The sequence below is a fragment of the Corallococcus sp. AB032C genome, from assembly GCF_003668935.1.
Classification (GTDB): domain Bacteria; phylum Myxococcota; class Myxococcia; order Myxococcales; family Myxococcaceae; genus Corallococcus; species Corallococcus exiguus.
This window is the reverse complement of the sequence record NZ_RAWP01000034.1, coordinates 1-57,671: the sequence shown is the minus strand read 5'-3', so window position 1 is coordinate 57,671 and position 57,671 is coordinate 1. Positions and strand designations below refer to the sequence as shown.

The following is a 57,671-nucleotide window of genomic DNA, read 5'->3' as shown; positions in this document are numbered from 1 at the left end:
CGTGTCCTCCACGTCGATGCGGCCCTGGTGCGCTTCCACCACCTGACGCGACACCCAGAGCCCCAGGCCCAGGCCGCCGTAGTGGTGCGTGGACACGGCGCGCTCGAAGCGGTCGAAGATGCGCTCGCGGTCCTCCGGCTTGATGCCAATGCCGTGGTCCACCACGGACAGGCGCACGACCTCTCCATCCGGCTGCAGCGTCACGTCCACCGGACGGCCCCGGCCGAACTTCAGCGCGTTGGCGACCAGGTTGTGCACCACCTGCGAGATGCGTGACGGGTCGAAGGTGCCCATCACCGGGCCCTTCACGTCCACGGTGAGAGGCGTGCCGTCACGGCGCGCTTCTTCTTCAGCGAAGCGCGTCACCTCCACCAGCAGGTCACCCAGGTCCACGTCCGTGCGGATGATTTTCAGCCGGCCGCTGGTGATGAGCGACACGTCCATCAGCACGTCCACGAGCATCGCCAGCCGGCGGATGAAGGACCGCGCCTGCTTCAGGCGCTCCAGGGCCTTGGGCGGAGCATCCTTGCCCAGGCCGCGCTCCACCAGCTCCAGGTGCAGCTGGAAGGCCGCCAGGGGCGTGCGCAGCTCGTGCGCCGCCACGGAGAGGAAGTCGTCGCGGGCGCGCAGGGCTTCCGTCAGGTTCTCCGCGCGGGCGCGCTCGTTGGCCATCTCCCCGCGCATCCTCGCGAGCTTCAGGTTGGACGCGATGCGTGCGAGCAGTTCGCCCGCGGAGAAGGGCTTCACCAGGTAGTCGTCCGCGCCGGACGCCAGGCCCTGCACCGTGGCCTCTTCTCCGGCCTTCGCGGACAACAGCAGGATGGGCAGCTCTCGCGTGGTGGGCGCGGCGCGCAGGGCCCGCAGCAGGCCCATGCCGTCCAGCTTCGGCATCATCACGTCCGACAGCACCAGGTCCGGTGGCCGGACCAGCGCGGCCTCCAGGCCCTTCTGGCCGTCCGTCGCCACCTCCACGTCGTACTCGGCGGACAGCACGCGCTGGATGTAGTCGCGCATGTCCCGGTTGTCGTCCACCAGCAGGATGCGCTCGCGGGGCGCCGGGGCCCCCGCGTGGCCGTCCGCGGACGACGGGTGCTGGTGGTGCGAGGACTGCGTGCGGTCCTTGGGCTTCGCGCTGCTCCACAGCAGCGCCTCCTCGACGTAGGCCGACGTGGCCTCGCGCGCCGCGGAGCGCGGCCGGGCGGTGGTGCGGATGCGCTCCTGCGGCAGGTGCTCATGGCCCAGGGGCAGCTCCACGCGGAAGGTGCTGCCCTCGCCCTCGGTGCTGCTCGCGGACACGGTGCCGCCGTGCAGCCTGGCGAACTCCTGCACCAGCGCGAGCCCGATGCCGCTGCCCTCCACCGTGCGCGACGGCGAGCCCGTCACGCGGTGGAAGCGCTCGAAGAGGCGGGGCAGTTCGTGCGCGGGGATGCCCGAGCCGGTGTCCTCCACCTCCAGCGATACCCGCTGCCCGTGCTCGCGCAGGCGCAGCGTGATGTCTCCCTGGAGCGTGAACTTGAACGCGTTGGACACCAGGTTGAGGACGATCTGCTCCCACAGGTCCGGCGCCACGTAGACGGGCTGGGACAGGGGAGGGCAGTCCACCGTCAGCTTGAGGCCCGCGCGCTCCATGGAGGAGCGGAAGCTGGACGCCGCGTCCTTCGTCAGCGCGGCCAGGTCCGTGGGCGCGAAGCGCTCCTCCTTCGGGCCCGCCTCCAGCTTCGACAGGTCCAGGAGCGCGTTCACCAGCTTGAGCAGGCGCCCGGCGTTGCGGTGCACCCGCTCCATCTCCTTGCGGACCTCGTCCGACAGCGGGCCCGCTCGCCCGGCGAGCAGGTCCTCCGTGGGGCCCAGCATCAGCGTCAGCGGCGTGCGGAACTCGTGGCTGACGTTGGCGAAGAACTCCGACTTGAGCCTGTCCAACTCGCCCAGTTGCTCGTTCGCCACGCGCAGCTGCTGGTTGGCCTCTTGAATCTGCTGGGCGCGCCGGAAGATTTCACCCTCCATCTCGTCCGCGCGGGCGCGGAGCTCGGCGTGCTGGCGGCTCTGCTCCTCGTCCAGGTGCTTCAGGCGGATGAAGTCGGTGACGTCCTCCACGCGGTGGATGACGTAGCGCACCGCGCCGTCCTCGCCGGACACCGGGGTGTTCAGCGGGCTCCAGTAGCGCGGCTCGAACCCGCCGCCGGCCTGGTCGGGCCGGGGGATGTCGTACTTCTGGACCGCCATCGCGTCCGGGGTGCGCGTCTTCACCGCGCGCTCCAGTGACGCGCGCAGGTTGGTCACCCCGCTGGCCTGTGGGTCCCGCGGGTTGTCCGGGAAGACGTCGAAGATGTGGCGGCCCAGGATGTCCTCGCGCCGCGTCCGCGTGGCGCGCAGGTACGCGTCCGTCACCCCGACGATGACGAACTCCGGCGTCAGCACCAGGTACGGGTTGGGCGCGGCTTCGAACAGGCTCCGGTAGTCCGGGGCCGGTGAGGGGCTGGGGGGCATCACACGTCCTCAGAGGCGGAGGCGTGCATGGAATTAGTCATTCGCCCCCGGGATGGCCAGGGGCGAAAGTGGGAGACAGCCCCCGGTTTCCACCGGTTGACGCTTCGCTGCCCCTGTCGTTCAGGCCGCGGGGGCGGCGTCCGTGGAGGCGACCGCCTGCTGGGGCGTCGCGGCCACCAGCGGGGGCGGCTGCGCCTTGAGGCGCGCGTAGTCGAAGCAGGCCACCGCGATGGAGGCCACCGGCACCGCGAACAGCGCGCCCCAGAGGCCGAAGAGCTTCTCGCCCGCGATGAGGGAGAAGGCCACCACCACCGGGTGGATGCGCGCGGCCTCGCCCATGATCTTCGGGTTGAGGAAGTACGCCTCCAGCGCGTGGATGCCGATGATCCACAGCAGGAGCGCGACGCCCTTCTGGAAGCCGTCCGCCAGCGCGATGAGGACGATGGGCACCGAGCTGATGATGGTGCCGAAGATGGGGATGAGGCTGAAGAGCGTGGCGATGGTGGCCAGCAGGAACGCGAACTTCACGCCGAACAGGAGCAGGCCCACCAGCGTGAGGCCGCCGTTCACCAGGCAGATGGTGACCTGTCCGCGCACCACGCCGGACAGCGACTTGTCGATGCGCGCCACCAGGGTCTTCGCGTCCGGCAGGAACTCCGCGGGGACGAGCGTGCCGAAGTAGCGGCGGATGGCCTGCGCGTCGATGGAGAAGAACGCGGCGACCATCAGGATGAAGAACAGCATGAAGACGCCGGTCAGCACCTCCGTGACGATGTGGCGCGACACGTTGACGATGTCCGCCAGGTTCTCCTTCGCGAGCGACGTCACGCGCGCCACCGCGTCCGTGAGCATCTGCTCCAGGTCCAGCGCCAGGCTGAAGCCACCGGACGAGCCCGCCGCCGCGCCCTCCATGGCCCGGTCCGACAGGGCCACGGGGATGCCGTACGTGTTGAGCCACTCCTCCGCGCGCTGCGCGAGCCCCTGCACGTGCTCCGGCGTGAGCGCGCTGGCGAAGGTGGCCATCTCGCGGCTGATGCGCGCCACCTCGCGGTAGAGCTGCGGCACCAGCGCGACGAAGAAGAGATACACCGCGAGGAAGAACCCCGCGTAGATGAGCAGGATGGCCACCCAGCGCGGCACGTAGCGGCCGGCCACCTTCAGCCGGGTGATGCGCGCCACCAGCGGCTGCACCAGGTACGCGATGAGCGCCGCGCCCGCGAAGGGCATCACCACCGAGCGCAGGGCGAAGAGCGTCACCGCGATGGCCACCCACAACCCGGCGAGGAGGAGCAGGCGCTTGCGGCGTTCGTCGGGGGCGGTGGCTTCCACGGGCTGCGACATGCACCCGGGCTTAAGGCAGCGGCCTCCCTCCTGACAAGTTCCCGGCGGAAAGCTTCCGGCAGGCCCCGGCTCCTATGCCCCCCAAGGGTCCGGAACCCCCTCTGACGAAGGCAGGCGGCCGGCCCGGGGCATGCCCGGGCTTCAGGCCTGGGGCATCCGGGACCGGTCGCCCAGCCGGGGCTCCAGGCGGTCCAGGCACTCGCGCATCAGGGGGCGCTTGATGCGGCCCTGGGTGGACTCTCCCAGGCCCAGCATCTGTTCGGTGAGCCAGCGGGTGAGGAAGAGCAGGGGGACGCGGTCGTCGGGGGCCAGGCCCCGCTCCAGGTAGCGCTTGTTGCGCACGTAGTCGTCGAAGGCGTCGAACTCGCGGGCCAGGTCCCACTTCGCCAGCCGCAGGGCCTCCGTGTAGACGGCCGGGTCGGGGCGCCGGGTGGCCTCCTGGAACAGCGGGGCGAACTCGCCCAGGGTGGCGGGGTCCAGGTCCTGGACGGGCGGGGGCCAGGACTCCAGGTCCTTGGCGAGCAGCCGCGCCACCTCGTCCAGCAGGTGGTCCACGAGGGCGACGGGCTTGAGGTCGAAGAGATGGTCCCAGCGCGAGGGCATGTGTCAGGGGCTGGCGGCGGCGGGCAGGGCCACCGGAAGGGGAGGGGGCGGAAGTGTGGCGGCGGGTGCGGCCACGGGGCCGTCAGCATAGCCCAGGGCCAGCTCGCGCTGGATGACCTCCCACACGGCCCGGCGCGTGAGCAGCTCGCCGTGGGGCACCACGCCGGACAGCTCCACGTTGAAGACGTTGGGCTGGCCGCCCACGTCCAGCACGGAGGAGGGGTAGGGCGCGATGACGTCGTCGCGCGAGTAGATGGACGTGAGCCGCACGTGGCGTGGGAAGGCGCCCACGCTCAGGCCCTTGATGAATCGCGACGTGGGCGTGAGCTGCCACATGCTGCGGCTGAACCAGCCCAGCGTCGCGCAGCCCAGGTAGGCCATGCGGGTGCCCCGGTGCGGCGTGCCCAGGGTGATGAGGCTCTTCACGCGCGTGTCCCCGCCCAGCCGCTTCACGTAGTACGTGCCGATGAGGCCGCCCTTGGAGTGGCCGATGATGGTGAGCGGCCCCATGCCCGGGTGTCGCTCGTAGAGCCGGTCCACCTTGCCCTGGACCTTGCGCGCCAGCTCGTCGATGCGGTGCGTGTTGAAGCGGTCCATGGTGCCGCCCAGGTGGATGGACCAGACGCAGTAGCCCTCGCGGCGCAGGCGGTGCTCCAGCACCTCCAGGACGCGGCGCGTGCTGAAGAAGCCGTGCAGCAGGAGCACCGGCTTCTGGCAGCGCTTGAAGTCCGTGCGGCGCACGACCTGGTTGCCGCGTGGATCCAGATCCACGTAGCTGGCCAGGTACTTCAGCTGGCACTTCAGCTTCCGGTACTGCATCACGAACGGATTCATCCCCAGCCCCCGCCCCTCCTGGACGGAGCGTGGACCGCCGTCCTGGAACACGGAGCAAAGCTAGGGCGCGCGCCAACTCGCTGCCCGAACCCGGAAGGTCCGGTCAGGTGAAGTGTTCGAGGAAGTTCATCAGCACCCGGTGCGCGTGCGGCGTCGGGGTGATGCCGGACAACAGCCGGGGGACGTACTCGCCCTCGGGGACTCCCTTGTCCCGCCCGAGCGACTCCAGCGCGTCCTCGCGGGCGAGGATGACCGCGCGCATGGCGTCCGTGGGCATCTCCGGGTGGAACTGCACGCCGCGCACGTTGTTCCGGAAGGCGAGCGCCTGGTTCGCGGTGTTGGCGTTGCCCGCGAGCACCGTCACTCCTTCTGGCAGGCGGGAGACGATGTCCTCGTGGGTCTCCTGCACGGCGAAGCGCTCCGGCAGGCCGGTGAACAGCGGATCCGCGCGCCCTTCGGGTGAGAGCGTCACCTCCACGGTGCCCGTCTCGCGGCCGTTGGGGTTGCGAGACACCTTGCCGCCGTAGGCTTCGGCGAGCAGCTGTTGACCAAAGCACACGCCGAGGACGGGGATGCCCTGCTCGCCCGCCTCCACCATGAAGGCGCCCGCGCGCTCCATCCACGGCTCGCGCTGCGTCACCGACAGGGGCGAGCCCGTCATCATCACCGCGTCGTAGCCCTTCGCGTCCTTCGGCAGGGGTGCGCCCTTGTGCACGGGGAGGATGTCGAAGCGCTGACCGGACAGTCCAATGGTTTGCAGAAACCACCGCTCGTAGTCGCCCACGGAGAGCTGGACGGCGGTCGCCGCGTCGCCGGCTTTCAGCAGGAGGACGTTCTTCATGGGGGCAGGTTGCCGCGTCATGTCCCCATTCCTACCGTGTCCAGCCGTCCGTGTCCGGTGCCCGCCACTCCCAGGTCGCTCGCGCGCCGTGCTCACCCGAGGCCTCGCCATGACCGACGCTCGTTCGCTCACTCCCAAGCTCCCCGTGCTCAAGCTGCTCATCGACGGGCAGCAGGTGGACCCCATCGAAGGGGGCACCTTCGCGGTGGTGAATCCCGCCACCGGCCAGAAGATCGCGGACGTGCCCGCGGGCACCGCCGCGGACGTGGACCGCGCGGTGAAGGCCGCGCGCCGCGCCTTCGAATCCGGGCCGTGGGGGAAGATGACCGGCCGCGAGCGAGGCAAGCTCATCCGCAAGCTGGCGGACCTGCTCTACGAGCGCCGCGAGGAGTTCGCGCTCGTCGAGTCGCTGAACAACGGCAAGACCTTCAAGGACGCCATCCGGGGTGACGTGGCGCCGGCCTCCGCGACGCTCGCGAACTTCGCGGACATGGCCAGCACCATCACGGGCGAGGTGCTGCCCGTGGACGGTCCCTTCCACACCTACGCGCTCAAGGAGCCGGTGGGCGTGGTGGGCGCCATCGTGCCGTGGAACTACCCCACGTGCATGCTGGGCTGGAAGCTGGGGCCCGCGCTGGCCGCCGGCTGCACGGTGGTGGTGAAGCCGTCCGAGTACACGCCGCTCACCGCGCTGAAGCTGGGCGCGCTGGCGCTGGAGGCGGGCTTCCCGCCCGGCGTCATCAACATCGTCACCGGCCTGGGCGACCCCGCGGGTGAAGCCATCGCCCGGCACCCGGACGTGGACAAGATTTCGTTCACCGGCTCCGGCCGCACCGCGCGCCGGCTGCTGCAGGCGTCCGCCGCGAGCAACCTGAAGAAGCTGACGCTGGAGCTGGGCGGCAAGAGCCCGCAGATCATCTTCCCGGACGCGGACTTCAACCGCGCGGTGGAGGCGTGCTTCTGGGGCATCTTCGGCAACAAGGGTGAGACCTGCAACGCGGGCAGCCGCGTGCTGGTGCACCAGGACGCCTACGAGGCCTTCGTCGCGAAGCTCGCGGAGAAGGCGCGCACGATGAAGGTGGGCGACCCGCTGGACGTGTCCACGGAGATGGGCGCGCTGGTGAGCCAGAAGCAGATGGACGTGGTGCTGGGCTACATCGAGAGCGGCAAGCAGCAGGGCGCGAAGCTGCTCGCGGGCGGTGGCCGCGACACGGAGGGCTTCAAGGCGAAGGGCTGCTTCGTGAAGCCCACCATCTTCGGCGACGTGAAGCCGGACATGAAGATTGCCCAGGAGGAGATCTTCGGCCCGGTGCTCAGCTGCCTGCGCTTCCGCGACGACGCGGAGGCCATCGCGATGGCGAACAGCACGCAGTACGGCCTGGCCGCGTCCATCTGGACGGGTGACGTCGCGAAGGCCCACGCGCTGGCGAAGCAGGTGAAGAGCGGCGTGGTGTGGATCAACTGCTTCAACGAGTTCGACGACGCGGCGCCCTTCGGTGGCTACAAGGAATCCGGTTGGGGCAAGGACCTGGGCCACCACGCGCTGGATGGTTACCTCCAGACCAAGGCCGTGTGGACGAAGTTGCCGTCTCCCTGACGCACCCCGCGCCCCTCCACTCCATTCCATCGCTTCACCGCCGCATGACGAAGAAAAGGAAGGTCCGCATGGCGTCGCGTCCCAAGGCCAAGGTGCTCACCCATCCGGCGATGGCCCGCCGGGCTCGCGCGAAGGAGCGGAGCGAGGGAGGGCCGCGAGCGGTGCCCGGACAGCAGGGGGACATGGACTCCCTGCGCCGGTGGATGGACGAGAAGGGCGTCCGCAAGGTGAAGGTGGGCGCCATCGACATGGATGGCGTCTGGCGCGGCAAGTACATCTCGCTGGAGAAGTTCTACAGCGCCGCGAAGAGTGGCCTGGGCTTCTGCGACGTCGTCTTCGGCTGGGACCTGGGCGACGAGCTGTTGGACAACACGAAGGTGACGGGCTGGCACACGGGCTACCCGGACACGCCCGCGAAGGTGGACCTGTCCACCGCGCGCATCATCCCGTGGGAGCCGGACACCGCGGCGTTCCTGCTGGACTTCGTGAACCCGGACGGCACGCCCTTCGAGGCGAGCCCGCGCCAGCTGCTCCAGAAGATGGGCCAGCGCGCGCGCAAGCTGGGCTTCCTGCCCAAGTTCGGCGCGGAGTACGAGTTCTTCCTCTTCAAGGAAGGCCCTCAGAGCCTGCATGAGAAGGGCTTCAAGAACCTCACGCCGCTGACGCCGGGCATGTTCGGCTACTCATGGCTGCGCACGTCCATGAACGCGCCGCTGGTGCACGCGCTCATCGACGGGTGCAATGCGTACGGGCTCAACATCGAGGGCTTCCACACGGAGACGGGCCCCGGCGTCTTCGAGGCCGCCATCCGCTACGACACGCTGGAGCTGGCGGCGGACCGCGCGGCGCTCTTCAAGACGGTGGTGAAGGAGATCTGCGCGAAGCACGGCGTGTCCGCGTGCTTCATGGCCAAGGTGGATCCGAAGCTGCCGGGCTGCTCCGGCCACGTGCACCAGTCGCTGTGGAACCTGAAGGAGGAGGAGAACCTCTTCCACGACCCGTCGCAGAAGCACGGGATGAGCAAGCTGATGCGGCACTACATCGGCGGGCAGGTGGCGCTGATGCCGGAGCTGACGGCGCTCTACTGGCCCACCATCAACAGCTACAAGCGCAGCGTGGAGAACACCTGGGCGCCCACCACCGCGACATGGGGCCTGGAGAACCGCACCTGCGCCATCCGCGTCATCGGTGACAGCGGCAAGTCCATGCGCATCGAGTACCGCCAGCTGGGCGCGGACATGAACGCGTACATCGGCATGGCGGTGAGCCTGGCCGCGGGCCTGTGGGGCATCGAGAACGAAATCGAGCCGCCCGCGCCCGTGCTGTCCAATGCCTACGAGGCGAAGAACACGAAGCCGCTGCCCCGCACCCTGAAGGACGCGGTGGCTCTCTTGAAGAACAGCGAGCGCGCCCACGAAATCCTGGGCGAGGGCTTCGTGGATCATTTCGTGCGCACCCGCGAGTGGGAGGTGCGCCAGTACGAGCGGGCGGTCACCTCCTGGGAGCTGGAGCGCTACCTTGAGCTCATCTGAAGGAGGACCTTCCATGAAACCTTTCGACATTCCCTCCGAGCCGCGCGTCACGGAGATGGCGTGGCCCACGCGCATCGTGTTCGGCGCGGGCGCGCTCCAGAAGCTGCCCGCGCACGCGGCGCGGTTGAACATGAAGCGCCCGTTGCTGGTGACGGACGCGGGCGTGGTGAAGGCGGGCCTCGCCGCGCGCGTGGCGGACGTGCTCAAGGGCGCGGGCCTGGAGTGCGCGGTGTTCGACCGCGTGGAGCCCAACCCCACGGAGCGCGACGTGTTCGCGGGCCTGGAGGCGTACCGCGCGCACAAGGCGGACGGCATCGTCGCCCTGGGCGGTGGCAGCGCGCTGGACGCGGGCAAGCTGGTGCAACTGCTCACCACGCACGAGCCGCCGCTCAGCCGCTACGACGACGCGAAGGGCGGCGACCAGTACGTGCGCGACGACCTGCCTCCGCTCATCGCCATTCCCACGACGGCGGGCACGGGCTCCGAAGTCGGGCGCTCGGGCGTGGTGACGCTGGCGGACACGGGCCGCAAGACGGTCATCTTCAGCCCGCACCTGCTGCCGAAGGCGGCCGTCATCGACCCGGAGCTGACGCTGGGCCTGCCCCCGTCCGTCACGGCGGCCACGGGCATGGACGCGCTCACCCACTGCATCGAGGCGTATGTCGCCAATGGCTTCCATCCGCTCGCGGACGCGGTGGCCATCGACGGGGCGATGCGCGTGGGGCGCTCGCTGGTGACGGCGGTGCAGGAGGGCCGCGACCTGGCGGCGCGCACGGACATGATGGTGGCCGCGATGGAGGGCGCCATGGCCTTCCAGAAGGGCCTGGGCGCGAGCCACGCGCTGGCGCACGCGCTCACGCCCATCTCCAACGTGCCGCACGGCCTGGCGAACGCCATCGTCCTGCCCGCGGTGATGGAGTTCAACCGCGCGGCCTGCACGGCGCGGCTGGCGCGCATCGCCACGGCGCTGGGGGACACGTCCAACGCGCGCGAGGAGGTGCTCGCGGCGAACGCCATCGACCGCGTGCGCAAGCTGGCGGCGTCCGTGGGGATTCCGACGCGGCTGCGCGAAGCGGGCGTGCAGGAGAAGGACCTGGAGCACATCGCGCAGAAGGCCTTCCAGGACGCGTCCCACCAGGGGAATCCGCGCACCGTGACGGAGGCGGACCTGCTGGCCATGGCCCGCGAGGCGTACTGAAAAGCGGCTTCACTCCGACTTGATTTCAGAGTGTTTCAGCGGGGCCTCTTCCGAGGGAAACGGGAGGGGCCTCGTGCCTTTGGCGCGCTTGAATCAAGCAGGGCCTCCCCCGTCAGAAGGTTCAGAACGCAGCAACAACGCGGCTCAACGGAGGCAGGTCATGAAGGCGATGCTCAAGAAGATGGTGGTGGCTGTGGCGCTGGTCGCGAGCTCCCCGGTGATGGCGGCGGACTACCACGGCGCCTCCCCCCTCGTGAGCCGTCAGGACCAGGCTCGCATGGAGCGCGAACGGCATGAGCGGGAGCGGACGGCGCGGCTGGAGCGCGAACGGCAGGAGCGGGCGCGGATGGAGCGCGAGCGTCAGGCCCGGCTGGAGCGTGAGCGCAAGGAGCGGGCGCGGATGGAGCGCGAGCGTCAGGTCCGGCTGGAGCGCGAGCGTCAGGAACGCGAGCGGCAGGCCCGGATCGAGCGGGAGCGCAAGGAGCGGGAGCGGCTGGCCCGGCTGGAGCGCGAGCGTCAGGAGCGGGAGCGGTTGGCGCGGCGCGACTCGCACTACCGGGGCGGCTGGGTGAACTAGGCAGCCATGGTGTTACAGCCTGAAGCAGCACGGAGGCCCGGGGGCGGATATCCACCCTCGGGCTTCTTCGCGTCTGGAGGTCAGTGGGCGGTGGACTCGATGGGCTGCGTGCGGGGTCCTGCATCCAAGGCGGTGCTGCCCGCGTCCACGACGGCGCCTGTCTCCGGCGTGAACTCCAGCGTCTCCACGAAGATGCGCCCCGGCAGCCGCAGGTCCATGGCGGTGATGTGCTCGCGGTCGCGCAACTCATAGAGTTGCCGTGCCACCCAGTTCGCCTGCACGGGTTCGTCGGAGAAGAAGACGTAGACGCGCACCTTCCCCTCCTGCACCGGCACACGGAAGCGGGTGTTGGCGACAGGCCGGTTCGCCTCGCAGCGGATGGAGCGGTTCTCCCGAGTGAGCGTGAGCTGCCGGATGATGCCCTTCTCGGACGTCGTGAAGAGCATGCAGTAGGGGAGCTGGTCCCCAACGGGGATGATCTCCATCGTCGCGGGGCCCGTCCGATTCACCTGGGCACGCGTCACCTTCGCGGGCTTCGCGTCGTCGCAGCGCACGGAGCCCGCGCCCAACGCCATCACCGTCAACAAGCCCGTCCAGCGCGTCACGTGTTCTTCCCTGGGAAGGTGGGATGCCGACCGCGAGTCTACCCCGACGTAGCACAGTGGGCGTGCGCCAAGGGAAGACGCGGCTCCAGAATCACCTGGAACGCCAGTGACGCATGGGGATGAGAGTTTTTCGCTGGATTGGCCCGTGCCCTTTCAGCCAGACGCAATCGCTCTCCGCCATGGATGGACTCACGTGGGGGCCTCTTGATGGATTAGAAGAAAGGGGCCGAGTGGGTACGACAGTGGGGGTGCACATGGACTTCGCTGCGCTGTGTCTGCAGATCAAGAAGGGACTGGATGCGCCGAAAGATCGCATGCTCATCTATCAGGCCCTTTCCCAGCTCTCATCCCCGGATCAGGTTCCCAAGCTGCTCCAGGCGTGGAATCTGCTCTACCCGAACCTGATTCTCTTTGATGAGTTGGAGCGGGTCCTTGACGACAAGGAAGAACTCCAGGCGTGGGAGCGACTGACGGGACAATCCGTCAAGTGGGGCTCCATCTCCGCAACCACCACGGCCTCCTATTTGAATCTCCGGGCGACCCAGGCACGTCCAAGAGCTCTGTGCTCATCGGGAAGCTCATCGGGGCCAATATGCCCGTGAAGGTCAAGGGCAAGGCAATCAAGGGTGGCTTGACCTGGTACCTGCTGGAGTTCTCCGCGAACGACTACCCAAAGGTCGTGTCAGTGCCGAAGAACGCTGACGGTGACGTGCGCGCGCTCTACAAGAGCCATCGTGCCTGGGCCGTCGAGTCGGCTGTCGCGACGTACGTCGACTACAATGTCTTCATGGCTCAGTTGCGAGCCTTCGAGATGATTCACCGCAAGCTCTCGCTCAAGCAGCGGATTACCTTGCTGCGGCAGATGGCCCACCCCAGCAGTCTGCCATTCGATGCGGTGATTGGCACCTCGGGGGGCAGCGTCTATGAGGAGACGCGCCCCAAGGTCTATGAGATGTACCAGCTTGTGAGGGATGCGAAGGCCTTCCTCACCCCCAGGGGAGAGCTGGTCGACATCTACCACTTCATTGTCGGAATGGACGTGTACCAGCAGGGCCGGATGGGGCGCGAGCGGGTGAAGGTGATCCGGCTGGGAGAGAGCGACCCCTCCGCGACCTGGGCCGGCGACATCGGAGCGGGTGCGGCGGACGCGCTACTGCATAAGGACAAGGACTACGAGGACAATCACCCTGGCATGCGCGAGGCGGATCGCATCCTTCACTACTACCAGACCCGGGCGCCTTCGCAGGATCTGCTCGGAGACCTGGATGCGTGGGGTGTCGCGGAACGCGTCGACCACAATGCGACGGGCGACACGATTTCTTCGATCATCGAGAGCGTCTACGGTCGTGGAAACGCGACGAAGATGGGGGCGCCCCAGCTCCGCAGGAGCGCGCTGGAGAATTTCCTCACGCGCCATGGCCTCACGATGAGTGGTTCCTCGCTTGTCTCCGTCGCCAACCTGGAGGTCTTGAAGTATTACATCAATGACTTTGGTCGTGTTTGGATCTACCGCGCCCAGATGAACAAAGGCATCTGGAGCCGCTCGGTGTGGTTTGGCTCAAGTTACGATAAGCCCGCGCTGGCGGCGATGAGCGAGAAGATGGCGGCTCTGTACTTGAGGTGGCTGGATGAGCAGTGCCGGCTCAATGGCCTGCTTCCCAGCGTGGCACCCGCGGCCAGGAGATGAACCGAATGGATGATGGTCACGGGAACGCGTCCATGAGTGCACCGGGCGCTCCTGCCCTCTCGCGACTGAGACCCTGGCTTGCCGCTCTGGGCTACCTCATGGCGCAAGCCCTGGTCTCGCTGCTGGACATCCAGTGGGGGCCCCTTGGCGGTCTTCCGACCCAGGGCGTGCTGCTCGTGGCCGGTTCCGTGATGGTGGTGGTCGCGGGATTCCTGCCCGGGCTCTTCGAGTCGCGCCTCCGCCAGACGCTCCTGCTCGCACTCGGATGGCCCCTGGTGGTGGCCGCGGTGGCCGTGGCGTGGTTCGTCCCCTACGCCCTCATCCAGGAGTCGCAGTGGTTGGGTCCCAGCACCAACCGAGCCACGCTGCACCCGTTCTTCACCGGAGGCCTGAGCTGGCTGCTGTTCTTGTCCGCCCTGGGATACGCAGGTGGCGTGGGCGCGCGCCTTCGGTGGTGGCTCTGTCTGGGGGCGCCGCTGATGGTCTTCCTCGCGCTCTGCTGGCTGCTCCACCTTCGTGGCTACCCCGCCTTCGAAGGGTGAAGCGGCTTCGCTCCGGCTTCATTTCAGAGTGTTTCAACAGGGCCATCTTCCGATGGCGCGGCTGAATCAAGCAGGGCCTCCCCCGTCAGTAGTTTCAGAACGCAGCACAACGCGGCTCACGGAGGCAGGTCATGAAGGCGATGCTCAAGAAGATGGTGGTGGCTGTGGCGCTCGTCGCGAGCTCCCCGGTGATGGCGGCGGACTTCCACGCCGCCACCCCCCTCGTGAGCCGCCAGGACCAGGCCCGCATGGAGCGCGAACGGCAGGAGCGGGAGCGGCAGGAACGCGAGCGGCAGGCCCGGCTGGAGCGGGAGCGGCAGGAACGCGAACGGCAGGCCCGGGTGGAGCGCGAGCGGCAGGAGCGTGCGCGGCAGGCTCGGGTGGAGCGCGAGCGGCAGGAGCGCGAGCGGCAGGAGCGCGAGCGGCAGGCCCGGGTGGAGCGCGAGCGGCAGGAGCGGGAGCGCCTGGCCCGGCTGGAGCGCAGCCGCTACGGCGGTGGGTGGCTGAACTAGGCGGCCACGGTGTCACAGCCTGAAGCAGCACGGAGGCCCGGGGGCGGATGACCACCCTCGGGCTTCTTCGCGTCTGGCGCTCAGTTGGCCAGCGGCTCCACGGTCAGCTCGCGGGTACCGGCGTCCGGGGCCGTGCCTCCGTCGGACGTCACCACGCCGCCCGCGCCCACGATGCCACCCGTCGCTTCCGGCTCGCCCGTCTCCGGCGTGAACTCCAGCGTCTCCACGAAGATGCGCCCCGGCAGCCGCAGGTCCATGGCGGTGACACGCTCGCGGTCGCGCAAGTCGTACAGCTGCTGCGCCACGGAGCCCGCCGGCACGCGCTCGTCGGAGAAGAAGATGTAGACGCGCACCATCCCTTCCTGCACCGGCACGCGGAAGCTGGTGTTCGCGACGGGGCGGCCCGGGTCGCAGCGGATGGAGCGGTTCTCGCGCGTGAGCGTGAGCTGCCGGATGACGCCCTTCTCGGACATCGTGAAGAGCATGCAGTAGGGGAGCTGTCCCTCGACGGGGATGATCTCCATCGTCGCGGGGCCTGTGCGCTTCACCTGCGCGCGCGTCACCTTCGAGGGCGGCTTCGCGTCGTCGCAACTCATGATGCCCGCGCCCAGCACCATCACCGTCAACAAGCCCGTCCAGCGCGTCATGTGTTCCTCCCCGGGAAGGTGGAATGGCCGACACCGCCAGCCTACCCCGGCCCCATGCCTTCCAGTCCTGTCCGCTTTTCGTGGACGCCCGCGAGGTCGCCGAGTGCACGGTCGTGCACATGGCCTCCTGCGTCATCCGGGCCCGGACCTACTCCGGGCGTTGGTAGACGATGACCTGCGGCGTTTCGTCCAGGTACAGCCCGGTGACGGGTGTGCGCGTGCCGAAGGCCTGCCACGTGAGGAACTCGTGCTCGCGGAACTCCTGGTGGTACTGGTACGCGACGATGTCCGCGTCGAACGGGCTGTTCACCGCTCGCACGTCCGCACGGAGCATGCCGTTGCGCTGGTAGTCGCGGAACGAGAAGCCGTTGACCTCGTGCAGGTAGACGCGCGCGCCCTGCTTCGCGTGCTCGTTGATCCACGGCAGCACGCCGGTGACGTGGCTGGACCAGAACTGCCGCTGCATCCCCAGCGTCGCCGAGCCCGGCAGCCCGCCCGCCAGCTCCGAGTACGCCGCCGTGCCGTACGGGAACACCCGCACCAGCCCCAGCAGCGCGGGCGCCATGAGCAGCGCGAACACCGGCACCGTCACCGCCAGCGGTGACAGGGAGGGCCGCCGCGCCTTCAGCACCTCCCACAGCGCGAAGCACCCGCGCGCCACCGCCGCGCCCGCGAGGATGCCCAGGAAGGGCATGGACGGGAACCAGTGCTTCACGCCGCCGAAGTGCGGCACCTGCGGGTGGCTGATGATGAGGATGGACGTCACCGCGTTGACGCCCACCAGCGCCTCCGCCGCCGTCGGCATCCGCACCCATTCGCGCGTGCGTTCACTCAGGCTGAGCAGCGCGCGGCCCACGAGCGCCACGAAGCCCGTCACCATGGGCGCGAAGAGGCTGGTGGGCACCGTCAGCGCTGTCTTCACCAACACGTAGCTGAGCGGGAAGGGCGGCCCTCGCATCAGCGTGCCCAGGTAGAACCAGGCGTAGTGGTTGTGCGTCGCGTGGAAGGCCAGGTACCACGCGGTGCGGTCCACCGGCGCGTGCCAGAGGTAGGGCCAGTGCAGGTAGAAGAGGACGGGGCCCAGCACCGCCATGGCCGCCAGCGGAACCAGCGCCTGCGTCACCGGCAGGCTGACGCGCCGCAGGTCCCTCAGCAGCACCTGGCAGCCCACCGCGAGCCCCACGAAGAACAGCGTGTGCGGGCTCAGGAGCAGGAACTTCTGCTGGAACCCGGCGGGCCCGCCCAGGAACACCACCAGCAGGCCGTACAGCACCGCCACCGCGGCGAAGAGCCCCACGAAGCGGAAGAGCCGCACGCGGGCCTCGGGGTTGCCTTCGCTTGCCTGCCACGCGCGCCACAGCGCGAACGGCGACAGCACGAACGGCAGGAAGAGGGCGTTGTGCTTCGTGGCGAGGGCCAGGCCGAACGCCACGCCGCACGCGACGCCCCAGCGGGTGCTCTCCAGCGCGCGCCAGAAGCAGTACACGACGAGCAGCCACATCGCGGCCACCGGCATGTCGAAGCACGCCAGCTCCGCGTTGAAGTACTGGCGCGGCACCAGCAGGAAGGAGAGGGCGGCGAACCACCCCGCGGTGCGGCCGTACAGCGCGCTGCCCAGGAGGAAGCACAGCGCGGGCACCAGCGCCGCCATCGCGAACGCGGGAAGCCGGTAGGCCGTCGCGTCGCGCATCACGCCCAGCGTGTCGTGGAAGAGCAGGTGGCTCAACCCGAACAGCGTCTTCATCAGCGCCGGGTGCTCGTGGTTGTAGTCCCACGCGCGCACGATGGCGCTGTCCGTGAATGCCTGCGCGGGCGAGTGCAGCAGCAGCCGGAACCACTGCGAGTAGCCCTCCGCCGCGGCGAAGTAGACGCTCTCATCGCGCGTGAAGCCCACGGCGGCTTCCGTGCTCCACAGCGCCGCGAACGCCAGCACCCACAGCGCCAGGGCCGTGAACTTCTCCTCGCGCGTGGCGGGGCGTCCGGTCATCTGAAACGTCACCGGAGCTGTCATGGCTTCACCCCCACCGCGGGCTCCAGCGCCATCACGTCCAGGCACACCTGCCGCGACTCCGCGTTGTCCGCCTGCACCCAGACCTTCACCGTGCGCGGCGGCCCGGGCGGCAGCACCACCTCCGCCTTCTGCACGCCCTCGCGGCCCGGGGGAATGGGCACGTCCAACAGCCGCTCTCCCGTGGCCGCGTCATCCACGCCCAGGTACGAGGTGGACAGGCGCGGGTCCTTGGAGTGCGCGAACTCGAAGATGATGCCGCCCTCCAGCCGCAGGCCCATGCCGGACGGCACGTTGGCGAACTCCGCCACCAGCCGCTGCGCGCCTCCGGGCGCGTGCATCCACAGGCAGTGCCGGGGCTCGAAGAGGATTTCGTGCCACTCCGGCGCCACGTACAGGTGCGGCGGGCCGGGGCAGCGGTGCACACGCCCGTCGAAGGGGCAGTCCCGGCGCGAGCCGTCCGGCTGCTCCAGGTACACGCGCGCCGCGCTCGCGGACTCGCTCGCCACCCAGTGGCGCGGGCGGTAGCGGCCGTTCTCGTAGAGGCGCAGCGACAGCGGGCCCATGCGCGACTCGGGGCCCAGCGCCTTGCGGCCGGGGAGGAAGGCCGCGTCGAACGCACCCACGTCGGAGCGGGGCAGCTCCGGCTGGCCCAGCACCCAGATGCGGGGATGCGCGCTCAGGTCCGCGCCGTCCGACTCCAGCCACCCGTACACGGGCACGGAGGACGGCACGAAGAGGCGGGCGCGCTCGGTCCACCAGGGGAACAGCAGCACCGCGTCCCCAGGGCGCGCGTCGCGGGCCAGCACGTCCGCCATGGCGCGCTCGTCCGCGTCCGTGGGCAGCCGGCCCGGAAGCCTCAGCTGGAAGACCAGGCACAAGAGCGCGACGAGCAACAGGGCCCCCAGCTCCACCAGGGGCAGGGCGCGCAGGGCCTTAGGACTTGGCAAGACGGATCTTCTGCTCGCTCTTTTCGCGGCAGAAGGTGCAGAAGATGTGGTCGCCCTGATTGAAGGACGGCGTCCAGGGCGGGTACATCGAGCAGCGCGGATCCAGGCAGTGGTGCAGCTCCCAGAGCGTGCCCAGCTGGTGCAGCGCGTGGCGCGTGATGGGCTTGAAGTCCTTCTCCAGGTCCTTGAACGGCGCGATGGAGAGCACCGCCCGGTCCTTGCCGTACCTCGCGAAGCCTGACGTGGGCGCCTTGCCGCTGGGCAGGTCCCGGTCCTTCAGCTTGCGCGAGGTGAGCAGCAGCACCTTGTCGTCCTTGTAGGCCCGGATGCCCTTCACCTCATCGAGCAGCTTCTCCGCGTCCAGGGGCTCGGACATGCCCGCGGGGACTTCCGCGGAGCCGCTGTGCTCGCTGCCCACGCCAAAGGCCGTGTAGAGCGTGCGGTTGAACTTGGCGAGCTGCTTGTCGTCGAAGGGGTCCAGCGTCACGACGCGAATCACGGGGCGTCACCTCGGCGGGAAGGCCCTCGCGGTGCCGGGCGCGCGCTTTCGGCGCGACGCGGGCGGCCGGAGGGCCGTGGGGTTCACTCGTCCTCGGGCGGCTTCGCCTTGGGAGGACGGCCACGCTTCTTTGGCGCGGCGGGCTCCGCGGGTGCGGCGCCCTCGGGTGGCTTGGCCTTGGGCGGACGGCCGCGCTTCTTCGGGGCGGCGGGCTCGGCTCCCTCCGCCACCTCGGGCTTCGGCTTGGGCGGACGGCCGCGCTTCTTCGGAGCGGCGGCCTCCTCGCCTTCGGCCGGCTTGGCCTTGGGCGGACGGCCGCGCTTCTTGGGAGCGTCCTCGCCCCCCTCCTCGCCGCCTTCCTCCTCGCCGCCCTCTTCCTCGGAGGACTCCCCTTCGGACTCGGACTCGGACTGCGGCTCTTCGTCCGAGGGCAGGTCCAGCTCCCCGCCCTCCAGACCCATGAGGTCGCCGTCCAGGTCCATGTCGTCCTCTTCGCCACCGGGCCGCGCGAACTCCGCGGCGGTGCGCTTGGGACGCTCCTTCCCGGGCGGGAAGAGGACGATGTCGATGGAGTCCTCGGCGTTGGCCTCGGCGGTGCCCAGCGCGGCGGCGACCTCCGAGACCAGCAGGTGCCGGGCGTTGTCGTAGAGCTCGCGCTCCTTGGTGGGCAGCGGCCGCAGCTCGCTGAGGACCTGGAGGCCCTTGACGACCTCCGCCAGACCCAGGATGCCGCCCTGGGTCATTCGGTCCAGGTTGGTGCGCGCGCGTTGCTTCCAGTCCAGGTCGGCCTTGTCACTGTCCGAGCGGAGGAACGCGTAGATCTCCTCCACGTCGGTGGGACTGGCCACCTTGCGCACGCCGATGGAGAGGATCTTCCCCTGCGGCACCATCACGACCGCGCCGTCTTCCTCCCGGCGCATGGTGACGAAGGTGAGGCTCTGGCCCGCCACCTCCTTCACGTCGATGGCGGCAACGCGGCAGACCCCCTGGTTGGGGTAGACGACCCGGTCTCCAACCTGGAGCTGGAGTGCAGCGGACCCTTCTGGCATGGCCCCCTCGTGGGCGGGTGGAATGATCACCGAAGCGAGCGCCGGTCGTAGCACCGAGCCTCGCCGGATGCCACGAGATTACCGGGGAAGCATTGTCATCCGGTTGGCATTGCGCTGCGCTTCCAACAGCTTGGCCATGACCTCGTGCGCCTGCGAGTCCAGGACAGCGTCGATTTGGGCGTCGGTCGGCCCCTCGTCCGCCGTGCTTCCGGGCCGTGCGTCCACGCGGGTGGAAAGTCCCACCGTCGCCATCACCGCGATCCCCAGGGCCAGCACCGCCAGCAGCTTCTTCATGAGCGTCCTCCGTGGCGGCCCAGGGTAGGGGCGGCGCCCGGATGATCAATTTTTCGGCTACAGGCTGGCGGTGTCCTGTAGCGGCCCGTCGCTCGCTACTGGTGCAGCGGCGCCACCGGCGTCACCTCCAGCGTGAGGCCGCCGGAGTTGTCCTGGACGTCGTCATCCGGGAACGCGAGCCGCAGCCAGCTCGCGCCGCGCATCACCGTGGGCTGGTTGACCTCCAGCACCTCCAGCGTGCCCGGGGCCAGGGCCGGGGACGGCCCCGCGCCGTGCAGCGCGAGCACGCCGCCCACCTCGCCGCCGCCGAAGCCCCGCGTGCGCGCCGGTTCCCCGGCCGAACGCACGACGACGCGATAGGTGGTGGACGGATCCAGCTCCCGGAGCGTGAAGCCATCGCGGGGTGACAGCGAGACGGCGTGCCGGCGCGCGTCCAGGAGCAGGGTGGTGATGGCGCCGCTCGCCTGTTCGCGCACGTGCACCTGGAGGGCGCCGCGGTTGTCGTCGGGCCGGTCGTCCCAGAGGAACACGTAGAGGACGGAGGCGTCGCGCACCAGCACCTCGTCGGCGCCCACCAGGCCGAAGCTGTCGCGCGCCGTCAGCGCCGTGCCGCCCTCCAGGAAGTACACGGCCTGGGCCACCGGCAGCGGGCCGCCCACCGACACGCGGCCCTCCACGCGCAGGCCGTAGGCGCGGGATGGATCCAACCGCATGCGCGCCGCCTGGGACGGGGGCACGCGCAGGGCATGCGCGACCGCGCTGAGCGCGAACGGGCCGCCGGAGGAGTAGCGGGCGAAGAACGCGGGCGTGTCGTCCGGACCCGCGCGGGGCAGGGCGCGCGCCGCGACCGCTTGCTTCGGCGCGAGCCGCGCATGGACCGCCAGCGTGGTGCCGCGCTCGGCGTGGACGCGCTGGCTGAAGGGCACCATGCCCGGCATCAGCACCTCCAGCACATGGTCCCGGTCCGACGGCAGCTGGGTGATGAGCGTGGGCGTCGTCTCCGCCAGCGTCCGGCCGTCCACGCGGATGGCGGCGCCCGCGGGAGAGGAGCTGAGCTCCACCGCGAACGTGTTGGAGCCGCCCATCACCAGGCCCAGCCACGTGGCCACGAGCGCCGCCACCGCGACCGGCGCGCCGCGCACCGCCCAGCCTCGCAGGGAGCGGTGCCACGCGGGCGGCGGCTCCGGAGGCATCGCCTGCGGTGGCAGGGGCTGCGTCGTCAAATCGCCTCGGGGCTCACCCCCGGGCTCGGAGACGTGGCTGGGAACTTCCGGGGGCGTGGCGATGGGCGGCGGTTCGGCGACGCCGCTCCAGCGGCCCACCCGTGCGACGAACTCGCGCGGCAGCTGCACCGGGCGGCCGGCCTCCACGAGCTCCGGCTCGAAGAGGTAGCCCATGAAGTGGCCCAGGTCGCTGGCGGACACGTCCGGCGCGGTGACGTGGAGCTGTCGCGCCAGCGCCTCCGCGAAGGCCTGAGCGGTGGGGTAGCGCTGCTCCGGGCTCGTGGCCATCGCGGTGAGCAGGATGCGCTCCAGCGCGGCCGGGATGTTCGGCGTCCACTCGCGCGGGCGGGGGAAGTCGCCCTGCGAAATCTTCCGCAGCACGTCCTGGAGCGAGCCCTCGAAGGGGCGCCGCCCGCAGAGCATCTCGTAGAGGACCGTGCCCGCGGCGAACACGTCCGTGCGCGCGTCCAGCGCCTCGCCGCGCGCCTGCTCCGGCGCGAAGTAGACGTACTTGCCCTTCGCGGGGTCCGCCTTCGTGTCGGAGCGCCCGGCGAGCCGTGCCCGCGCGATGCCGAAGTCCACCAGCTTCACCTGCCCCTCGAAGGAGAGGAGCACGTTCTGCGGGCTCACGTCCCGGTGGACGATGTGCAGCGGGCGGCCGTTGTCATCCAGCCGCGTGTGCGCGTACGCCAGCCCCCGCAGCATGTCGATGGCCACCAGCACCGCCAGCGGCGGCGGCAGCGCGGGCAGCCCCTTCTCCCGCGCCCGGCGCATCACGTGCGAGAGCGGATGGCCGTCCACCCACTCCATCGCGAGGAAGTACTCGCCCTCCACCTCGCCGAAGTCGAAGATCTGCGCGATGTTGCCGTGCGACAGCCCCAGCGCGATGCGCGCCTCGTTGATGAACATGGACACGAACGCGCTGTCGTCCGCGTAACCGGGGAGGATCTTCTTGATGACCACCGGCTTCGTCACGCCCGCCACCGCCGTCATCCGGGCGCGGTAGATCTCCGCCATGCCGCCCGTCGCGATGCGATCGAGCAGCTTGTACTTGCCGAACTGGAAGCCGGCGGAAGGCGGCGGCACGTTCGAATCGGCTCCGGTGGAGGGGAGTCCTTCGCAAAAACCGCGAGACGCTATCATGAGGCCATTCAGACGCTCCGGGTGGAATATTCCGCTATGCTCGCCAGCCTGTTCCCGTAACCGTGCATTCTTCCTCCTGGTGTGGAGCACCCTCACATGGGGTGGCTGCCGGGAGTCTCCTCCCGTCGAACCGGCACGCACGGTAACTCCAGAGCCAGCACTCCGAGTGGATTCGGGCTCCCCTCCACCCGCTCCCACTGACGCGGGCACCTGGGCGGATGCGACCGTCACTCCCGTGTCCGCGCCCGTCTGGGGCGAGCCTCTCCCAGACGACGTCCTCCGGCTGGAGCTGTTGGGAGATCAGGTGCGCCTGGGCGCGGAGGCTTTCACTCCGGCCCGCGCTCGGGACGCGGCCAGGCTCGCGGAGCGGGTGCGGGGCAAGGACGTGCTCGTCGCCGTGGAGGACGCGGACACGTTCCTCGCGCAGGTGTCGGACGCGCTGGCGGTGCTCCGCGCGCAGGCGGCGGAGGTGTGGCTTCAGCACCCGGACGCGCCGGTGGCCTACCGGGTGGTGCTGCGCGACGAGCAGGGCTTCCGGGCGTGGCTGGAGGAGGTGGCTCCCGGCAAGCTGCGCATCATCCAGCGCGCGGACGGCTTCGAGCTGAGCACCAGCGTGGGCAAGCTGCCGGGTCCGGACCGCAATGGCCCGTCCGTGCCGGTGCGCGGCGGGCGCCAGGACATCGCGACGCTGCGGCGGGAGCTGGCCCGGCTGAAGACGCGCTTCACCACGTCGGACGACCTGTGCCTCGTGCCGTCGTTCGGTACGGAGGTGGGGCAGGTGGCGCGGGCGCTCGGCGGCACGTACGTCGCGCCGGAGGAGGGGCTCTTCGACACGCTCTGCCTCGTGTACCCCACGCCCCGGTCCGCTCCGGACGCGGGTTCCCCGTAACACAGGGACCAGGAAGCCTGCCGCCTGCAGGCCGGGCACGCACCCCGGGTGGAGTCCCACGTCGCCTTGAGGTGGTGGGGCCGCGCCGCTACTACCCGTGACAGTCCGCGCGCCCTAATGTCCCGCGCGCCTTTTTCCCCTGAAGGCTTCGGAGGGCAATGCTCCCTCCCCGGAGGTCGTTGATGGTCGCCGCAACTGAGCCCGCTTCCCGTCCCCAGGATGTTCTCGCCGGGGCCACCTTCCTCTTCCAGGAGGTGGGCTCCACCCGCATCCTCACGCCGGAGGGGTTCTCCGAGGAGCAGCGGCTCTTCTTCAAGACGGCGCTCCAGTTCTGCCGTGAGCAGGTGCTGCCCCAGGCCGCGCGCATCGAGGGCAAGGACAACGCGCTCCTGCGCGACCTCCTGCGCCGCGCGGGCGAGCTGGGCCTCTTGAGCGTGGACATCGCGGAGACCTACGGCGGCACGGGTCTGGACAAGACGACGTCGCTGCTGCTCGCGGAGGCCATGAGCCTGTTGGGCTCCTGGTCGGTGACGTCCAGCGCGCACACCGGCATCGGGTCGCTGCCCATCGTGTGGTTCGGCAACGAGGCGCAGAAGGCGAAGTACCTGCCCAAGCTCGCCACGGGTGAGTGGGTGGCGGCGTACGCGCTGACGGAGCAGGGCAGCGGCAGCGACGCGCGTGGGGCGAAGACGAAGGCGGTGAAATCCGCGGACGGCAAGCACTACGTCCTCAACGGCTCCAAGCTCTACATCACCAACGCGGCCTTCGCGGACGTGTTCGTCGTCTTCGCGCAGGTGGACGGCGACAAGTTCACCGGCTTCATCGTGGAGAAGGACACCCCGGGCCTCACCGTGGGCCCGGAGGAGCACAAGATGGGCATCCGTGGCTCGTCCACGTGCCCGCTCTATTTCGAGGACGCGCAGGTGCCCGTGGAGAACCTGCTGGGTGAGCTGGGCAAGGGCCACCGCATCGCCTTCAACATCCTCAACTACGGCCGCCTGAAGCTGGGCGCGGGCGTCATCGGGAGCATGAAGCTGCAGCTGCGGAGCGCGCTGAAGTTCGCGCAGGAGCGCAAGCAGTTCAAGGCGCCCATCGCCACGTTCCCGCTCATCCGCGAGAAGCTCGCGCGCATGGCCACGCTCGTCTACGCGGTGGAGAGCATGACGTACCGCACGGCGGGGCTGGTGGACGGGCGGCTCGCGTCCAAGGAGCGCTCGGACGCGGACTACGACGCGCACGTCATCGCCGCGATGGAGGAGTTCGCCACCGAGGCCTCCATCATGAAGGTCTTCGGCTCGGAGGCCCTCGGCTTCCTGGTGGACGACGCGGTCCAGGTGCACGGCGGCGCTGGCTACATCGAGGAGTACCCGGTGGAGCGCGCCTACCGCGACGCGCGCATCAACCGCATCTTCGAGGGCACCAACGAAATCAACCGGATGCTGATCACCGGCATGCTGCTCAAGCGCGCCGTGAAGGGCGACCTGCCGCTGTTCGCGCAGGCGCGCTCCGTGGCGGAGGAGCTGGGCCGCGGCGAGCGTCCCCGCGCGGGCCGTCATGACGCGCTCGCCAACGAGGAGATCGCCGCCGAGTGCGCCAAGCACCTGGCCATCCACGGCATGCGCCTGGCCGCGGAGACCTTCGGCACGGAGCTGGACAAGCACCAGGAGGTCATGGCCGCGCTGGCGGACGTGGTGATGGACGCGTACGCGCTGGACTCCATGGTGACGCGCACCCGTCAGGCCGCCACTGGCGGAGTGCAGGACCCCGTGCGCGTGGCGCTGGTGCGGCTGTACGCGATGGAGTCCACCACGCGCGCCTTCGAGCGCACCCGCCGCGCGCTCTGCGCCACGCTCAAGGGTGACGCGCTCACGCTGGAGCTCAAGCGCCTGTCCGCGCTGGACGCCTTCACGCCGTACGACCCGGCGGAGCTGCGCGAGACGATTGTCGCGGGCCTGGAGGAGGCCGACGGCTACCCGTACAACCCGCTGTAACGGCTGAAGCGCGCGGGTGCCCTGGACGCAGCGTCAGGGCATCCGCGACACGGCATCCAGGCCGAAGCTGACCCGGGCCCGCCAGGGCGCGGGCGGCAGGTGCTCCAGCGCCATCAGGTCCTCCAGCCGCTGGAGCATGTCCGGCCGCAGCCGGCCGAAAGTCGCGCCGAAGCCCGGCGTCACCGCCTGCGCCACGCCCTTGCGCGGCACGGTCGACGTCCACGCCACCTCGCCGTGGAGCAGGAGCGGCCCCTCCTTCATGTCCATCTCCATGAAGAAGGGCGTGCCCACCTGCACCTCGCGGGGCAGGGCGGGGGCATCCACCTCCAGGCCCACGCCGCCGCGGGAGATGTCGCGCACGTAGAAGAACGGCGCCCGGGGGTCGGCCTCCCGCGCGCGCAGGTGCAGCGGCAGGCGCGGGAAGCGGCGCAGGCCGTTCTGCTCCTCCTGGGCGAAGATGAACTGGAGCACCGCGTCCAGCGCGCTGCGATCCTCCGCGCCGTCGTAGCGCACGGTGAGCATGAAGCGCTCGCCGGGGCGCGGCTCCACCTTGACGACCTCGCCCAGCACCTCCACCGGACGCGGCATGCCGCCCGCGTGCAGTTCAAAGGTGAAGCGGGTGCCCAGGGGCAGGGCCTTGCGCGTCTCCAGGGTGACGCCGCCCTGACCCACGCTGCGGGTGTACTCACCGACCAGCGACTGCGGCGTTTTGTAGGCCACCTTCAGTCGAACGTTCGTGTTCACGCGCCCGCCAGTCTCAGCCTGGGAGCGAAAGAACTCAAGTTTACCCCACCCCCAAGGGTAGGCCGTCCGGCATGTGCCCTGGGGGATGTCCGGCGCCGGGCGAGCGGTGTTCCAGCCTGTTGCGCGCTTTCTTGACCCCCCTGGGGGGGGCGCGTATGTATGCCGGCCGCAGAGGGGTAAGAAGTGGGAAGGAGTGGTGGTCCGTCCCGTGCTGGGCTGAAAAGGTGGATCGTCCCGCGTGTTCCGAGGCGTCTATGAGCACCAGATCGACGCGAAGGGGCGCACCAGCCTCCCGGCGAAGCTTCGGGAGACGTTGGTGGGCGCCTACGACGAGCGGCTCATCGTCACCACGGCCCTGGACCCCTGCCTCCACGCCTATCCGGTGCGGGAGTGGGAGGCGTTGGAGACCGCGCTCGCCCGGCGCAACCCCATGGAGCCGGGGGTCAAGACGTTGATGCGGCTGTACGTGGCCAGCGCGCAGGAGTGCCCGCTGGACAAGCTGGGCCGGTTGCTCATCCCGCCGTCGCTCAGGGCGTACGCGAAGTTGGAGAAGGAAGTGGTGTGGGCGGGGATGGTGAAGGTGATTGAGCTTTGGAGCCAGGAAGGCTGGGCGAAGGCGCAGGAAGACGCGCGCCAGGAAGCCACCTCCCCGGACGTGTTGCGGGTGCTGGGCGAGCTGCGCCAGCCGTAGCCAGGAAGTCGACAGCTTCAGGTTTCGCAAAGAGAAGGGTGGGCAGGCGCATGGACCAGGTTCAGGAGGTTCGTCGGACCAGGGCGGTGGTGGCGGCGTCCGAGCGCGTGGAGACGCTGATGCTGGAGGGCGAGCTGGAGGAGGCGGACCTGCTCAAGCTGTGCGAGGACCTGATGCACCGGCTGCACCGGGGCACCCGTCAGGTCGTCCTCGACTTCGCGGACGTGTCTCACCTGAACTACCGCGGCGTGCGCCCGCTGATGGCCCGCACGGACGCGTTCCGCCGCTCCGGTGGTGACGTGAAGCTGTCCGGGCTGTCGCCGTACCTGGCCGCCATCTTCCGCGCGGCTGGCGCCCACGACGCCTTCGAGCTGTACCCGCACATGAACGATGCCCGGGCCGCCTTCCAGCTCGCGCGCGCTCCCTTCGTCTGACCCTGCACCCAAGGCCCCCTCCCGTGGACTTCCAGCACCAGACCGTCCTGCTCCACGAGACGGTGGAGCTGCTGAACCCAGCGGAGGGCAAGGTCATCCTCGACGGCACGCTCGGCGGCGGAGGCCACACCCAGGCGCTGCTCGCCCGGGGCGCCACGGTGGTGGGCGTGGACCGGGACCCCGTGGCGCTGGCCGCGGCCACCGCCCGCATGGGCGTCAACGCGCGCTTCCAGGCCCGGCAGGGCAACTTCGCGGACCTTCTCAGCGTCGCGCAGGACCTGCTGCCCGTGGACGGCGTGCTGGTGGACCTGGGCGTGTCCTCGCCCCAGCTGGACGTGGCCGAGCGCGGCTTCTCCTTCATGAAGGAGGGCCCGCTGGACATGCGCATGGGCGACAGCGGCATCACCGCCGCGGAGCTCATCGCCGAAACGGACGAGCGCGACCTGGCGAAGCTGCTCAAGGACTACGGGGAAGAGCCCTTCGCGCGGCCCATCGCGCGGGAGCTGAAGAAGGCGCTGCCCCAGCGCACGCTGGAGGCCGCGGAGGTGGTGAAGCGCGCCGTGCCTCGCAAGGCGTGGCCGGACCGCATCCACGTGGCCACCCGCACCTTCCAGGCGCTGCGCATGGCGGTGAACGGGGAGCTGGAGGCGCTGGACTCGCTGCTCGCCGCGCTGCCCTCGCTGCTCAAGGTGGGCGGTCGCGCCGCGGTCATCTCCTTCCACTCCCTGGAGGACCGGAAGGTGAAGGAAGCCTTCCGTGCCCTGGTGGGCGGGTGCACCTGTCCGCCGGGCTTCCCGGTGTGCGTGTGCAACAGCCAGGGTGACTTCGTCCTCGTGTCCAAGAAGGCCGTCGCGGCTTCCGAAGCGGAAGTCGAGGCCAACCCCCGCTCTCGCAGCGCGCACCTGCGCGCGGTGGAGAAAATCCGATGAGCAAGGCCCTGTCGCGTCCCTCCGTGTCCGTGGCCGGCGTGCTGATGCACCTGCTGCCCGCCGTCATGCTCTTCACCCTGTTCGCGGCCGTGGGCATCCTCCACGTCACCAGCCGCGTGCTGGTGGTGGACATGGGCTACCGCCTGTCCAACGCGGAGGGCGAGAGCCGCTCGCTCACCCGGGAGAACGACCGGCTCAAGCTGGAGCTGGCCACTCTGAAGGCGCCGGGCCGGTTGGAGCGCGTGGCCCGTGAGCAGCTGGGCATGGCCATGCCCAAGGGCGGCGCGGTGGTGTCCCTGGCGGACGAGCGCGTGAAGGGCTCCGGCACCGCGCAGGCCCGTTCCGCGGCCCCGGCCGTCCGCGTGGCGGAGCGGGGGACCCAGCGGTGAGGGACCTGAAGAGCGCGCGGATTCCGGAGTCGAACACGAAGGGGCTCAGGCTGCGGGTCCAGCTCTTGTTCGGGCTGTTCCTCGCGCTCTTGGGCACGGCGTTCGGCCGCGCGGTCTACCTCCAGGTCTTCCAGCAGGAGAAGCTGCGGGGCCTCGCGCAGGACCAGTACGTCCGGCAGATCGACATTCCCGCCCGGCGCGGAGACATCTTCGACCGGCGCGGCACGCCGCTGGCGCAGAGCGTGGAGGTGGACTCCATCTGGGTGGACCCGTCCCTGCTCCCCGACGTGCCTCAGGCGGCCCGTCAGCTCGCCCGCGCCGTGCACCTGGACAGTGGCGACCTGGCCGCGCGCCTGTCGCGCGCCAAGCGCTTCGCGTGGGTGAAGCGCCAGGCGAAGCCCCAGGAGGTGGAGGCGGTCAAGGCGCTGGGCCTGCCCGGCCTGGGCTTCACCAAGGAGCCCAAGCGCTTCTATCCCCAGCGCGAGCTGGGCGCGCACATCGTGGGCATGGTGGGCACCGACGGCCACGGCCTGGAGGGCCTGGAGCTGGCCTTCGAGGACGAGCTGTCCGGGCAGAACTCGCGCACCTCCGGCTTCCGCGATGCCAAGGGCCGCAAGCTGATGGTCCAGGGCGCCATGGATCCGCTGGAGCGCCAGGGCGCCGCCGTCACGCTCACGCTGGACCGCCACCTCCAGTACGTGGCGGAGAAGGCGCTGGCCAAGGCCGTGGACGACGCCAAGGCGGCGGCGGGCATGGCGGTGGTGTTGGATCCGCGCACCGGGGAGATTCTCGCGCTGGCGAACAACCCGCGCTTCAACCCCAACACGCCGGAAGACGGCGTGAAGAACGCCATCCGCAACCGCGCCGCGCTGGACTCCTTCGAGCCCGGCTCCACCATGAAGGCCTTCGTGGTGGCCGCCGCGCTGGAGCAGAAGGCCATCACCCCGGACCAGCTGTTCTTCTGTGAGAACGGCTCCCTGCGCATCGGCCGTCACACCATCCGGGACACCCACCCGCACGGCTGGCTCAACGCGCAGGGCATCCTCCAGGTGTCCTCCAACATCTGCGCCGCGAAGGTCGCCGAGGCCCTGGGCCGCGAGAAGTTCGTCGCCGGCTACCACGCCTTCGGCTTCGCGGAGCGCACCGGCCTGGCGCTCACCGGCGAGAGCCGCGGCGTCATCCCGTTTCCGAAATCGGACATCTCCCTGGCCACCCAATCCTTCGGCCAGGGGATGACCTCCACCGCCGTCCAGCTGACGGCGGCCTACGGCGCGCTGGCCAACGACGGCGTGCTGATGCGCCCGTTCCTGGTCTCCAAGGTGGTGGACCCGGACGGCGTGGTACTGCTGGAGAACCAGCCCACGGAGCTGCGGCGGGTGGTTTCCCAGAGGGTGGCGCGCCAGGTCGTGGGCATGCTCGAGAGCGTGGTGGTCAAGGGAGGAACCGCGCCCAAGGCCGCCATGGACGACTACCGGGTGGCCGGCAAGACGGGTACCGCACAGAAGGCGGACCCCGTGGCACGGGGGTATTCCGACAAACGCATCGCGTCGTTCGCGGGCATGGTACCGGCCGAGGCCCCGCGTGCCGTGATTCTCGTGGTGGTGGACGAACCCAAGACAGACGTATACGGGGGGAACGTGGCTGCCCCTGCCTTCAAGGAAATCGCTACCGCTGCCATGGCCCACCTGGCCGTGCCCCCGTCCCGGACGGTGGCACCCGCCGAGGTGGCCGCGGCCGCCGCGCCCGTGGTGCCCCCTCCGGCACCGAAGGCGTTGGCGAAGGTCGTGCCCGTCCGGGCCGGCCTGGAGGATGCGGTGACCGAGACTCCGGAGCCCGGCACGGTGCGTGTGCCGGACGTTCAGGGTCAGGCGGGACGGGAAGCCGTGGTGAAGTTGCTCGCCGCGGCGTTGGAGCCACAGCTGCAAGGAAGTGGACGAGTCGTATCTCAGACCCCCCCCGCCGGTGCGCTGGTGGAGAAGGGGGCCCGGGTGACGCTGGAACTGGCGACGCGGCAATGAGGCCGTGTCCTTTCCAGGCCCCGCAAGCAATGCGTGTGAAGGGGAAGAGATGAAGCTGACGGATGTCCTCGCAGGGTGTGGAGCCGAGCAGACCTCGGGCGGCCGTTCCGCGGTCGACGTCACGGGAGTGACGCAGGATTCGCGGCGCGTAAAGCCGGGGGATCTCTTCATTGCCGTGCCGGGCCTGAAGGAAGACGGGGCCCAGTTCATTGGTGAAGCCGTGTCGCGCGGCGCTGTCGCCGTGGTGTCGGAGAAGCAGGGTCAGTCGTCGCAGGTGCCGTTCTTCAAGGTGAGCAGCGCGCGCAAGGCGTTGGCCCTCATCGCGGCCAACTTCCACGGCCGTCCCGCGGACAAGCTGACGCTCCTGGGCGTCACCGGCACCAACGGGAAGACGACCACCACGTACCTCTTGGAGGCCATCCTCGCCACCGCCGCCATGTACACCGGCTCTCCGGCGCCGGGCGTCATCGGCACGCTGGGCTACAAGTTCGGTGGCAAGACGACGGAGCTGGCCAACACCACGCCGGACCCGCTGGAGCTGCACCGCATCTTCCGCGAGATGGTGGACGCGGGCGTGGAGACGGTGGTGATGGAGGTCTCCAGCCACGCGCTCGCGCAGGAGCGCGTGCACGGGCTCACCTTCAAGGCCGCGGGCTTCAGCAACCTGTCTCGCGACCACCTGGACTACCACAAGGACCTGGAGGAGTACTTCCAGGTGAAGCGCAAGCTCTTCGTGGAGAACCTGGGCGCCTCTGGCACCGCGGTCGTCAACGCGGACGACGCCTTCGCCAGCCGCATCTACACGGAGCTGCGCAACCAGAAGCGCATGGCGTGGAAGTTCAGCCGCACGGGCGCGGGGGAAATCTCCGCCGCGGACGCCGCCTATTCGCTCAAGGGCATCGAGGCCACCCTGAAGACGCCCGCGGGCGACGTCAAGGTGAAGAGCAAGCTCCTGGGGCCCCACAACCTGGAGAACATCATGCTCGCCGCCGGCATCGCGCTGGGTGCGGGCATCAGCCGCTCGGACGTGAAGAGCGGCATCGAGCTCGTCACGGGCGTGGCCGGCCGCATGGACCGCGCGGAGAACCACCGCGGCGGCCCGGCGCCCGCGGTGCTGGTGGACTACGCGCACACGGATGACGCGCTCAAGCGCTCCCTCGAAGCGGCGCGCGCGCTGGCCAAGGGCCGCGTCATCGTCGTCTTCGGCTGCGGCGGCGACCGCGACAAGGGCAAGCGCCCGCTGATGGGCGCGGTGGCCGCGGAGGGCGCGGACCTGGTGATGGTGACCAGCGACAACCCGCGCACGGAGGATCCGGAGACCATCATCTCCGAGGTGACGCCGGGCCTGGAGAAGGGCGGCCTGCGCCGCATCTCCGAGGGCAAGGCGAAGGTCGGGGAGAAGGGCTACCTGGTGGACGCGGACCGCCGCGCCGCCATCGAGCAGGTCATCAACCTGGCCAAGGACGACGACGTCGTCCTCATCGCCGGCAAGGGCCACGAGACCTACCAGACGGTGGGGACCGAGAAGCTCGCCTTCGACGACCGCGAAGTCGCCGCGCGCGCGCTGGCCAACCGCATCCCGGGCTGAACCTTCTCAAGGCCACCCCCCCTCCATGGCCGTTCGATTCTCCGATGACGAGGTGGTGCAGGCGACGGGTGCGACCCGGCGCGGGGGGCCCGTGGAAGCGGGCTTTCCCGCCGTCTGCACCGACACGCGGTCGCTCACCCCCGGGTGCCTCTTCGTGGCGCTGCAGGGCGAGCGCTTCGACGCCCACGACTTCGTGGACGGTGCCCAGCGCCAGGGAGCGGCCGGGGCGGTGGTGAAGCGGGGGAGGGCGCTGCCGGCCCTGCCCCCGGGCTTCGCCTTGTACGAAGTGGATGACACCCTGGCCGCGCTGGGCGGCCTGGGCGCGCTGCACCGCCGCCGCTTCCAGATTCCGGTGGCGGCGGTGGGGGGCTCCAACGGGAAGACGACCACCAAGGAGATGGTGGGCGCCATCCTGGCCACGCGGGGCCCCGCGCTGAAGACGGAGGGCAACTTCAACAACGAGGTGGGCGTCCCGCTCACGCTCTTCCGGCTGGAGCCGTCCCACGTGGCGGCCGTCATCGAAGTGGGGATGAACCAGCCGGGCGAAATCGAACGGCTCACCCGCAAGGTCCAGCCGGACGCCGGTGTCATCACCGTCGTCCAGCCGGAGCACCTGGAGGGGCTGGGCAGCCTGGAGGGCGTGGCGGAGGCGGAAGGGGAGATGTTCCGCGAGCTGCTGCCCCAGGCCACTGCTGTCGTGAACGTGGACGACGCGCTCATCGTGCGCCAGGCGGCGCGCAGCGGCGCGAAGCACCTGACGTTCGGCCGGGCGGAAGGGGCGGACGTGCGCCTCACGGCGGTCCACACGCTGGGCCGCGACGGCATGGTGGCCACCGTGCGCTACCAGGGGAAGGACTGGCCGGTGCGCCTGCACTTCGTGGGGCCGCACAACGCGCAGAACGCGACGGCGGCGTTCGCGACGGCGCTGGCCCTGGGCTACTCCCCGGAGGAGTGCGTGAAGGGCCTGGAGTCCGCGCGTCCATACGCGCGCAGGCTCAACATCGTGGATGGCCGCAACGGCATCACGGTGGTGGACGACTGCTACAACGCCAACCCGGCCTCCATGGAGGCCGCGCTCGTCACGCTGGGCACGCTGGTGCCAGAAGGTGGCCGGGCGGTGGCGGTGCTGGGCGACATGCTGGAGCTGGGCGCGGGCGAGGCGGAGGAGCATGCCCGGCTGGGTGAGCTCGTCGCGCGGCACGCGAAGCTGGTCGCGTTCTTCGGCCCCCGGTCCTCGGGCGGTCTGGGCAGCGCGGACATGGGAGATTCCGCCGCCCATTTCACCGAAGTGGAGCCATTGGTGGCGTGGTTGACGCCCCGGCTGTCACCCGGTGACGTGGTGCTGGTGAAGGCCAGTCGCGGCATGCGATTGGAGCGCGTGGTGGCGGCCCTGACGGGCGCGGCACCCCCCGGAGGGAGTCACTAGTGCTGTACCTTCTGTACGAGCTCATCCAGAACACCGAGGCAGGGCGCGTCCTCAACTTCCTGCGCTACCCGACCTTCCGCATCATCGCCGCGGGCGTCTTCGCCCTGCTCCTGGGGATGCTCATCGGGCCGCGTCTCATCGCGCGGCTGCGCTTGAAGCAGCACGGGCAGAGCAACGTGCGCGAGGACACCCCGGACAGCCACCAGAAGAAGAAGGGCACGCCCACCATGGGTGGCGCGCTCATCCTCATCAGCATCGCGGCGGGCACGCTGTTGTTCGCGGACCTGAAGTCCCGCGGCGTCTGGGTGATGATCCTCCTCACCTTCAGCTACGGCTTCATCGGCTTCCTGGACGACTGGCTCAAGCTGTCCAAGCGCAACTCCAAGGGTCTGGCCGGGCGCAAGAAGATGGCGCTGCAGACGCTCTTCTTCCTCATCGCCATCTTCGGCTTGATGTGCACGTGGACGAAGGCGGATGGCTCCTTCGGGCCCACGCTGCTCATCGACACGCGGCTCACGCTGCCGTTCGTGCCGTCCCATTGGTTCAACCCGGACCTGGGCTGGTTCTACGTGGTGTTCGCGTGGGTCGTCATCGTGGGCACGTCCAACGCGGTGAACCTCACGGACGGCCTGGACGGCCTGGCCATCGTGCCCACCATCGTGTCGGCGGTGACCTTCTGCGTGCTCTGCTACGTGGCGGGCACCACGCTGCACATCGCGGACACGGAGACGGTGAACGGCGTCACGCGGCTGACCGCCACGCCGCTGTACCGCTACCTGGGCATCCTCCAGGTGCCGGGCGGCGCGGAGCTGGCCGTCTTCTGCGCGAGCATCGTGGGCGCGGGCATCTCCTTCCTCTGGTTCAACACCTACCCGGCGTCCGTGTTCATGGGCGACATCGGCTCGCTGGCCCTGGGCGGCGCGCTGGGCGGGCTGGCCGTGTTCTCCAAGAACGAAGTGGTGTCCGCCATCATCCACGGCATCTTCTTCGCGGAGGCGCTCTCCGTGATGATCCAGGTGACGTCCTTCAAGATGACGGGCAAGCGCGTCTTCAAGATGGCGCCCGTGCACCACCACTTCGAGCTCAAGGGCATGGCCGAGCCGAAGATCATCGTGCGTTTCTGGATTGTCGCCATCCTCTGTGGTGGCGTGGCCCTGCTGTCCCTGAAACTGCGCTAGTCGCTTTGCCCCCATCGAGGTCGGCCCACCCCATGAATCCCTCGCTGTCCGGTCGGAATGTCGCGGTGTTCGGGCTGGCCAAGAGCGGCGTCGCGGCGCTGCGGCTCCTGGTCCAGCAAGGCGCGAAGGTGACGGCGCTGGACGCGCGCTCCGAGGACGCGCTCGGCGACGTCGCGAAGGAGCTGCACGCGAAGGGCGTGACGCTCGTCACCGGCGCCACGCCCCCGGGGCTGCTCACCCGCCAGGACCTGGTGGTGGTGAGCCCGGGCGTGCCGCTGTCCCTGCCGGAGCTGGAGGCCGCGCGCACGTCGGGCGTCCCGGTGTGGGGCGAGATTGAGCTCGCGGGCCGCCTCCTCACGGGCACCCGCTTCCTGGGCATCACCGGCACCAACGGCAAGAGCACCACCACGGCGCTCACCGGAGAGCTGTACGCGAAGGCGGGCCTGCGCACCTTCGTGGGCGGCAACCTGGGGCGCCCGCTGGCCGAGGCCGCCATGTCCCCCGGGGACTGGGACGCGCTGGTGGTGGAGCTGTCCAGCTTCCAACTGGAAGGCATCCACCAGCTCAAGCCCACGGGCGCGGCCATCCTCAACCTCACGCCGGACCACCTGGACCGCTACGCCAACCACGCCGTGTACGGCGCGGCCAAGGCGCGCATCTTCATGAACCAGGACGGCGCCAGCGACTTCGCCGTGGTGAACGCGGACGACGCGGCGGTGATGGGGCTGGCCGCTTCCGCGCGCGTGCCCGTGTACGGCTTCAGCCTCACGGGCCGCCCGGTGGTGGACGCGCCGAAGCTGGCGGGGCTGGCCATCGCGCGGCCCGGCGGCTTCGAGCTGGAGTTCGCGGGCGAGTCCTACACCCTCACCCACCGCTCGCTCCGGGGCGCGCACAACGCGCAGAACGCGATGGCGGCGGCGCTGCTGGCCCGGCTGGGCGGCGTGGCGAAGGACGCGGTGCAGGCGGGGCTGGACAGCTACCCGGGCCTGGCGCACCGGCTGGAGAGCGTGCGCGTGCTGGACGGAGTGGAGTGGGTGAACGACTCCAAGGCCACCAACGTGGACTCCGTGCTGGTGGCGCTCAAGGCCTTCGCTGGCGACGTGTGGCTCATCGCGGGCGGCAAGGGCAAGGGCGCGCCGTACGCGCCCATGGTGGAGGCGGGGCAGGACAAGGTGAAGGGCGTGCTCACCATTGGCCAGGACGCGGACGCGCTGGCGCGGGCGTACGCGAACGACGCGCCGGTGCACGCGTGCGGCACCCTGGACGCGGCGGTGGCGAAGGCGCGTGAGGTGGCGAGGGCGGGGGACACGGTCCTGCTGTCCCCGGCATGCGCGTCGTACGACCAGTTCAAGAACTTCGAGGACCGGGGCGACACGTTCAAGCGCCTCGTCGGGGCGCTCTGACCGTGATGAAGACCTCTCCTCCGACCGCCCCCGTGCGGTTCGATCCGATTCTGCTCTGCGCGGTGCTGGCGCTCGTGACGCTGGGCCTGGTGATGACGTACTCGGCGAGCGCCGTGCTCGCGCAGGACAAGCTGGGCGACAGCCTCTACTTCCTCAAGCGCCAGCTGTCCGCCGCGGGCCTGGGGCTGGTGGGCATGGCGGTGGCCATGAAGCTGGGGTGGCGGAAGCTGGCGCGGCTGGCGTACCCGCTGCTGCTCGTCGCCATCGTGCTGCTCATCGCGGTGGCCATCCCCGGTATCGGCACCACGGCGGGCGGCGCGCGGCGGTGGATCCGCCTGCCGGGCTTCAGCCTGCAGCCGGCCGAAATCGCCAAGTTCGCGTGGCTCGTCTACCTGTCCTATTCGCTGGCGAAGAAGCGGGAGAAGGTGGCCACGTTCTCCATCGGCTTCCTGCCGCACCTGGCCCTGTGCGGCATCCTGGTCCTGCTGTGCATGCTCCAGCCGGACTTCGGCAGCAGCGTGCTGCTGGTGTTCATGCTCTTCGTGCTGCTGTTCGCGGCGGGCACGAAGCTGTCGTACCTGGTGGGCTCCCTCCTGCTCGCGCTGCCGCTGGCCTTCGTCGCCATCGCGACCAGCCCCTACCGCATGAAGCGCATCCTCGCGTTCCTGGACCCGTGGGCCCACCGGCACGACGTGGGCTATCAGGTGGCGGAGTCGCTGATGTCCATCGGTTCCGGCGGCATCACCGGCCTGGGCTTGGGGGACGGCCGGCAGAAGCTGTTCTTCCTGCCGGAGGCGCACACGGACTTCATCTTCTCCATCCTGGGTGAGGAGCTGGGGCTCATCGGCGTGGGGCTGCTCGTGGCGCTGTACGCCATCGTCCTGTGGCGCGGCATCCGCGCGGCCCTGGCGGCGGGGGAGACGTTCGGCACGTACCTGGGCCTGGGCATCAGCTCCATCATCGCGTTCCAGGCCACGGTGAACATGTGCGTGGCCATGGGCCTGTTGCCCACGAAGGGACTGACGCTGCCGTTCGTGTCGTACGGCGGCACGTCGCTGGTGGTGCTGATGGGCTCCGCGGGCGTGTTGCTGTCGCTCAGCGCGAATACCCAGGGCGCGTCGCGGCCGGTGCGCGCGGGCTCCTCGGACCTGCGGGAGGTGACGGCGTGAAGGTGCTCATCGCGGGCGGCGGCACCGGTGGCCATCTGTTCCCAGGCATCGCGCTGGCGGAGGAGGTCGTCACTCGCCACCCCGCCAACGAAGTGGTGTTCGTGGGCACGGAGAAGGGCCTGGAGGCGCGCGTGGTGCCCAAGGAGGGCTACCCGCTGGAGCTGGTGAAGGTGCAGGGGCTCAAGGGCAAGGGGCTCATCGGCCTGCTCAAGGGGCTCATCGCGCTGCCCATGGCGTTCCTCGCGTCGTTCCGCATCCTGTCGCGCCACAAGCCGGACGTGGTGGTGGGCGTGGGCGGCTACGCGAGCGGGCCGGTGGTGCTGGCCGCGTGGATGATGGGCATCCCCACCGCCATCCAGGAGCAGAACGCGCTGCCGGGCTTCACCAACAAGGTGCTGGGCCGCATCGTGAAGGTCGTCTTCACCTCCTTCGAGGAAGCGCGCAACCACTTCCCCGAAGCCAAGGTGCAGATGATTGGCAACCCCATCCGCAAGAAGCTGATGGACAACTACCTGCGCAGCAGCTCCGCGCACGAGAAGTTCTCCGTCCTCATCTTCGGCGGCAGCCTGGGCGCGCGCGGCCTCAACAACCGCGTGCTGGAGGCGCTGGACTCGCTGGGCGACGTGAAGGGGCAGCTCGACATCGTCCACCAGACGGGGAAGCTGGACCTGGAGAACGTGACGAAGGGCTACGCGGACAAGGGCTTCGCGGACGTGGCGCAGGTGGTGGAGTTCATCGACGACATGTCCTCCGCCTACGCGAAGGCGGACCTGGTCATCTGCCGCGCGGGCGCCACGTCCCTGGCGGAGCTGACGGTGTGCAAGAAGCCCAGCATCCTGGTGCCCTTCCCGCACGCCACGGACAACCACCAGGAAGTGAACGCCCGCGCGCTGGTGGACGCGGGCGCGGCCATCATGTTCCGCGAGTCGGAGCTCACCGGGCAAAAGCTGGCGGAAACGCTGCGCGGCCTGATGACAGACCCCGCGAAGCTCAAGCAGATGGCGAAGAAGGCGGGCATCTTCGGCCGCCCCGCCGCGGCGAAGGAGCTGGCGGACGTGTGCGTGGACCTGACCACCCAGGCCTGGGGCCCGGGCGGACGCGACCGCGGACAGAAGGACGTGAAGAAGGCACCCGGGAGCAAGGCATGAGCAGCAAGACCGTCAGCAACAAGCCCGGCAGCCTCTTCAAGACGCGCCACGCGGCGCACGTGCACTTCGTGGGCGTGGGCGGCATTGGCATGAGCGGCATCGCGGAGGTGCTGCTCAACCTGGGCTACCGCGTCTCCGGTTCGGACCTGCGCGAAAGCGACATCACCCGCCGCCTGGCGAAGCTGGGCGCCACGCTCTACGAGGGCCACAAGGCGTCCAACCTGGTGCACGCGGACGTGGTGGTCATCTCCTCCGCGGTGCGCAAGGACAACCCGGAGGTGGTGACGGCGCGCCAGCGCAAGATTCCCGTCATCCCTCGCGCGGAGATGCTCGCGGAGTTGATGCGCCTGAAGTACGCGGTCGCCGTCGCCGGCAGCCACGGCAAGACGACCACGACGTCCATGGTGGCGACAGTGCTGTCCGCGGCGGGCCTGGACCCCACGGCGGTGGTGGGCGGCAAGGTGAACGTGCTCGACTCCAACGCCAAGCTGGGCAAGAGCGAGCTGATGGTGGTGGAGGCCGACGAGTCCGACGGCAGCTTCCTCAAGCTGCACCCGTCCATCGCGGTCGTCACGAACATCGACCCGGAGCACATGGACCACTACGGCGACCTGGAGACGCTCCAGTCCGCCTTCGTGGAGTTCTGCAACCGCGTTCCCTTCTACGGCCTCAACGTGCTGTGCCTGGACAACCCCAACGTCCAGGCCCTGCTGCCGCGCATCGAGAAGCGCTTCGTCACGTACGGCAGCTCGCACATGGCGGACTACCGGCTGGAGGGCATCTCCCTGGACGGCTTCACCACCACCTTCCGCGCCTTCCGCCGGGACGAGGACCTGGGCGAGTTCCGCGTGCGCATGGTGGGCGCGCACAACGCCTTCAACGCGCTGGCGGTGGTGGCCATCGCGGAGGAGATGGACATCCCGCTGGAGACGGTGCGCTCCGCGCTGGCGGAGTTCGGCGGCGTGCAGCGCCGCTTCACCGTGCGCGGCGAGGTGGGCGGCGTCACCGTGGTGGACGACTACGGGCACCACCCCACGGAAGTGATGGCCACGCTGTCCGGCGCGCGCCGCGCCTTCGGCCGCCGGGTGGTGGCCGCCTTCCAGCCGCACCGCTACACGCGCACGCACGACCTGATGAAGGAGTTCGCCACCGCGTTCAACGACGCGGACGTGCTCTTCGTCACCAGCGTCTACGCGGCGGGCGAGGAGCCGATTCCCGGCGCCACCGGCGACGCGCTGGCGGAGGCCATCCGCGCGCACGGCCACCGCGACGTGACGTTCGTGGAGAAGCGCGCGGACGTGGCGAAGGCGCTCCACGAGCGCGTGCTCGAAGGCGACCTGGTGCTCACGCTGGGCGCGGGCGACATCACCCAGGTGGGCCCGGACCTGCTGAACCTGATGGGCGCGGCGAAGGGCGGGTAGGGGATGCAGGCGGGCGAGGTGACACCTCTGGCGGCGCGCGTGGCGCGTCTGCCGGGCCTGGACGTCAAGCCGGGCGAGCCCCTGGCGCCGCTCATCAGCGTGCGCGTGGGCGGCCCCGCGGAGGCGCTGGTGCGTCCGCGCTCTCCGGACGCGCTGGTGGAGCTGCTGCGCCTGTCCCGCGACGAGGGCATCCCCGTGACGGTGCTGGGCGGCGGGGCCAACACGCTGGTGGGCGACGGCGGCGTGCCGGGGCTCACCGTGAAGCTGCCCCCGGATTTGTTCCCGGAGACGCTGGACGTGGGCCCGGACGACGGCCGGGTGACGCTGGGCACGGGCGCGGCCATTGCCCGGCTGGTCAACGTGATGCGCGCGCAGGGCCTGGTGGGCGCGGAGTTCCTCGCGGGCATCCCTGGCACCCTGGGCGGCGCCGTCACCATGAACGCCGGCACCAAGAACGGCGAGTGCTTCCGCGTGGTGGAGGCCATTGAGGTCGCCACCGCGGACGGGGTGGGGTGGCTGGACAAAGCGCAGGTGCCTCACACCTACCGTCACGCCACACTGCCCGCGGGAGGTATCGTCACCCGCGTGCGCTTCCATCTTCCCAAGGGCGATGTCGTGGCCAGCAAGGCGGCCATGGACGCGGACCTGGGCTACCGCAAGCGCACGCAGCCCTTGAGTCAGCCCAACTTCGGCAGCGTGTTCACCAACCCGCCGGGCGACCACGCCGGGCGGCTCATTGAACTCGTGGCCCTGAAGGGGCACACCCTGGGGCGCGCGCAGGTGTCCACCCTGCACGCGAACTGGATCGTCAACCTGGGCGGCGCGGCCGCTCGGGACGTGCGGGGCCTCATCACCCTGATGCAGGAGCGGGTGAAGGAAGCCACCGGCGTCGTCATGCACCCCGAAGTCAAATTCGTCGGAGTCTTCCTCCCATGAGCATCGGTCCCCGAGGCTTCACCCCCGCTGAGTTGAAGGCGAAGCGCGTCGGCGTGCTGTACGGCGGCCTCTCCAGCGAGCGCGAGGTGTCCCTGCGCACGGGCGCCGCGGTGTCGGGCGCCCTCAGGGGGCTGGGCTACGACGTGGTGGAAATCGACGTGGGCAAGGACCTGCCCGCGCGCCTCATCGCGGAGAAGGTGGACGTGGCGTGGCTCGCGCTGCACGGCCGCTTCGGCGAGGACGGCTGCATCCAGGGCCTGCTGGAGGCCATGTTCATCCCCTACACCGGCAGCGGCGTGATGGCCTCCGCCGTGGGCATGGACAAGGTGTACGCGAAGGAGATCTTCGTCTCGCGCGGCATCCCCACGCCGCCCTACCGGGCCTTCGACTCGGCGGAAGGCGCGCTCGCGGAAGCGGACCGGCTGCCGTTCCCCTTCCCGGTGGTGGTGAAGCCCAGCCGCGAGGGCAGCAGCGTGGGCGTGCACATCTGCAAGACGCGCGAGGACTACACCGCGGCCGTCCAGGACGCCTCGAAGCACGCGGGCACGCTCCTGGTGGAGCAGTTCATCAAGGGCCGGGAAGTGCAGGGCGGCGTGCTGGACAACGAGGCGCTGGGCGTCATCGAAGTGAAGGCCGCCCGCGAGTTCTACGACTACGAAGCGAAGTACAAGGCCGGCAGCGGTACTCAGTATCTCTTCCCCGCGCCGCTGCCCCCGGACCTGTACGCGCGCGTCAACGAGGTCTCCCTGGGCGCGCACAAGGCGCTGGGGTGTTCTGGCGGCTCGCGCTCGGACGTCATCGTCACGGAAGGTGGCGACGTGTTCCTGCTGGAAATCAACACGCTGCCCGGAATGACGGCCTCCAGCCTCCTGCCCAAAATCGCGGCGGGGCGGGGCATCGACTTCCCGGCCCTCTGTGAGCGGCTGCTCCAGGGCGCTTCGCTCAAGGCTTGAGCCGCTCCGCGTTCTTTCCTGGAGTTCCGGTCTCTTGCAGGCCGGGGTGGTCCCCCCATGCCGCTACAGCGACGTGCCTGTAGCCAAAAACTGGCGTGGTTCGACGTCCGCACGCAGCATGCGCCTCCCTAGTCATGGCCTTCGGAAAATCCAAGAATCGCCGCCGCCTGGACGCCGCACCGCGCAATGACGCGGTGACGGGCGCTGTCCGTTCGCACGGACCGTCGGTGGCGAAGGCGCTGGGGTTGGCGGTGGCGACGGCGGGGCTCATCTGGGGCGGCATCGAGCTGCGCGCCTGGGCGGTGGTGACGCCGCTCTTCGCGCTGGAGTCGGTGAACTTCTCCGGCTTGGAGCGCGCGTCGCGCCCGGAGCTCTTGAAGCTGTCCGGGCTGACGGCGGGGCAGAACCTGTGGACGCTGGACCCGGCCGCGCTGGCGCGGTCCATGGGCCAGCACCCCTGGGTGCGCACGGTGGAGGTGACGCGGCGGTTTCCGCGCGGCGTGTCCGTGGAGGTGACGGAGCACGCACCCGCGGCGCTGGCGGTGCTGGGCGACCTGTACGTGCTGGACGAGGAGGGCGAGCCCTTCAAGCGCGTCACCCCGGGGGACGGGCTGGATTTGCCGCTCGTCACGGGCATGGAGCGCGATGCGTACGTGGCGGACCCGGACGCGGTGCGTTCGAAGTTCCGCGACGCGCTGGATGTAACCCGTGCTTATGCGCGGTTGTTGCCCGGGCGATCCGAGCGGCTTTCTGAAGTGCGCCTGGAGAACACCGGGCTTGCGCTGGTGACGGCGACGGGGCAGGAGGTGCGCCTCGGTGCTGGCGATACGGAAGTCAAGCTCCAGCGGCTGGCGCGCGTTCGACGCGAGCTCAGCACAAGGGGGCTTGCGGCCGCGATCATTCGCCTGGATAACCGTGCCCGACCGGGTTGGGTGGCGGTGAGGCTTTCGAGTGGGTCCGACTCCGTGCGGAGCGGGGACTCGACGCAGTGAGGATGCTTCCTTCACGAAAGTGAGGGAGCCTGGGAGGATTCATGGCGAAGCAGAAGTCGGGGGAGATCATCGTCGGCCTCGACATCGGCACGACGAAGATCTGCGCCATCGTCGGCGAGCTGACCGATAGCGGTATCGACATCATCGGTATCGGCACGCATCCGTCGAAGGGATTGCGCAAGGGCGTCGTGGTCAACATCGAGGCCACGGTGTCGTCCATCCGGCGCGCCGTGGAGGAAGCCGAGCTGATGGCCGGGGCGGAGATCTCCCACGTCTACACGGGGATCGCCGGCGGCCACATCAAGGGCTTCAACTCCCAGGGCATCGTCGCGGTGAAGGACAAGGAGGTCCGCGACGCGGACATCGCGCGCGTCATCGACGCGGCGAAGGCGGTGGCCATCCCGTTGGACCGGGAGGTCATCCACGTCCTGCCGCAGGAGTTCATCATCGACGACCAGGGCGGCATCAAGGAGCCCCTGGGCATGGCCGGCGTGCGCCTGGAGGCCAAGGTGCACATCGTCACGGGCGCCGTCTCCAGCGCGCAGAACATCGTCAAGTGCGCCAACCGCACGGGCCTGAACGTCTCCGACATCGTGCTCCAGCCGCTGGCCTCCGCCGAAGCGGTGCTGAGCGAGGACGAGAAGGAGCTGGGCGTGTGCCTCGTCGACATTGGCGGCGGCACCACGGACATCGCCATCTTCTCCGGCGGCGCCATCGTCCACACGGCCGTCATCGCCCTGGGCGGCAACAACCTGACGAGCGACATCGCCATCGGCCTGCGCACCCCCGCGCACGAGGCCGAGCGCATCAAGCAGAAGTACGGCTGCGCGCTCGCGTCCATGATCAACAAGGACGAGACGATTGAAGTGCCCAGCGTGGGCGGCCGTCAGCCGCGCGTCCTGGGCCGGCAGATCCTCTCGGAGATCCTGGAGCCGCGCGTGGAGGAGATCTTCCAGCTGGTGCACCGGGAGATCCAGAAGTGCGGTTACGAGGACCTGCTCGCGTCCGGCATCGTCATCACGGGCGGCTCCACGCTGCTCGCGGGCATGCCGGAGCTGGCGGAAGAGGTGCTGGGACTGCCGGTGCGCCGGGGCATGCCGCGCGGCATTGGCGGCTTGGTGGACGTGGTGAAGAGCCCCATGTACGCCACGGGCGTGGGCTTGGTCGTCTACGGCGCCAAGCACATGGACCGCCGCATGTTCCGCATCCGCGAGGACGGCAACGTCTACAAGAAGGTGAAGGGCCGGATGCGCGAGTGGCTGGAAGAGATTTTCTAGTCCGGTTTCCGGCGTCCATAATGCGCTGAGTCAAGGGGTCCCTTCGGGGGCCCTTTCGCGTTTCTGGAGCTGTGTCCGGGAACTGGATTGACGTGTCAGAGGGGAACGCTGACGCGTCCGTCCTGGACGCGGACATTTTCCAGATTCCGGAATCTGGATCCTGCTTCCGGACTCTCGCCCTAGGTACGGGCAGCCAATCGTGCAAGTTCCAGGATTTGGACGGTTTGGGAATTCGACAGAGGATGGCTTCCAGCTTGCTATGGGAGCCCGTGGCTCCCGGAACGGATTTCTCCGTTCCTGGTGAGCCTCTGACCTTATGACTCCACAAAAGACTTCGCGGTTGCTGACGCCCCTCACGGGACTTCGCCGCTCGGCCGCGGGCCTGTTGGCCCTGCTGTGTGCCGTGCTGATGGCGCCACCCGCGTTCGCTGAACCCGACCCTGCAGGCCTGGGCAACGGCAACGGCCACAACGGCGCGCTGACGGTCAACGCGGCCAACACGGTCGTCAACACGTACACGCGACTGACGGCGAACGCGCCAGTAGGCCAGACGTTCGTGACCGTCACGGACACGACGGGCTTCGCCGTGGGCGACCTGGTGATGGTGTACCAGTCCACCGGATACAACACGACCACGAATCCGGTGAACTCCGGTGATGCGGGCCCGTTCGACTTGAGGTCGAACGCAGTGGGCAACTGGCAGTTCGTGCGCGTGACTGCGCTGACGGGCACGCGCCTGACCTTCACGGGCACGCCGCTCACTGCGGCGTTCTTGGGCGGCACGTCCGCGACGCTTACCCGCACCTCGGCGCAGGCCATCCGGGTGCCGGAGTACACGACCGTGACCATCAACGCGGGCGCGAGCATCGTCGCCCGGCCGTGGTCCAGCGCGGATATCAACGACACCGTGGGTGGCCTCGTCGTCTTCCTGGCTACGGGGACGGTGACGAACAACGGCACCATCTCCGCCACGGGCGCGGGCTTCCGCGGCGCGGAGTACTTCAACAGCAGCGGAGACAACTGCGCCGCGAACGCCTATGACCTGGCGCAACCCAATGGCGGCGCCATGAAGGGCGAGGGGCTCGTGCCCGCCCGTTACAAGCCGCCTACGGTGTTTTTGCAGACCGCGCCAATCTCGGGCCGCGGCAACATCCTCAACGCCGGTGGTGGCGGCATCTGCCACAATTCCGGTGGTGGTGGCGGTGGCAACGGCGGCGCGGGTGGTATCGGCGGTCGGACGTGGACCGGTGACACCGCTCCGGCGCGTCCGGTGGGCGGCCTCCCCGGTGGCCAGATGCTGTTCAGCCCGACGACTCGCGTCCTGTTCGGCGGCGGTGGTGGCTCGGGTCACGGCAATGACGAAACGGGCACCGGCGGCGGAAACGCGGGCGGCATCGTCTTCGTGCGCGGCGCGGCGCTCGCGGGAGCGGGCAGCATCACGGCGGACGGCGTCTCCGCGGCGAGCTCCCAGAACGACGCGGCGGGTGGCGGTGGCGCGGGCGGTACCCTCTCCCTGCGGTTCACGGGCGCCCTGGCGTGCACGGGTGCCGGCACGCTGTCCGCGAAGGGCGGCAACGGCGGCAACAGCACCTTCGTGGAGTCGCCGCACGGCCCGGGCGGCGGCGGCGGCGGCGGCAACATCCACATGCAGGCCAGCGCCTACTCCTGCCCCGCGTCGGTCGCGGGAGGCGCGGCGGGTACTCAGCCCACGGCGACTGCTCCGGATGGCGCGACCTACGGCTCTGCGTTGGGCAACCCGGGTGTCATCACCCAGGGCCCGGCTCCCACCGTGCTCACCCCGGCCAATGGTTCGTCCACGTCGAACACCACGCCCCCCATCACGGGCACGACGCCGAGCCCGAATCAGACGGTCCGCATCTACATCGACGGCCAGCCCCAGCCCATTACGGTGACGTCCGACGCGTCGGGCAACTTCACCTTCACGCCGTCGACGCCCCTGAGCGTGGCCGCGCACACCGTCTACGCGGTCACGGTGACCGCTGGCGTCGAGAGCGCCCCGAGCAACACCAACACCTTCACCATCACCGCTGCGGCGACGCCGACGGTGGCCATCACCACACCGGCCAACGGCTCGACGGTGACGAACCCCACCAACGTGGTGGTGTCTGGCACGGCGGCGAACGCGACGTCCGTCACGTTCACGCTGGGTGGGCAGAGCTACGGCCCCGTCACGGTGACGGGCGGTAACTGGACGTTCACGGTGCCCGGCCCGCTGGCCAATGGCTCACAGACGGTGAACGCGGTGTCCACCAACGGCACCACGAACAGCACGGCCGCGACCAGCACCTTCACGGTGGCCGGTCCGACGGTGGCCATCACCTCGCCGGCCAATGGCTCGACGGTGACGAACCCCAACGTGACGGTGACGGGCACGGCCGCGAATGCGACCACGGTCACGGTCACCTTCCAGGGCACGAACTACGGTCCCATCACGGTGACGGGCGGCAACTGGAGCCAGGCGCTGCCCGGTCCGCTCGCGAACGGCACGTACACGGTGACCGCGGTCTCCTCGAACGGCACCAACAACAGCACGACGGCGACCTCCACGTTCACGGTGGCGGGCCCGACGGTGGCCATCACCACGCCGGCCAACGGCTCCACGACGAGCAACCCGAACGTGACGGTGACGGGCACGGCCGCGAACGCGACCAGCGTGACCGTGACCTTCCAGGGCACGAACTACCCGGCCACCGTGACCGGTGGAACCTGGAGCGTGGCGCTGCCGGGCCCGCTGGCCAACGGCACGTACACCGTGACCGCGGTCTCCACGAACGGCACGACCAACAGCACCCAGGCCTCGTCCACCTTCACGGTGGCGCGTCCGACGGTGGCCATCACCACGCCGGCCAACGGCTCGACGGTGACGAACCCCACCAACGTGGTGGTGTCCGGCACGGCGGCGAACGCGACGTCCGTCACGTTCACGCTGGGCGGGCAGAGCTATGGCCCCGTCACGGTGACGGGCGGTAACTGGACGTTCACGGTGCCCGGCCCGCTGGCCAACGGCTCGCAGACGGTGTCGGCGGTGTCCACCAACGGCACCACGAACAGCACGGCCGCGACCAGCACCTTCACGGTGGCTGGGCCGACGGTGGCCATCACCACGCCGGCCAATGGCTCGACGGTGACGAACCCCACCAACGTGGTGGTGTCCGGCACGGCGGCGAACGCGACGTCCGTCACGTTCACGCTGGGCGGGCAGAGCTATGGCCCCGTCACGGTGACGGGCGGTAACTGGACGTTCACGGTGCCCGGCCCGCTGGCCAACGGCTCGCAGACGGTGTCGGCGGTGTCCACCAACGGCACCACGAACAGCACGGCCGCGACCAGCACCTTCACGGTGGCTGGGCCGACGGTGGCCATCACCACGCCGGCCAATGGCTCGACGGTGACGAACCCCACCAACGTGGTGGTGTCCGGCACGGCGGCGAACGCGACGTCCGTCACGTTCACGCTGGGCGGGCAGAGCTACGGCCCCGTCACGGTGACGGGCGGTAACTGGACGTTCACGGTGCCTGGCCCGCTGGCCAACGGCTCGCAGACGGTGTCGGCGGTGTCCACCAACGGCACCACGAACAGCACGGCCGCGACCAGCACCTTCACGGTGAACGTGCCCGCGCCGACGGTGGCCATCAGCACCCCGGCCAACGGCTCGACGGTGACGAACCCGAACGTGACGGTGACCGGTACGGCCGCGAACGCGACCACGGTGACGGTCACCTTCCAGGGCACGAACTACGGTCCCATCACGGTGACCGGCGGTAACTGGAGCCAGGCGCTGCCCGGCCCGCTGGCGGACGGCACGTACACGGTGACTGCCGTGTCCACGAACGCCCAGGGCACGAACAGCTCGACGGCGACCACCACCTTCACGGTGGACCAGACGCCTCCGGTGGTGGCCATCAGCACTCCGCTCGATGGTGCCATCCTCAACACCCCCAACGTGACGGTGACGGGCACGTCCACGGACGCGGCGTTCGTGACGCTCACCTTCGATGGCGCCAGCTACGGCCCCATCAGCGTGGACGCCTCCGGCAACTGGAGCTTCGCGCTGCCCGGCCCCCTGGCCGAGGACACGTACACCGTGACCGCGACGGCCACGGACGCGGCGGGCAACACCAGCACGCCGGACAGCTCCACCTTCACGGTGGACCTGACCGCGCCGACGGTGGCCATCAGCTCGCCGGCCGACGGCGCCATCATCGGCACCAACACGGTGACGGTGACGGGTACGTCCACGGGCGCGACCTCCGTGACGCTGACCTACGGTGGCACCAACTACGGCCCCATCCCCGTGGATGCGTCCGGCAACTGGAGCTACGCGCTGCCCGTGACCCTGCCGGAAGGCCCGAACACCGTGACCGCGGTGTCCACGGATGCGGCGGGTAACACCAGCACGACCGCGACCTCCACCTTCACGGTGGACCTGACCGTCCCCACGGTCGCCATCAGCACGCCGGGCAACGGCACCTCGGTGAACACCGCCACGGTGACGGTCACCGGTACGACGACCAACGCGACCTCCGTGACGCTCACCTTCGAAGGCGCCAGCTACGGCCCCGTCACGGTGGACGCCTCCGGCAATTGGTCCTACGCGCTGCCCGGCCCCCTGGCCGAGGGCTCGTACACCGTGACCGCGGTGTCCACGAACGGCGCGGGCACCAACAGCGCGACCGCGACCTCCACCTTCACGGTGGACCTGACCCCGCCGACCGTCGCCATCAGCACCCCGGTGGACGGCTCGACGGTCAACACCCCCAACGTGACGGTGACGGGCACGTCCACGGGCGCGACGTCCGTGACGCTGACCTACAACGGCACGAACTACGGCCCCATCCCCGTGGATGGCTCGGGCAACTGGAGCTACCCGCTGCCGGTGACCCTGCCGGAAGGCCCCATCACCGTGACCGCGGTGTCCACGGACGCGGCGGGCAACACCAGCACGCCGGACGACATCACCTTCACGGTGGACCTGACGGATCCGGAAGTCGAAATCACCGCGCCGGTGGACGGCACGACGGTGGCCTCCAGCACGGTGACCGTCACCGGTACCTCCGTGGGCGCCACCTCCGTGACGATCACCTTCGAGGGCAATGACTACGGCCCCATCGCGGTCGACGCTTCCGGCAATTGGTCCTACGCGCTGCCCGGCCCGCTGGCGGACGGCACGTACACCGTGACCGCGGTGGCCACGGACGCGGCCGGCAACGAGAGCGCGCCCGACTCCGTCACCTTCACGGTGGACCAGACCGCGCCGACGGTGGCCATCACCACGCCGGCCAACAGCTCCACGGTGGGCGCCAACGTGACGGTCACCGGTACGACCACGGGCGGCGCGACGAGCGTGACCGTGACGTTCCAGGGCACGGACTACGGCCCCATCGCAGTGGATGCTTCCGGCAACTGGAGCCAGGCGCTGCCCGGCCCGCTGGCCAACGGCACCTACACGGTGACGGCGGTGGCGGTGGACGCGGCGGGCAACACCAGCACGACCGCGACCTCCACCTTCACGGTGAACACGGCCGCCCCGACGGTGGCCATCTCCACGCCGGTCAACGGCACCACCGTCACCAACCCCAACGTGACGGTCACGGGCACGTCCGCGAACGCCACGTCCGTGGCGGTGACGTTCCAGGGCACCAGCTACGGTCCCATCACGGTGAACGCCTCCGGCAACTGGAGCCAGGCGCTGCCCGGCCCGCTGGCGGACGGCACGTACACCGTCACGGCGGTGTCCACGAACGGCGCGGGCACCAACAGCACCACCGCGACCACCACCTTCACCGTCAACACGGCGGGCACGGTGGATACGGACGGCGACGGCCTGACGGACGAGGAGGAAATCCTCGCGGGCACCGACCCGAACAACCCGGACACCGACGGTGACGGCATCCCCGACGGCATCGAGGTCAAGGTGGGCGGCACGGATCCGCTCGACAGCGACTCGGATGACGACGGCATCCTCGACGGTAACGAGGACAAGGACCACGACGGCATCGTCGACGCCGACGAGACCGACCCGAACAACCCGGACACCGACGGCGACGGCCTGACCGACGGCGTGGAACTGGGCCTCACCGAGCCCCAGGGCACGGACACCGACCCGTCCAAGTTCGTGGCGGACAAGGACCCGTCGACGAAGACCAACCCCCTGGACGACGACTCGGATGACGACGGCCTCACCGACGGCAACGAGGACGCCAACCACGACGGCAAGGTGGACCCGACCGAGACGGATCCGAACAAGAGCGACACGGATGGCGACGGCCTGACGGACGGTCTGGAGCTGGGCCTCACCCAGCCCCAGGGCGCGGACACCGACCCGACGAAGTTCGTCCCGGATCAGGACCCCGACACCAAGACCAACCCGCTCGACCCCGACACCGACAAGGGTGGCGTGCTCGACGGCGTCGAGGATCGCAACCACAACGGCCGTGTGGACGTGCAGGAGTCCGACCCGCTCAACCCGGCGGACGACCAGGACGCGGACGGCGACGGCGTGGACAACGCCACGGAGCTGGAGCTCGGGATGGATCCGTTCGACGCCGACTCCGACGACGACGGCGTGCCGGACGGCATCGACGGGATTACCGACACGGACGGTGACGGCCTCATCGACGCGCTCGACCCGGACAGCGACAACGACGGCATCAACGACGGTACGGAGATGGGCGTCACGCTGGAGACCGCTCCGCCGGGCACCGACACGTCGTCCCCGAACTTCAAGCCGGACGCGGATCCGACGACGAAGACGGACCCGAAGAACCCGGACACGGACGGCGACGGCCTGAAGGACGGCGAGGAGGACCGCAACCAGGACGGCCGCCGTGACGCCACGGAGACGGATCCGAACATGAAGGACACCGACCAGGGCGGCATCGACGACGGCACGGAGGTGAAGGGCGGCTCTGATCCGCTCGACGCCAACGATGACTTCCTGGTGGTGGGCCACGGCTGCAACACGGGCGGCTCCGGTTCGCTGGCGCCCTTCGCGCTGATGCTGCTGGCGCTGCCCCTGGTGGGCCGCCGCTTCCGCCGCGCCGGGGACTTCCTGGCGCGCGCGGGTGGGGCGCTGGCGGTGTTCGTCATGGCTTTGTTCGCGGGCACTTCCGCCCACGCGCAGGCCACCGCCGTGTCGCAGGCCATCGACGTGCAGCAGTACAAGCCGGGCCCGGGCATCGCGGACGTGCTCGCGGTGCACGGCGCGAAGGTGCAGCGGCACCTGGGGTGGAACGTGGGGCTGTCGGTCAACTACGCCGACAAGCCGCTCAACTTCTTCGACCCCCGCTCGGACACGTACGTCACCTCCCTGGTGAAGAGCCAGGTGGGCTTCGACCTGATGGGCGCCGTCGGCCTCTTCGACCGGTTCGAAATCGGCGTCGTGCTGCCCATCACCATCCAGGGTTCGGAGAACTCGCCGGCCGTGGATTCCTCCTTCGCCAACGGGGTGGGCGGGGGCGGCATTGGCGACCTGCGCCTCATCCCGAAGGCGCGGCTGCTGGACGGTGACGACTACGGCGTGTCCGTGGTGCTGCCCATCTCGCTGCCCACGGGTGGTGCGTCGGACTTCCTCGGCGGGTCCGGCGTGTCCGTCAACCCGCGCGTGGTGGCGGAGTACGGCAAGCGCTTCCGCATCCTCGCCAACGTGGGTGTGGACATCCGCAAGTCGGAGCAGCTGCGCAACCTGAACGTCGGCAGCGCGCTGGCGTACGGGGTGGGCGCGGAGGTTCCGCTGGGTGACCTGCCGCTGGCCGCCCAGGCGTCGCTGGTGGGCGCGATGGGCTTCAAGCAGCAGAACGAGGAGGAGCGTCCCCTGGAGCTGCTCGCGGCCCTGAAGTACCGCGCGCCTACCGGCCTGTCCGCGCAGGTGGGCGCGGGCCCGGGCCTCACGCACGGCTACGGCACGCCGACCTTTCGCGTGCTCGCGTCCGTGGCCTACACCGCCCCGGAGCGCTCCGCGGAGCCCCGGCCGGTGTGCCCGGAAGGCCCCGAGGACTTCGACGGCTTCCAGGACCAGGACGGCTGCGCGGACCCGGACAACGACGGCGACGGCATCCTGGACACGGCCGACCAGTGCCCCAACGAGCCGGAGACGGTGAACGGCTTCGAGGACGCGGACGGCTGCCCGGACACGAAGCCCGTGCCGCCTCCGCCCGCGCCGGTGGACACCGACGGCGACGGCATCATGGACCCGGACGACAAGTGCCCCAACGCGCCCGAGGACAAGGACGGCTTCCAGGACGAGGACGGCTGCCCGGATCCGGACAACGACAAGGACGGCATCCCCGACACGGCGGACAAGTGCCCCAACGAGCCGGAGACCATCAACGGCGTGGATGACGAGGACGGCTGCCCGGACAAGGGCAAGGTCAAGGTGCTCGTCGAGGGCGAGCGCATCCTCATCCTGGAGAAGGTCTACTTCGCCACGAACAAGGACGTCATCCTGCCGCGCTCGTTCCCCATCCTGAAGCAGGTGGCCGCCGTGCTGCGCGCCAACCCGCAGGTGGAACTGCTGCGCGTCGAGGGCCACACCGACAGCCAGGGCAACGACGCCGCCAACCTGGACCTGTCCAAGCGCCGCGCCGCCAGCGTGAAGACGTTCCTCATGAACGAGGGCATCGCGGGCGAGCGCCTGGAGTCCGAGGGCTTCGGCGAAACGAAGCCCGTGGACACCAACAAGACGGCCGCGGGCCGTGAGAACAACCGCCGCGTGGAGTTCAACATCACGCGGATGGGCAAGGTGGAAGTGGAGAAGCCCGCCCCGTAGCACCCGCGACACGGAATGAAACACGGAAGGCCCGGTTCCCCCGAAGGGAGCCGGGCCTTTTCGTCATTCGTGCCCCGTCCTGTCACGTCACGCGTGCGCGGAAGGCGCGCACAACTGGTCACGGCGAGTCAGCGAACGCGAGTCAAGAGGGTGTTTACATCCGCGCGGTGTCCGCATGGCCGCTGATGCCATTCGCGTAAGTGGGCGTCAGGACTCGGTCGCGCAGCAGGGCGCTACAGGCTGGTAGCGGAATACTTGCCAAAGCGCCCGACTTCCTGATGATTGTCGAGGGTGGGTGTTTCCGCGGACGGCGCCGCGGTGCTTCCGCCACGAGGACGACATGGACCAGTTCGAGCAGAACAAGCAGGCCGCGAAGATTCGTGTCGTGGGCGCGGGCGGGGCGGGCTGCAACGCGGTCAACACGATGATTCTGTCGAAGTTGGACCGCGTGGACTTCATCGCCGCCAACACCGATGTCCAGGCGCTCGCCGCGAGCAAGGCGCCCACCCGGCTGCAGCTGGGCCAGGCGCTCACCAAGGGCCTGGGCGCCGGCGCCAACCCGGAGATGGGCCGCGAGGCCGCCCTGGAGTCGCGCGATCAGATCGCCGCGGTGCTGGAAGGCGCCGACATGGTCTTCGTCACCGCGGGCATGGGTGGTGGCACCGGCACGGGCGCCGCGCCCATCATCGCGGACATCGCCAAGAGCCTGGGCTGCCTCACGGTGGGCGTCGTCACCAAGCCCTTCCTCTTCGAAGGCAACAAGCGCCGCAAGCAGGCCGAGCAGGGCATCGTGGAGCTCAAGGCCGCGGTGGACACGCTCATCACCATCCCCAACCAGCGCCTGCTGTCGCTCTCCAACGAGCCCATGCCGCTGCTGGAGACCTTCAAGCGCGCCGACGAGGTCCTGCTCAACGCCGTGCAGGGCATCAGCGACCTCATCCAGTACCACGGCTACATCAACGTGGACTTCGCGGACGTGAAGACCATCATGAGCGACAAGGGCCTGGCGCTCATGGGCACGGGCAACGCCTGTGGCGACCGCCGCGCCGTCACCGCCATGCAGCAGGCCATCTCCAGCCCGCTGCTGGAGGACGTCTCCATCGACGGCGCCACGGGCCTGCTCATCAACATCACCGGCGGCCGCGACATGACCCTGCAGGAGGTCAACGAGGCGCTGACGCTGGTGCACGACGCGGCGGACGGCGAGGCGGAGATCATCTTCGGGTCGCTCATCGACGAGCAGATCCAGGACGAGGTGAAGATCACCATCATCGCCACGGGCTTCGTGCACCGGGACGCGAAGGCGCGCCCCATGGCGCAGGTGGTGCAGGTGCCGCTGGTGGGCCGTCCCTCCACGCAGCCGTCCGTGCTGTCCTCCTCGCGTGAGGAGGTGGCCAGCCTGGTGCCCGCGAAGGGCAATCCGCGTCCGACCATGTCCACCGTGGAGACGCCCAAGTCGTCCATGCAGAGCGCGCGCACGGCCGTGGTGAAGGACGCGGCGCTGCCCCTGGACGAGGATCAGTTCGACATCCCCACGTTCCTGCGCCGCCAGGGCCAGACGGAGCTGCCGTAGTCAGGCAGCGGCGGGGACGCTAGCGGGGGAGGCGGGCGACGCTCGCCGTGCCCCTGCCGGTGAGGCGGTCGCATTTGGTGAACAGTCCGTCCACCTCGTCGTAGAGCGCGTCGATGCGCTCCGACGCGCTGGGGGCGGGCAGCAGGCCGTCGCCGGAGAGCTCCTCCAGGCGGGTGCCGGCGCGCTGCAGCAGTTGCAGGGCCTTGAGCAGGGAGCGGCCCTGCTGCGTGCCGTCGGGCGTGAAGAGGGTGCCGCCCTCGTAGAGCGTCACCAGATTGGCGCGGGTGTCCTGCTGCCGCTGGTTGAGCCGGTTCCGGTACAAGTCCAGACGGCGGGCGCGACGGGCACCATGCAGGTCCACGACGCTGTGCGTTCCTGTTGAGGGAGGATTCACGTCGGGCAAGGTACGCCAGGGGCTCGCAACCCCGCAAATTTACGGGACTGTACGGACATGTTGCGCGACTGCCCGGACGCTTGTCAGTCAAGGGGGTGGGGGTTAGTTTGGCCGCCCTTCGCAACGCCAGGGTGCCTGCCATGTTCCAGAAGCTGCTCATCGCCAACCGGGGTGAAATCGCGCGTCGCATCGGGGCGGTGGCCCGGGGCATGGGCGTGAAGACGGTGGCGGTGCACTCGGACGCGGACGTGAGCCTGCCCTTCGTGAAGGAGGCGGACGAGGCCGTGCGCATCGGCCCCGCGCCCGCGAAGGACAGCTACCTGAGCATCCCCGCCATCCTGGAGGCCGCGAAGAAGACGGGCGCCCAGGCGGTGCACCCGGGCTACGGCTTCCTGTCGGAGAACGGCGACTTCGCCCAGGCGTGCGCGGACGCGGGGCTGACCTTCGTGGGCCCCCCGCCGGAGGCCATGGCGCGGATGAAGGACAAGAGCCAGGCGCGCAAGCTGGTGTCCGCCGCGGGCGTGCCGGTGGTGCCGGGCAGCGACGGCGTGCTGCCGGACGTGCAGAGCGCCCTGGAGGCCGCGGAGCGCATTGGCTACCCGGTGCTGTGCAAGGCCGCCAGCGGCGGTGGCGGCATCGGCATGGCGGCGGCGAACAACCCCGCGGAGCTGGAGAAGGTCTACCGCCAGTGCACGGACCGCGCGAAGGCCGCCTTCGGCCGCGAGGGCGTGTACCTGGAGCGCTACTTCCCGGCGCCCCGCCACATCGAGGTCCAGATTCTGGGCGACACCCACGGCCACCTCATCCACGGCCTGGAGCGCGAGTGCTCCATCCAGCGCCGGCACCAGAAGGTGGTGGAGGAGGCCCCGTCGGTGCTGTTCGCCAACGGACGGAACGCGGCGCTGACGGACACGCTCTTCACCGCGGCCGTGAAGGCGGCGAAGGCGTTCGGCTACGCCAACGCGGGCACGGTGGAGTTCCTGTACTCCGACGGGCAGGTGTACTTCATCGAGATGAACGCCCGGCTCCAGGTGGAGCACCCGGTGACGGAGCTGACCACAGGCCTGGACCTCATCGGCTGGCAGCTGCGCATCGCCGCGGGCGAGAAGCTCACCGTGAAGCAGGAGGACGTGAAGCGGAAGGGCGCGGCGCTGGAGTTCCGCATCTACGCGGAGGACCCGGTGAAGTACTTCCCGTCCCCCGGCCCGCTGAAGGTGTTCCAGCCGCCCACGGGCGAGGGCGTGCGCCTGGACGCCGGCTACGCGGAAGGGGACGTGGTGACGCCGAACTACGACCCGATGATCGCCAAGCTCATCATCACCGGTGCCACGCGCGACGAGGCCATTGCCCGCGCGGTGAAGGCCCTGGAGTCCTTCCGCATCGAAGGCATCAAGACGAACATCCCGCTCCACCTTCGCATCCTGAAGGACCCTGCCTTCAGCGCCGGTGAGCTGGACACGCACTTCCTGGATCATCACGCGAAGCCTTAAGTATTCCCCCCCGAGGAGGGACGGTTCATGGCGGACGTTGCGGCGCACATCACGGGCACGGTGTGGAAGATCGAAGTGAAGGTGGGCGACAAGGTGGACGCTGGCACCACGCTCGTCATCCTCGAGTCCATGAAGATGGAGATGCCCGTGGAGGCCGAAGAGGGCGGCACGGTGAAGGAGATCCGCTGCAAGGAAGCGCAGGCGGTCAACGAGGGTGACGTCCTCGTGGTGCTCGAGTAGCCACGGGCTTCGATGGAGCCCACGCTGGAGGTGGAGGATCGCGAGGGCGGTGTTCGGGTGCTCACCGTCTCCAACCCGTCGCGGCGCAACGCGCTGAATGACGCGTTGCTGGCCCGGATGGACGCGGCGCTGGAGCCGGCCGCCCACGTGCGCGCGCTGCTGGTGCGCGGCCAGGGCGGGCACTTCTGCGCGGGCTACGACTTGACGCACCTGGGGCCGCCGGGCGCGGACGGGCGGCTGCCGGATGACCCGCTGGTGGCGTGCCTGCTGAAGCTGGAGCGGCACCCGTCGCCGTCGGTGGCGCTGGTGCAGGGCGGCGCGGTGGGCGCGGGCTTCGACCTGGCGGCCTCCTGCGACTTCCGCGTGGGCGCTTCCGACGCGTTCTTCCTCATGCCTCCGGCCCGGCTGGGCATCGTGTACTCGCCGGAGGGGCTGGCGCGGGCGGTGCGGCTGGTGGGGCTTTCACGCGCCAAGCAGCTGTTCCTCACCGCTCGCCGGCTGCCGGCGGCGGAGGCGCTCGCGTGGGGCCTGTTGGATGAGTGCCCCGAGGACGCGGAAGCGCGCGCGCTGGCGCTGTGCGCGACGCTGGCCGCGGGGGCGCCGAAGGCGGTGTCGGGGATGAAGGAGGCGTTCGGGCTGCTGGCGCGCTCCGGGCTGTCCCCGGAGGACGTCGCGCACCTGCGTCAGGTGCGCGGCGAGGCGTTTGGCAGCGAGGACGCGAAGGAGGGGCGCGCGGCCTTCTTGGAGAAGCGCGCGCCCCGTTTCACCGGCCGCTAGGTGTCGCCGAACAGCTCGCCCATGCGCAGCTGCAGCGCGGAGGCGATCTTGTAGAGCGACGAGATGGACGCGGAGGACTCCGCGCGTTCAATCTGGGACAGCAGGGACACGGACAAGCCAGTGCGGCGGGCCAGCTGCTTGAGCGTGAGTTCCTGCGTCTTGCGCGCGTCTCGGATGGTGCGGCCGATGGCGCGGTGCAGATCCGCTTCCGGGTCCTGGGACAGGCCCTTCTTCTGCAACGCGTTGCGCACTGCGGCCGTGAACTGCTCCGGCTCCATGGGCTTCTTCACGTAGTCGGACGCCTGCGCCTTGAGCGACGCGACGGCCGTGTCCACGGTGGGGTACGCCGTGGCGACGATGACCGCGATGTCCGTGTCGTACTTGCGGATCAGCTCCAGCACTTCGGTGCCGGACATCTGCGGCATCATCATGTCGAGGATGACGAGGTGGAAGTCCGAGCCACGGAGGATGTCCACCGTCTGCGTGGGGTCCGTGGTGGTGACGACCTCGTAGCCTTCACGGGTCAGCACGAGCTTGAGGTAGTCGCAGTTGTCCTGCTCGTCATCAACTACCAGGATGCGAATCTGCACAGCGTCTCCTCGCTGCAGGGTTGAGGGAATTGCTGCGGGGGGGGCTACTCGCCATTGTCGCTGTCTCTTATACA

The 57,671-nt window shown here is 69.7% G+C and carries 47 protein-coding genes (1 of these 47 running past the window's edge); 31 read left to right on the top strand and 16 right to left on the bottom strand.

Annotated elements, in window-relative coordinates; genetic code table 11:
- The 5 genes from D7X99_RS17250 to D7X99_RS17230 form a co-directional block, all read right to left on the bottom strand.
- Positions 1-2,487, bottom strand: the 5' portion of a protein-coding gene (locus tag D7X99_RS17250) for an ATP-binding protein (RefSeq protein ID WP_121778745.1). Its footprint begins 81 nt before the window's first position; the window shows 2,487 of its 2,568 coding nt (coding positions 1-2,487); it begins with the start codon at positions 2,485-2,487; its stop codon lies beyond the left edge, outside the window.
- A 120-nt stretch (positions 2,488-2,607) separates the two neighbouring features.
- Positions 2,608-3,828, bottom strand: a complete 1,221-nt coding sequence (locus D7X99_RS17245; RefSeq protein WP_121778744.1) for an AI-2E family transporter — start codon at positions 3,826-3,828, stop codon at positions 2,608-2,610.
- A gap of 141 nt (positions 3,829-3,969) precedes the next feature.
- Entirely contained in the window at positions 3,970-4,431 is a 462-nt protein-coding gene (locus D7X99_RS17240) for a hypothetical protein (protein ID WP_121778743.1), read from the bottom strand.
- Between the two features lie 3 nt (positions 4,432-4,434).
- On the bottom strand, positions 4,435-5,265 hold the full coding sequence (locus tag D7X99_RS17235) for a triacylglycerol lipase (RefSeq protein ID WP_121778742.1): 831 nt from the start codon (positions 5,263-5,265) through the stop codon (positions 4,435-4,437).
- Positions 5,266-5,368: 103 nt separating this feature from the next.
- Positions 5,369-6,127 carry a glutamine amidotransferase gene (locus D7X99_RS17230; protein WP_169847746.1) on the bottom strand — a complete coding sequence of 253 codons (759 nt, stop codon included), beginning with the start codon at positions 6,125-6,127 and terminating at the stop codon, positions 5,369-5,371.
- An 88-nt stretch (positions 6,128-6,215) separates the two neighbouring features.
- Between D7X99_RS17230 and D7X99_RS17225 the strand changes: the two genes are divergently transcribed.
- The 4 genes from D7X99_RS17225 to D7X99_RS17210 all read left to right on the top strand — a co-directional run bounded on the left by D7X99_RS17225 (position 6,216) and on the right by D7X99_RS17210 (position 11,010).
- Positions 6,216-7,703 carry an aldehyde dehydrogenase family protein gene (locus tag D7X99_RS17225; protein ID WP_121778740.1) on the top strand — a complete coding sequence of 496 codons (1,488 nt, stop codon included), beginning with the start codon at positions 6,216-6,218 and terminating at the stop codon, positions 7,701-7,703.
- A 68-nt stretch (positions 7,704-7,771) separates the two neighbouring features.
- Entirely contained in the window at positions 7,772-9,235 is a 1,464-nt protein-coding gene (locus D7X99_RS17220) for a glutamine synthetase family protein (RefSeq protein WP_169824918.1), read from the top strand.
- Positions 9,236-9,248: 13 nt separating this feature from the next.
- Positions 9,249-10,433 (top strand): iron-containing alcohol dehydrogenase, encoded by a 1,185-nt coding sequence (locus D7X99_RS17215; protein WP_121778739.1) that lies wholly within the window; start codon positions 9,249-9,251, stop codon positions 10,431-10,433.
- Between the two features lie 160 nt (positions 10,434-10,593).
- Entirely contained in the window at positions 10,594-11,010 is a 417-nt protein-coding gene (locus D7X99_RS17210) for an ATP-dependent DNA helicase (RefSeq protein WP_121778738.1), read from the top strand.
- A gap of 80 nt (positions 11,011-11,090) precedes the next feature.
- Here D7X99_RS17210 and D7X99_RS17205 read toward each other — a convergent pair whose 3' ends face one another.
- Positions 11,091-11,615, bottom strand: a complete 525-nt coding sequence (locus D7X99_RS17205; protein WP_233613467.1) for a hypothetical protein — start codon at positions 11,613-11,615, stop codon at positions 11,091-11,093.
- 254 nt (positions 11,616-11,869) lie between these two features.
- On the opposite strand from D7X99_RS17205, the gene D7X99_RS42330 reads away from it, so the two are divergent.
- From D7X99_RS42330 to D7X99_RS17190, 4 genes are all read left to right on the top strand, one after another.
- Positions 11,870-12,217, top strand: coding sequence for a hypothetical protein (locus D7X99_RS42330; protein ID WP_147476171.1), 348 nt, complete (start codon positions 11,870-11,872; stop codon positions 12,215-12,217).
- Positions 12,178-13,302 (top strand): hypothetical protein, encoded by a 1,125-nt coding sequence (locus tag D7X99_RS17200; RefSeq protein ID WP_121778737.1) that lies wholly within the window; start codon positions 12,178-12,180, stop codon positions 13,300-13,302. The genes D7X99_RS42330 and D7X99_RS17200 overlap by 40 nt, the downstream gene beginning before the upstream one ends.
- Positions 13,303-13,400: 98 nt before the next feature.
- Complete coding sequence (locus tag D7X99_RS17195; RefSeq protein ID WP_121778736.1) at positions 13,401-13,844, top strand: hypothetical protein; 444 nt, start codon at positions 13,401-13,403, stop codon at positions 13,842-13,844.
- Positions 13,845-13,975: 131 nt separating this feature from the next.
- Positions 13,976-14,356: an ATP-dependent DNA helicase gene (locus D7X99_RS17190; protein ID WP_121778735.1), complete on the top strand. Its 381-nt coding sequence runs from the start codon at positions 13,976-13,978 to the stop codon at positions 14,354-14,356.
- A gap of 80 nt (positions 14,357-14,436) precedes the next feature.
- On the opposite strand, the gene D7X99_RS17185 is transcribed toward D7X99_RS17190, so the two are convergent.
- The 7 genes from D7X99_RS17185 to D7X99_RS17155 all read right to left on the bottom strand — a co-directional run bounded on the left by D7X99_RS17185 (position 14,437) and on the right by D7X99_RS17155 (position 22,112).
- Positions 14,437-15,003: a hypothetical protein gene (locus D7X99_RS17185; RefSeq protein WP_121778734.1), complete on the bottom strand. Its 567-nt coding sequence runs from the start codon at positions 15,001-15,003 to the stop codon at positions 14,437-14,439.
- A 148-nt stretch (positions 15,004-15,151) separates the two neighbouring features.
- Positions 15,152-16,990 (bottom strand): glycosyltransferase family 39 protein, encoded by a 1,839-nt coding sequence (locus D7X99_RS17180; RefSeq protein ID WP_121778766.1) that lies wholly within the window; start codon positions 16,988-16,990, stop codon positions 15,152-15,154.
- 20 nt (positions 16,991-17,010) lie between these two features.
- Complete coding sequence (locus D7X99_RS17175; protein ID WP_121778733.1) at positions 17,011-17,961, bottom strand: hypothetical protein; 951 nt, start codon at positions 17,959-17,961, stop codon at positions 17,011-17,013.
- Positions 17,948-18,460: a hypothetical protein gene (locus D7X99_RS17170; RefSeq protein ID WP_121778732.1), complete on the bottom strand. Its 513-nt coding sequence runs from the start codon at positions 18,458-18,460 to the stop codon at positions 17,948-17,950. The genes D7X99_RS17175 and D7X99_RS17170 overlap by 14 nt, the downstream gene beginning before the upstream one ends.
- Positions 18,461-18,543: 83 nt before the next feature.
- Positions 18,544-19,509 (bottom strand): CarD family transcriptional regulator, encoded by a 966-nt coding sequence (locus D7X99_RS17165; RefSeq protein ID WP_121778731.1) that lies wholly within the window; start codon positions 19,507-19,509, stop codon positions 18,544-18,546.
- Between the two features lie 78 nt (positions 19,510-19,587).
- On the bottom strand, positions 19,588-19,803 hold the full coding sequence (locus D7X99_RS17160; protein WP_120575436.1) for a hypothetical protein: 216 nt from the start codon (positions 19,801-19,803) through the stop codon (positions 19,588-19,590).
- Between the two features lie 95 nt (positions 19,804-19,898).
- A complete protein-coding gene (locus D7X99_RS17155; RefSeq protein WP_121778730.1) occupies positions 19,899-22,112 on the bottom strand; it encodes a serine/threonine-protein kinase in 2,214 nt (737 codons plus the stop codon).
- 292 nt (positions 22,113-22,404) lie between these two features.
- On the opposite strand from D7X99_RS17155, the gene D7X99_RS17150 reads away from it, so the two are divergent.
- Together D7X99_RS17150 and D7X99_RS17145 are read left to right on the top strand one after the other, a co-directional pair.
- Positions 22,405-23,058, top strand: a complete 654-nt coding sequence (locus D7X99_RS17150) for a hypothetical protein (RefSeq protein WP_346729645.1) — start codon at positions 22,405-22,407, stop codon at positions 23,056-23,058.
- Positions 23,059-23,240: 182 nt separating this feature from the next.
- Positions 23,241-25,049 carry an acyl-CoA dehydrogenase family protein gene (locus D7X99_RS17145; RefSeq protein WP_121778728.1) on the top strand — a complete coding sequence of 603 codons (1,809 nt, stop codon included), beginning with the start codon at positions 23,241-23,243 and terminating at the stop codon, positions 25,047-25,049.
- 33 nt (positions 25,050-25,082) lie between these two features.
- Here the strand turns inward: D7X99_RS17145 and D7X99_RS17140 are convergent, their stop codons facing one another.
- Positions 25,083-25,793, bottom strand: coding sequence for a PilZ domain-containing protein (locus D7X99_RS17140; protein ID WP_121778727.1), 711 nt, complete (start codon positions 25,791-25,793; stop codon positions 25,083-25,085).
- 238 nt (positions 25,794-26,031) lie between these two features.
- Between D7X99_RS17140 and mraZ the strand changes: the two genes are divergently transcribed.
- From mraZ to ftsZ, 18 genes are all read left to right on the top strand, one after another.
- Complete coding sequence (gene mraZ, locus D7X99_RS17135) at positions 26,032-26,484, top strand: division/cell wall cluster transcriptional repressor MraZ (protein ID WP_120566798.1); 453 nt, start codon at positions 26,032-26,034, stop codon at positions 26,482-26,484.
- Between the two features lie 50 nt (positions 26,485-26,534).
- Entirely contained in the window at positions 26,535-26,918 is a 384-nt protein-coding gene (locus D7X99_RS17130) for an STAS domain-containing protein (RefSeq protein WP_120575456.1), read from the top strand.
- Positions 26,919-26,941: 23 nt separating this feature from the next.
- Positions 26,942-27,847 (top strand): 16S rRNA (cytosine(1402)-N(4))-methyltransferase RsmH, encoded by a 906-nt coding sequence (gene rsmH, locus D7X99_RS17125; protein WP_120594391.1) that lies wholly within the window; start codon positions 26,942-26,944, stop codon positions 27,845-27,847.
- Positions 27,844-28,236: a cell division protein FtsL gene (locus D7X99_RS17120; RefSeq protein WP_120575430.1), complete on the top strand. Its 393-nt coding sequence runs from the start codon at positions 27,844-27,846 to the stop codon at positions 28,234-28,236. Before rsmH ends, D7X99_RS17120 begins: the two co-directional genes overlap by 4 nt.
- Positions 28,233-30,254 (top strand): penicillin-binding protein, encoded by a 2,022-nt coding sequence (locus tag D7X99_RS17115; protein ID WP_121778726.1) that lies wholly within the window; start codon positions 28,233-28,235, stop codon positions 30,252-30,254. Before D7X99_RS17120 ends, D7X99_RS17115 begins: the two co-directional genes overlap by 4 nt.
- Before the next feature lie 49 nt (positions 30,255-30,303).
- Complete coding sequence (locus D7X99_RS17110; RefSeq protein ID WP_121778725.1) at positions 30,304-31,842, top strand: UDP-N-acetylmuramoyl-L-alanyl-D-glutamate--2,6-diaminopimelate ligase; 1,539 nt, start codon at positions 30,304-30,306, stop codon at positions 31,840-31,842.
- 25 nt (positions 31,843-31,867) lie between these two features.
- A complete protein-coding gene (gene murF / locus D7X99_RS17105) occupies positions 31,868-33,268 on the top strand; it encodes a UDP-N-acetylmuramoyl-tripeptide--D-alanyl-D-alanine ligase (RefSeq protein WP_121752281.1) in 1,401 nt (466 codons plus the stop codon).
- Entirely contained in the window at positions 33,268-34,446 is a 1,179-nt protein-coding gene (mraY, locus tag D7X99_RS17100) for a phospho-N-acetylmuramoyl-pentapeptide-transferase (protein ID WP_120575426.1), read from the top strand. The genes murF and mraY overlap by 1 nt, the downstream gene beginning before the upstream one ends.
- Before the next feature lie 32 nt (positions 34,447-34,478).
- Positions 34,479-35,849: a UDP-N-acetylmuramoyl-L-alanine--D-glutamate ligase gene (murD, locus tag D7X99_RS17095; protein WP_121778724.1), complete on the top strand. Its 1,371-nt coding sequence runs from the start codon at positions 34,479-34,481 to the stop codon at positions 35,847-35,849.
- 5 nt (positions 35,850-35,854) lie between these two features.
- Positions 35,855-37,018, top strand: a complete 1,164-nt coding sequence (ftsW, locus tag D7X99_RS17090) for a putative lipid II flippase FtsW (protein WP_121778723.1) — start codon at positions 35,855-35,857, stop codon at positions 37,016-37,018.
- On the top strand, positions 37,015-38,166 hold the full coding sequence (gene murG, locus D7X99_RS17085; protein WP_121778722.1) for an undecaprenyldiphospho-muramoylpentapeptide beta-N-acetylglucosaminyltransferase: 1,152 nt from the start codon (positions 37,015-37,017) through the stop codon (positions 38,164-38,166). The genes ftsW and murG overlap by 4 nt, the downstream gene beginning before the upstream one ends.
- A complete protein-coding gene (gene murC / locus D7X99_RS17080) occupies positions 38,163-39,587 on the top strand; it encodes a UDP-N-acetylmuramate--L-alanine ligase (RefSeq protein ID WP_120575422.1) in 1,425 nt (474 codons plus the stop codon). Before murG ends, murC begins: the two co-directional genes overlap by 4 nt.
- 3 nt (positions 39,588-39,590) lie before the next feature.
- On the top strand, positions 39,591-40,523 hold the full coding sequence (gene murB / locus D7X99_RS17075; RefSeq protein ID WP_121778721.1) for a UDP-N-acetylmuramate dehydrogenase: 933 nt from the start codon (positions 39,591-39,593) through the stop codon (positions 40,521-40,523).
- Positions 40,520-41,476 carry a D-alanine--D-alanine ligase gene (locus tag D7X99_RS17070; protein WP_121778720.1) on the top strand — a complete coding sequence of 319 codons (957 nt, stop codon included), beginning with the start codon at positions 40,520-40,522 and terminating at the stop codon, positions 41,474-41,476. Before murB ends, D7X99_RS17070 begins: the two co-directional genes overlap by 4 nt.
- A gap of 134 nt (positions 41,477-41,610) precedes the next feature.
- Complete coding sequence (locus D7X99_RS17065) at positions 41,611-42,468, top strand: cell division protein FtsQ/DivIB (protein WP_121778719.1); 858 nt, start codon at positions 41,611-41,613, stop codon at positions 42,466-42,468.
- Between the two features lie 41 nt (positions 42,469-42,509).
- Positions 42,510-43,745 carry a cell division protein FtsA gene (ftsA, locus tag D7X99_RS17060; protein WP_120566811.1) on the top strand — a complete coding sequence of 412 codons (1,236 nt, stop codon included), beginning with the start codon at positions 42,510-42,512 and terminating at the stop codon, positions 43,743-43,745.
- Positions 43,746-44,085: 340 nt separating this feature from the next.
- Complete coding sequence (locus tag D7X99_RS17055; protein WP_233613466.1) at positions 44,086-52,533, top strand: Ig-like domain-containing protein; 8,448 nt, start codon at positions 44,086-44,088, stop codon at positions 52,531-52,533.
- Positions 52,534-52,873: 340 nt separating this feature from the next.
- Entirely contained in the window at positions 52,874-54,106 is a 1,233-nt protein-coding gene (gene ftsZ, locus D7X99_RS17050; RefSeq protein WP_120580454.1) for a cell division protein FtsZ, read from the top strand.
- A 19-nt stretch (positions 54,107-54,125) separates the two neighbouring features.
- Here the strand turns inward: ftsZ and D7X99_RS17045 are convergent, their stop codons facing one another.
- Positions 54,126-54,467 (bottom strand): hypothetical protein, encoded by a 342-nt coding sequence (locus D7X99_RS17045; RefSeq protein ID WP_233591908.1) that lies wholly within the window; start codon positions 54,465-54,467, stop codon positions 54,126-54,128.
- Positions 54,468-54,640: 173 nt separating this feature from the next.
- Between D7X99_RS17045 and D7X99_RS17040 the strand changes: the two genes are divergently transcribed.
- The 3 genes from D7X99_RS17040 to D7X99_RS17030 are packed head-to-tail and all read left to right on the top strand — an operon-like array spanning position 54,641 to position 57,007.
- Positions 54,641-55,990 (top strand): acetyl/propionyl/methylcrotonyl-CoA carboxylase subunit alpha, encoded by a 1,350-nt coding sequence (locus D7X99_RS17040; RefSeq protein ID WP_120594378.1) that lies wholly within the window; start codon positions 54,641-54,643, stop codon positions 55,988-55,990.
- A gap of 27 nt (positions 55,991-56,017) precedes the next feature.
- Complete coding sequence (locus tag D7X99_RS17035) at positions 56,018-56,230, top strand: biotin/lipoyl-binding carrier protein (RefSeq protein WP_014398873.1); 213 nt, start codon at positions 56,018-56,020, stop codon at positions 56,228-56,230.
- 12 nt (positions 56,231-56,242) lie between these two features.
- Positions 56,243-57,007, top strand: a complete 765-nt coding sequence (locus D7X99_RS17030) for an enoyl-CoA hydratase/isomerase family protein (protein ID WP_121778718.1) — start codon at positions 56,243-56,245, stop codon at positions 57,005-57,007.
- Here the strand turns inward: D7X99_RS17030 and D7X99_RS17025 are convergent.
- Entirely contained in the window at positions 57,004-57,597 is a 594-nt protein-coding gene (locus D7X99_RS17025) for a response regulator (RefSeq protein WP_014398871.1), read from the bottom strand. The two genes, D7X99_RS17030 and D7X99_RS17025, sit on opposite strands and share 4 nt — an antisense overlap.
- Between the last annotated feature and the right edge of the window lie 74 nt (positions 57,598-57,671).

Bases quoted from the DNA above. Each gene is read 5' to 3' on its own strand.
- D7X99_RS42330 (WP_147476171.1), top strand. From the start codon at position 11,870: ATGGACTTCGCTGCGCTGTGTCTGCAGATCAAGAAGGGACTGGATGCG.
- murC (WP_120575422.1), top strand. From the start codon at position 38,163: ATGAGCAGCAAGACCGTCAGCAACAAGCCCGGCAGCCTCTTCAAGACG.
- D7X99_RS17185 (WP_121778734.1), bottom strand. From the start codon at position 15,003: ATGACGCGCTGGACGGGCTTGTTGACGGTGATGGTGCTGGGCGCGGGC.
- D7X99_RS17180 (WP_121778766.1), bottom strand. From the start codon at position 16,990: ATGACCGGACGCCCCGCCACGCGCGAGGAGAAGTTCACGGCCCTGGCG.
- D7X99_RS17070 (WP_121778720.1), top strand. From the start codon at position 40,520: ATGAGCATCGGTCCCCGAGGCTTCACCCCCGCTGAGTTGAAGGCGAAG.
- D7X99_RS17210 (WP_121778738.1), top strand. From the start codon at position 10,594: ATGAAGGCGATGCTCAAGAAGATGGTGGTGGCTGTGGCGCTGGTCGCG.
- D7X99_RS17130 (WP_120575456.1), top strand. From the start codon at position 26,535: ATGGACCAGGTTCAGGAGGTTCGTCGGACCAGGGCGGTGGTGGCGGCG.
- D7X99_RS17065 (WP_121778719.1), top strand. From the start codon at position 41,611: ATGGCCTTCGGAAAATCCAAGAATCGCCGCCGCCTGGACGCCGCACCG.
- D7X99_RS17160 (WP_120575436.1), bottom strand. From the start codon at position 19,803: ATGAAGAAGCTGCTGGCGGTGCTGGCCCTGGGGATCGCGGTGATGGCG.
- ftsA (WP_120566811.1), top strand. From the start codon at position 42,510: ATGGCGAAGCAGAAGTCGGGGGAGATCATCGTCGGCCTCGACATCGGC.
- D7X99_RS17230 (WP_169847746.1), bottom strand. From the start codon at position 6,127: ATGACGCGGCAACCTGCCCCCATGAAGAACGTCCTCCTGCTGAAAGCC.
- D7X99_RS17245 (WP_121778744.1), bottom strand. From the start codon at position 3,828: ATGTCGCAGCCCGTGGAAGCCACCGCCCCCGACGAACGCCGCAAGCGC.
- D7X99_RS17120 (WP_120575430.1), top strand. From the start codon at position 27,844: ATGAGCAAGGCCCTGTCGCGTCCCTCCGTGTCCGTGGCCGGCGTGCTG.
- D7X99_RS17165 (WP_121778731.1), bottom strand. From the start codon at position 19,509: ATGCCAGAAGGGTCCGCTGCACTCCAGCTCCAGGTTGGAGACCGGGTC.
- D7X99_RS17235 (WP_121778742.1), bottom strand. From the start codon at position 5,265: ATGAATCCGTTCGTGATGCAGTACCGGAAGCTGAAGTGCCAGCTGAAG.
- D7X99_RS17035 (WP_014398873.1), top strand. From the start codon at position 56,018: ATGGCGGACGTTGCGGCGCACATCACGGGCACGGTGTGGAAGATCGAA.
- D7X99_RS17220 (WP_169824918.1), top strand. From the start codon at position 7,772: ATGGCGTCGCGTCCCAAGGCCAAGGTGCTCACCCATCCGGCGATGGCC.
- D7X99_RS17195 (WP_121778736.1), top strand. From the start codon at position 13,401: ATGGCGCAAGCCCTGGTCTCGCTGCTGGACATCCAGTGGGGGCCCCTT.
- D7X99_RS17110 (WP_121778725.1), top strand. From the start codon at position 30,304: ATGAAGCTGACGGATGTCCTCGCAGGGTGTGGAGCCGAGCAGACCTCG.
- D7X99_RS17240 (WP_121778743.1), bottom strand. From the start codon at position 4,431: ATGCCCTCGCGCTGGGACCATCTCTTCGACCTCAAGCCCGTCGCCCTC.
- D7X99_RS17145 (WP_121778728.1), top strand. From the start codon at position 23,241: ATGGTCGCCGCAACTGAGCCCGCTTCCCGTCCCCAGGATGTTCTCGCC.
- D7X99_RS17225 (WP_121778740.1), top strand. From the start codon at position 6,216: ATGACCGACGCTCGTTCGCTCACTCCCAAGCTCCCCGTGCTCAAGCTG.
- murD (WP_121778724.1), top strand. From the start codon at position 34,479: ATGAATCCCTCGCTGTCCGGTCGGAATGTCGCGGTGTTCGGGCTGGCC.
- D7X99_RS17215 (WP_121778739.1), top strand. From the start codon at position 9,249: ATGAAACCTTTCGACATTCCCTCCGAGCCGCGCGTCACGGAGATGGCG.
- murB (WP_121778721.1), top strand. From the start codon at position 39,591: ATGCAGGCGGGCGAGGTGACACCTCTGGCGGCGCGCGTGGCGCGTCTG.
- murF (WP_121752281.1), top strand. From the start codon at position 31,868: ATGGCCGTTCGATTCTCCGATGACGAGGTGGTGCAGGCGACGGGTGCG.
- D7X99_RS17030 (WP_121778718.1), top strand. From the start codon at position 56,243: ATGGAGCCCACGCTGGAGGTGGAGGATCGCGAGGGCGGTGTTCGGGTG.
- D7X99_RS17190 (WP_121778735.1), top strand. From the start codon at position 13,976: ATGAAGGCGATGCTCAAGAAGATGGTGGTGGCTGTGGCGCTCGTCGCG.
- ftsZ (WP_120580454.1), top strand. From the start codon at position 52,874: ATGGACCAGTTCGAGCAGAACAAGCAGGCCGCGAAGATTCGTGTCGTG.
- ftsW (WP_121778723.1), top strand. From the start codon at position 35,855: ATGAAGACCTCTCCTCCGACCGCCCCCGTGCGGTTCGATCCGATTCTG.
- D7X99_RS17040 (WP_120594378.1), top strand. From the start codon at position 54,641: ATGTTCCAGAAGCTGCTCATCGCCAACCGGGGTGAAATCGCGCGTCGC.